The sequence below is a fragment of the Arthrobacter sp. E44 genome (assembly GCF_041877125.1).
Lineage (GTDB): Bacteria > Actinomycetota > Actinomycetes > Actinomycetales > Micrococcaceae > Arthrobacter.
Window position 1 is genome coordinate 113007 of the sequence record NZ_JBHDJA010000003.1, and the last position, 55927, is coordinate 168933.

Annotated in this window: 53 protein-coding genes and 1 tRNA gene (2 of these 54 only partly in view); 20 read left to right on the forward strand and 34 right to left on the reverse strand. The window is 66.9% G+C overall.

Annotated features, from left to right (window positions below; all coding sequences use genetic code 11):
- The 4 genes from ACETK3_RS04315 to ACETK3_RS04330 all read right to left on the reverse strand — a co-directional run.
- A protein-coding gene (locus tag ACETK3_RS04315) for an MFS transporter (protein WP_373992573.1) crosses the window boundary here: on the reverse strand, positions 1–847 show its 5' portion. It extends 611 nt beyond the left edge of the window; only the first 847 of its 1458 coding nucleotides appear in the window; its start codon is at positions 845–847; the stop codon falls past the left edge of the window.
- Positions 844–1350 (reverse strand): helix-turn-helix domain-containing protein, encoded by a 507-nt coding sequence (locus ACETK3_RS04320; protein ID WP_237428680.1) that lies wholly within the window; start codon positions 1348–1350, stop codon positions 844–846. The genes ACETK3_RS04315 and ACETK3_RS04320 overlap by 4 nt, the downstream gene beginning before the upstream one ends.
- Positions 1351–1538: 188 nt before the next feature.
- The gene (locus tag ACETK3_RS04325) at positions 1539–2702 is read right to left on the reverse strand and encodes a cystathionine gamma-synthase (protein ID WP_237428681.1); all 1164 of its coding nucleotides are present in this window, start codon (positions 2700–2702) and stop codon (positions 1539–1541) included.
- Between the two features lie 39 nt (positions 2703–2741).
- Positions 2742–4127: a cystathionine beta-synthase gene (locus ACETK3_RS04330; protein WP_237428682.1), complete on the reverse strand. Its 1386-nt coding sequence runs from the start codon at positions 4125–4127 to the stop codon at positions 2742–2744.
- A 59-nt stretch (positions 4128–4186) separates the two neighbouring features.
- Here ACETK3_RS04330 and ACETK3_RS04335 point away from each other — a divergent pair, with 59 nt between their 5' ends.
- Positions 4187–5374 carry an SLC13 family permease gene (locus ACETK3_RS04335; RefSeq protein ID WP_237428683.1) on the forward strand — a complete coding sequence of 396 codons (1188 nt, stop codon included), beginning with the start codon at positions 4187–4189 and terminating at the stop codon, positions 5372–5374.
- Between the two features lie 11 nt (positions 5375–5385).
- Here the strand turns inward: ACETK3_RS04335 and ACETK3_RS04340 are convergent, their stop codons facing one another.
- Positions 5386–5790 carry a VOC family protein gene (locus tag ACETK3_RS04340; protein WP_237428684.1) on the reverse strand — a complete coding sequence of 135 codons (405 nt, stop codon included), beginning with the start codon at positions 5788–5790 and terminating at the stop codon, positions 5386–5388.
- A 135-nt stretch (positions 5791–5925) separates the two neighbouring features.
- Between ACETK3_RS04340 and ACETK3_RS04345 the strand changes: the two genes are divergently transcribed.
- Positions 5926–6912, forward strand: a complete 987-nt coding sequence (locus ACETK3_RS04345; protein ID WP_237428685.1) for a DNA-3-methyladenine glycosylase — start codon at positions 5926–5928, stop codon at positions 6910–6912.
- 164 nt (positions 6913–7076) lie between these two features.
- Positions 7077–7700 (forward strand): hypothetical protein, encoded by a 624-nt coding sequence (locus ACETK3_RS04350; protein WP_237428686.1) that lies wholly within the window; start codon positions 7077–7079, stop codon positions 7698–7700.
- Here ACETK3_RS04350 and ACETK3_RS04355 read toward each other — a convergent pair.
- Positions 7697–9373, reverse strand: a complete 1677-nt coding sequence (locus ACETK3_RS04355; protein ID WP_373992574.1) for an AMP-binding protein — start codon at positions 9371–9373, stop codon at positions 7697–7699. The genes ACETK3_RS04350 and ACETK3_RS04355 overlap by 4 nt on opposite strands.
- Before the next feature lie 103 nt (positions 9374–9476).
- Between ACETK3_RS04355 and ACETK3_RS04360 the strand changes: the two genes are divergently transcribed.
- Positions 9477–9755: a putative quinol monooxygenase gene (locus ACETK3_RS04360; RefSeq protein WP_142133016.1), complete on the forward strand. Its 279-nt coding sequence runs from the start codon at positions 9477–9479 to the stop codon at positions 9753–9755.
- 67 nt (positions 9756–9822) lie between these two features.
- On the opposite strand, the gene ACETK3_RS04365 is transcribed toward ACETK3_RS04360, so the two are convergent.
- Together ACETK3_RS04365 and ACETK3_RS04370 are read right to left on the reverse strand one after the other, a co-directional pair.
- Positions 9823–10260, reverse strand: a complete 438-nt coding sequence (locus ACETK3_RS04365; protein WP_236799181.1) for a co-chaperone YbbN — start codon at positions 10258–10260, stop codon at positions 9823–9825.
- Between the two features lie 93 nt (positions 10261–10353).
- Positions 10354–10908 (reverse strand): acyl-CoA thioesterase, encoded by a 555-nt coding sequence (locus tag ACETK3_RS04370; protein ID WP_373992575.1) that lies wholly within the window; start codon positions 10906–10908, stop codon positions 10354–10356.
- Positions 10909–10980: 72 nt separating this feature from the next.
- Between ACETK3_RS04370 and ACETK3_RS04375 the strand changes: the two genes are divergently transcribed.
- Positions 10981–11715, forward strand: coding sequence for a potassium channel family protein (locus ACETK3_RS04375; RefSeq protein WP_373992576.1), 735 nt, complete (start codon positions 10981–10983; stop codon positions 11713–11715).
- A gap of 337 nt (positions 11716–12052) precedes the next feature.
- Positions 12053–13087, forward strand: coding sequence for a LysM domain-containing protein (locus tag ACETK3_RS04380; RefSeq protein ID WP_373992577.1), 1035 nt, complete (start codon positions 12053–12055; stop codon positions 13085–13087).
- Positions 13088–13187: 100 nt separating this feature from the next.
- Here ACETK3_RS04380 and ACETK3_RS04385 read toward each other — a convergent pair whose 3' ends face one another.
- The 3 genes from ACETK3_RS04385 to ACETK3_RS04395 form a co-directional block, all read right to left on the reverse strand.
- The gene (locus ACETK3_RS04385; protein WP_373992578.1) at positions 13188–13619 is read right to left on the reverse strand and encodes a CBS domain-containing protein; all 432 of its coding nucleotides are present in this window, start codon (positions 13617–13619) and stop codon (positions 13188–13190) included.
- 187 nt (positions 13620–13806) lie between these two features.
- Positions 13807–13888 (reverse strand) — tRNA-Tyr (locus tag ACETK3_RS04390).
- A 166-nt stretch (positions 13889–14054) separates the two neighbouring features.
- Positions 14055–14309 (reverse strand): hypothetical protein, encoded by a 255-nt coding sequence (locus ACETK3_RS04395; RefSeq protein ID WP_373992579.1) that lies wholly within the window; start codon positions 14307–14309, stop codon positions 14055–14057.
- 188 nt (positions 14310–14497) lie between these two features.
- Here ACETK3_RS04395 and ACETK3_RS04400 point away from each other — a divergent pair, with 188 nt between their 5' ends.
- From ACETK3_RS04400 to efeB, 4 genes are all read left to right on the forward strand, one after another.
- Positions 14498–14989, forward strand: a complete 492-nt coding sequence (locus ACETK3_RS04400) for a YajQ family cyclic di-GMP-binding protein (protein WP_009357171.1) — start codon at positions 14498–14500, stop codon at positions 14987–14989.
- 264 nt (positions 14990–15253) lie between these two features.
- A complete protein-coding gene (gene efeU / locus ACETK3_RS04405; protein ID WP_237428693.1) occupies positions 15254–16114 on the forward strand; it encodes an iron uptake transporter permease EfeU in 861 nt (286 codons plus the stop codon).
- Between the two features lie 31 nt (positions 16115–16145).
- On the forward strand, positions 16146–17357 hold the full coding sequence (efeO, locus tag ACETK3_RS04410; protein ID WP_237428694.1) for an iron uptake system protein EfeO: 1212 nt from the start codon (positions 16146–16148) through the stop codon (positions 17355–17357).
- Positions 17354–18715 (forward strand): iron uptake transporter deferrochelatase/peroxidase subunit, encoded by a 1362-nt coding sequence (gene efeB, locus ACETK3_RS04415; protein WP_237428695.1) that lies wholly within the window; start codon positions 17354–17356, stop codon positions 18713–18715. The genes efeO and efeB overlap by 4 nt, the downstream gene beginning before the upstream one ends.
- Positions 18716–18889: 174 nt before the next feature.
- Here the strand turns inward: efeB and htpX are convergent, their stop codons facing one another.
- On the reverse strand, positions 18890–19756 hold the full coding sequence (gene htpX / locus ACETK3_RS04420; RefSeq protein ID WP_237428696.1) for a zinc metalloprotease HtpX: 867 nt from the start codon (positions 19754–19756) through the stop codon (positions 18890–18892).
- Between the two features lie 28 nt (positions 19757–19784).
- Positions 19785–21056: an MFS transporter gene (locus tag ACETK3_RS04425; RefSeq protein WP_237428697.1), complete on the reverse strand. Its 1272-nt coding sequence runs from the start codon at positions 21054–21056 to the stop codon at positions 19785–19787.
- Between the two features lie 80 nt (positions 21057–21136).
- Between ACETK3_RS04425 and ACETK3_RS04430 the strand changes: the two genes are divergently transcribed.
- From ACETK3_RS04430 to ACETK3_RS04440, 3 genes are all read left to right on the forward strand, one after another.
- A complete protein-coding gene (locus tag ACETK3_RS04430; protein WP_142133005.1) occupies positions 21137–21622 on the forward strand; it encodes a Fur family transcriptional regulator in 486 nt (161 codons plus the stop codon).
- Positions 21623–21629: 7 nt separating this feature from the next.
- Complete coding sequence (locus ACETK3_RS04435) at positions 21630–23126, forward strand: catalase (protein WP_236799193.1); 1497 nt, start codon at positions 21630–21632, stop codon at positions 23124–23126.
- Between the two features lie 123 nt (positions 23127–23249).
- The gene (locus ACETK3_RS04440; RefSeq protein WP_236799194.1) at positions 23250–23885 is read left to right on the forward strand and encodes a DUF2461 domain-containing protein; all 636 of its coding nucleotides are present in this window, start codon (positions 23250–23252) and stop codon (positions 23883–23885) included.
- Between the two features lie 105 nt (positions 23886–23990).
- Here ACETK3_RS04440 and ACETK3_RS04445 read toward each other — a convergent pair whose 3' ends face one another.
- The 6 genes from ACETK3_RS04445 to ACETK3_RS04470 all read right to left on the reverse strand — a co-directional run bounded on the left by ACETK3_RS04445 (position 23991) and on the right by ACETK3_RS04470 (position 31847).
- Complete coding sequence (locus ACETK3_RS04445; RefSeq protein WP_237428699.1) at positions 23991–25553, reverse strand: amino acid permease; 1563 nt, start codon at positions 25551–25553, stop codon at positions 23991–23993.
- A 172-nt stretch (positions 25554–25725) separates the two neighbouring features.
- On the reverse strand, positions 25726–26133 hold the full coding sequence (locus ACETK3_RS04450) for a DUF779 domain-containing protein (RefSeq protein ID WP_236799196.1): 408 nt from the start codon (positions 26131–26133) through the stop codon (positions 25726–25728).
- A 3-nt stretch (positions 26134–26136) separates the two neighbouring features.
- Complete coding sequence (locus tag ACETK3_RS04455; protein WP_236799197.1) at positions 26137–27660, reverse strand: aldehyde dehydrogenase family protein; 1524 nt, start codon at positions 27658–27660, stop codon at positions 26137–26139.
- Between the two features lie 170 nt (positions 27661–27830).
- A complete protein-coding gene (locus ACETK3_RS04460) occupies positions 27831–29192 on the reverse strand; it encodes a GAF domain-containing protein (protein ID WP_237428700.1) in 1362 nt (453 codons plus the stop codon).
- A 154-nt stretch (positions 29193–29346) separates the two neighbouring features.
- Positions 29347–30813, reverse strand: a complete 1467-nt coding sequence (locus ACETK3_RS04465) for an FAD-dependent oxidoreductase (RefSeq protein WP_373462160.1) — start codon at positions 30811–30813, stop codon at positions 29347–29349.
- Between the two features lie 38 nt (positions 30814–30851).
- Positions 30852–31847, reverse strand: a complete 996-nt coding sequence (locus tag ACETK3_RS04470) for a DNA topoisomerase IB (RefSeq protein WP_236802909.1) — start codon at positions 31845–31847, stop codon at positions 30852–30854.
- A gap of 118 nt (positions 31848–31965) precedes the next feature.
- Between ACETK3_RS04470 and rarD the strand changes: the two genes are divergently transcribed.
- Complete coding sequence (gene rarD / locus ACETK3_RS04475; RefSeq protein ID WP_237428701.1) at positions 31966–32994, forward strand: EamA family transporter RarD; 1029 nt, start codon at positions 31966–31968, stop codon at positions 32992–32994.
- Positions 32995–33072: 78 nt separating this feature from the next.
- Here the strand turns inward: rarD and gabT are convergent, their stop codons facing one another.
- Together gabT and ACETK3_RS04485 are read right to left on the reverse strand one after the other, a co-directional pair.
- A complete protein-coding gene (gabT, locus tag ACETK3_RS04480) occupies positions 33073–34443 on the reverse strand; it encodes a 4-aminobutyrate--2-oxoglutarate transaminase (protein WP_237428702.1) in 1371 nt (456 codons plus the stop codon).
- Positions 34444–34473: 30 nt separating this feature from the next.
- Positions 34474–35904, reverse strand: coding sequence for an aminobutyraldehyde dehydrogenase (locus ACETK3_RS04485; RefSeq protein ID WP_236799201.1), 1431 nt, complete (start codon positions 35902–35904; stop codon positions 34474–34476).
- Positions 35905–36072: 168 nt separating this feature from the next.
- Here ACETK3_RS04485 and ACETK3_RS04490 point away from each other — a divergent pair, with 168 nt between their 5' ends.
- Positions 36073–37512, forward strand: coding sequence for a PucR family transcriptional regulator (locus ACETK3_RS04490; RefSeq protein ID WP_237428703.1), 1440 nt, complete (start codon positions 36073–36075; stop codon positions 37510–37512).
- A gap of 15 nt (positions 37513–37527) precedes the next feature.
- Here the strand turns inward: ACETK3_RS04490 and ACETK3_RS04495 are convergent, their stop codons facing one another.
- Positions 37528–39123 carry a CYTH and CHAD domain-containing protein gene (locus ACETK3_RS04495; RefSeq protein ID WP_236799203.1) on the reverse strand — a complete coding sequence of 532 codons (1596 nt, stop codon included), beginning with the start codon at positions 39121–39123 and terminating at the stop codon, positions 37528–37530.
- Positions 39124–39259: 136 nt separating this feature from the next.
- Here ACETK3_RS04495 and ACETK3_RS04500 point away from each other — a divergent pair, with 136 nt between their 5' ends.
- Together ACETK3_RS04500 and ACETK3_RS04505 are read left to right on the forward strand one after the other, a co-directional pair.
- The gene (locus ACETK3_RS04500; protein ID WP_236799204.1) at positions 39260–40585 is read left to right on the forward strand and encodes a CynX/NimT family MFS transporter; all 1326 of its coding nucleotides are present in this window, start codon (positions 39260–39262) and stop codon (positions 40583–40585) included.
- A gap of 4 nt (positions 40586–40589) precedes the next feature.
- On the forward strand, positions 40590–41270 hold the full coding sequence (locus ACETK3_RS04505) for a FadR/GntR family transcriptional regulator (protein WP_373992580.1): 681 nt from the start codon (positions 40590–40592) through the stop codon (positions 41268–41270).
- 196 nt (positions 41271–41466) lie between these two features.
- On the opposite strand, the gene ACETK3_RS04510 is transcribed toward ACETK3_RS04505, so the two are convergent.
- Positions 41467–42006, reverse strand: a complete 540-nt coding sequence (locus tag ACETK3_RS04510) for a hypothetical protein (protein ID WP_237428705.1) — start codon at positions 42004–42006, stop codon at positions 41467–41469.
- Positions 42007–42165: 159 nt separating this feature from the next.
- Here ACETK3_RS04510 and ACETK3_RS04515 point away from each other — a divergent pair, with 159 nt between their 5' ends.
- From ACETK3_RS04515 to ACETK3_RS04525, 3 genes are read left to right on the forward strand one after another with little or no spacing between them, the layout of a single operon-like run.
- Positions 42166–42456 carry a hypothetical protein gene (locus ACETK3_RS04515; protein WP_236799207.1) on the forward strand — a complete coding sequence of 97 codons (291 nt, stop codon included), beginning with the start codon at positions 42166–42168 and terminating at the stop codon, positions 42454–42456.
- 3 nt (positions 42457–42459) lie between these two features.
- Positions 42460–43287: a DUF1206 domain-containing protein gene (locus tag ACETK3_RS04520; RefSeq protein WP_237428706.1), complete on the forward strand. Its 828-nt coding sequence runs from the start codon at positions 42460–42462 to the stop codon at positions 43285–43287.
- Positions 43288–43315: 28 nt separating this feature from the next.
- Positions 43316–44554, forward strand: coding sequence for an SRPBCC family protein (locus tag ACETK3_RS04525; protein ID WP_373992581.1), 1239 nt, complete (start codon positions 43316–43318; stop codon positions 44552–44554).
- Between the two features lie 99 nt (positions 44555–44653).
- Here the strand turns inward: ACETK3_RS04525 and ACETK3_RS04530 are convergent, their stop codons facing one another.
- The 11 genes from ACETK3_RS04530 to ACETK3_RS04580 all read right to left on the reverse strand — a co-directional run.
- Positions 44654–46120 (reverse strand): FAD-dependent oxidoreductase, encoded by a 1467-nt coding sequence (locus ACETK3_RS04530; protein ID WP_236799210.1) that lies wholly within the window; start codon positions 46118–46120, stop codon positions 44654–44656.
- A 99-nt stretch (positions 46121–46219) separates the two neighbouring features.
- A complete protein-coding gene (cobA, locus tag ACETK3_RS04535) occupies positions 46220–47482 on the reverse strand; it encodes a uroporphyrinogen-III C-methyltransferase (RefSeq protein ID WP_236799211.1) in 1263 nt (420 codons plus the stop codon).
- 87 nt (positions 47483–47569) lie between these two features.
- Positions 47570–48016 carry an SRPBCC family protein gene (locus tag ACETK3_RS04540; RefSeq protein WP_236799212.1) on the reverse strand — a complete coding sequence of 149 codons (447 nt, stop codon included), beginning with the start codon at positions 48014–48016 and terminating at the stop codon, positions 47570–47572.
- A gap of 217 nt (positions 48017–48233) precedes the next feature.
- Positions 48234–49208, reverse strand: coding sequence for an ABC transporter permease (locus ACETK3_RS04545; RefSeq protein ID WP_236799213.1), 975 nt, complete (start codon positions 49206–49208; stop codon positions 48234–48236).
- Entirely contained in the window at positions 49198–49923 is a 726-nt protein-coding gene (locus tag ACETK3_RS04550; protein ID WP_236799214.1) for an ABC transporter ATP-binding protein, read from the reverse strand. Before ACETK3_RS04550 ends, ACETK3_RS04545 begins: the two co-directional genes overlap by 11 nt.
- A gap of 25 nt (positions 49924–49948) precedes the next feature.
- Positions 49949–51076, reverse strand: coding sequence for an ABC transporter substrate-binding protein (locus ACETK3_RS04555; RefSeq protein ID WP_237430530.1), 1128 nt, complete (start codon positions 51074–51076; stop codon positions 49949–49951).
- A gap of 131 nt (positions 51077–51207) precedes the next feature.
- Positions 51208–52374 (reverse strand): RtcB family protein, encoded by a 1167-nt coding sequence (locus tag ACETK3_RS04560; RefSeq protein WP_237428709.1) that lies wholly within the window; start codon positions 52372–52374, stop codon positions 51208–51210.
- A 125-nt stretch (positions 52375–52499) separates the two neighbouring features.
- Positions 52500–53276, reverse strand: a complete 777-nt coding sequence (locus tag ACETK3_RS04565; protein ID WP_236820237.1) for a hypothetical protein — start codon at positions 53274–53276, stop codon at positions 52500–52502.
- Positions 53277–53489: 213 nt separating this feature from the next.
- The gene (locus tag ACETK3_RS04570; RefSeq protein WP_236799217.1) at positions 53490–54905 is read right to left on the reverse strand and encodes a sulfate adenylyltransferase subunit 1; all 1416 of its coding nucleotides are present in this window, start codon (positions 54903–54905) and stop codon (positions 53490–53492) included.
- Positions 54905–55849: a sulfate adenylyltransferase subunit CysD gene (gene cysD, locus ACETK3_RS04575; RefSeq protein ID WP_237428710.1), complete on the reverse strand. Its 945-nt coding sequence runs from the start codon at positions 55847–55849 to the stop codon at positions 54905–54907. Before cysD ends, ACETK3_RS04570 begins: the two co-directional genes overlap by 1 nt.
- Positions 55846–55927, reverse strand: partial view of a phosphoadenylyl-sulfate reductase gene (locus tag ACETK3_RS04580; RefSeq protein ID WP_236799219.1) — the end only. 647 nt of this gene lie beyond the right edge of the window; 82 of the gene's 729 nt are visible here — the last part of the coding sequence; its start codon lies beyond the right edge, outside the window; the stop codon is at positions 55846–55848. The genes cysD and ACETK3_RS04580 overlap by 4 nt, the downstream gene beginning before the upstream one ends.

Sequence of the window (55927 nt, forward strand, 5' to 3'; positions counted from 1 at the left end):
CGATCAGGCCGTTGGTGGTGGCGCCACAGATGGCGAACCCGGCTGCAAGCGCCCAGAAGGTCCTGACCTTGCTGGCGCGGCGCAGCACCTGCAGGGCGCGGACCGCGGCGTTGGCACGCGGGCGGCCACCCGGAACCGTTGCGGTTTCCGGCGGCTGGGCGGCCACGCCGGCCGGCTTCTCGCCGTAGGGCAGGACCCCCGCCTCGGCCGGTGAGTTCTTGAGGAACTTCAGCACCAGCGGAACCACGGCGAGCGCACCGGCGGCGATCAGCAGGGAGGCCTGCCGCCACCCGGGGTCCTGGGCGAGCATGGCGATGAAGGGCAGGAAGACCAGCTGTCCGGCCGCGCTGCCGGCGGTGAGGATGCCGATCACCAAACCGCGGCTCCTGGTGAACCAGGTGTTGGCGACCGTGGCGGCAAAGACAAGGGCCATGGAACCGGTCCCCAGGCCGATTAGCAGCCCCCACGTCAACAGGATCTGCCAGGACTGGTTCACCAGCACGGTCAAGGCACTGCCCATGCCGATCAGCACCAGGGCTGTTGCGGTGACGGCCCGGACGCCGAACCGTTCCATCAGGGCGGCGGCGAACGGGGCGGTCAGGCCGAAGAGCACCAGGTTGATGCTCACGGCCGCGGACAGCACGGTGGTGGACCAGCCGAACTCCTGCTGGAGCGGGACCATGAGGACACCAGGCGCCGCGCGGAATCCGGCCGCCCCAACGAGTGCCAGGAACGCCACGGCGGCAACGATCCAGGCAGGATGCAGGCGCATGCGCTTACGTGGCGGTGAGGGAAGGGCAGCAGAACCAGCAGGAACTTCGCGGGCTTCCTCCGGCACGGTGCTCATGCCGCAGTTTCTTTTCCGGACGCGGTGGACAACGGGATGGGATGCTCCGACCTGGCCCGGCTGTGCCAACTGGTGTTCGCCGCCGTCAGCCGTTCCCCGCATTCCGTGCAGGTGTCTGCCGAGGTAGTGGGTTTGCCGCAGCCGGTGTGGATGACGTGGAGGTGCGCCTGGTCCGAGGGCGCGGGCAGGTGCTTCTCCGCCCAGATGGTGACCGCGTTGAGGACCGGGAGCGCGTCCTCACCCTTGGTGGTGAGGACGTACTCCTGGCGGGTGCGGCCGCCGTCGTCATATGCCTTCTTCTCCAGCAGTCCGGACTCAACCAGGCCTGCCAGGCGCTTGGTGAGGACGGAATCCGCCACCTCCAGCCGGTCCTTCATGGCGTCGAAGCGCCCGTTGCCAAAGAAGACCTCGCGCAGCACCAGGATGCTCCAGGGGTCGCCCAGGATGTCCAGGCCGCGGGCCATGCTGCAGCTGCGTTGGGACCAGTCAGATCGAAGAGGCATACGGGAACGCTAGCTGACTTTCTTCAAGAAAGCTAGGGTTCCCGCGAAATGCCACTTAACGGCAGTCCGGGTCGCAACCATTGCTATTAAGTGGCATCTCGCGGGGGTGGGCTACGGGATGGAGGTGAGTGGCATCTCGCGGGGGTGGGCTACGGGATGGAGGTGAGTGGCATCCCGCGGGGGGTGGGCTACGGGATGGAGGTGAACGCCTGGTCCAGGTCTGCGATCAGGTCTTCCTTGTCCTCGATGCCGCATGAGAGCCGCAGCAGGTTGACCGGGACGGCCAGCTCGGTGCCCTTGACGGAGGCGTGGGTCATCTCGGAGGGGTAGTTCATGAGCGACTCGATGCCGCCCAGCGACTCCGCCAGAGTGAACACGGACGTGGACTCGGCCACCTTGCGGGCGGCAGCTTCACCGCCCTTGAACTGCACGGACACCATGCCGCCGAACTTGCGCATCTGCCTTTTGGCGAGCTCGTGGCCCGGGTGGTTCGGCAGGCCCGGGTAGAGGACGGCCTCCACCTCGGGGCGTTCCAGCAGCCATTCGGCTACGGCCTGCCCGTTCTCGCTGTGCCGGTCCATCCGGACGCCCAGCGTCTTGAGGCCGCGGGTGGTCAGGAAGGCGTCCATGGGGCCGGACACGGCCCCCACCGCGAACTGGACGAAGCCGATCTTCTCCGCCAATTCCTCGTCCTTGACCACGACGGCGCCACCCACCACGTCGGAGTGGCCGCCAATGTACTTGGTGGTGGAGTGGACCACCACGTCGGCACCCAGGGCGAGCGGGTTCTGCAGGTATGGGGACGCGAAGGTGTTGTCGACGACCAGGAGGGCGCCGGCGTCGTGCGCAATGTCGGCGAGCGCCACGATGTCGGTGATCTTCATCAGCGGGTTGGACGGCGTCTCCACCCACACGAACCGGGTCTTGTGCGCAGCCACCGCACGGCGGACCCTGTCCAGGTTGGCCATGTCCACCGGGGTGTTGCCGATCCCCCAATCGCCCAGCACCCGGCTGATCAGCCGGTAGGTTCCGCCGTACGCGTCGTTGCCCAGCACGATGTGGTCGCCGGGCCGGGTCAGCGCACGGATGAGGGCGTCCTCCGCGGCGAGGCCGGAGCTGAAACTGTAGGCGTGCGTGCCAAGTTCCAGTGCCGCGAGCTGTTCCTGGAGCGCGTCCCGGGTGGGGTTGGCGCCGCGACCGTACTCGTAGCCGCTGCGCAGGCCGCCGATGCCGTCCTGCGCATACGTGGAGCTGAAGTGCAGCGGCGGCACTACGGCCCCGGTGCGGGGCTCGAAGTCCTGGCCGGCGTGAACGGCGCGGGTGTTGAAACCCTGGTTTTCAGAGGCAGGCATGATGCTCCTTATCGGGGTTGGCTGATCGGGTCAGGCAGTTCAGTTGCTGAGGTAGGCCAGCAGGTCGTGCCGGGTGAGGATGCCCACGGGAGCGCCCACGAACGTGACCATGAGGGTGTCCGAGTCCGAGAGCAGTTCCCTGGCGGCGGAGATGGTTTCCAGCGATCCGATGACAGGCAGCTTGGGGCCCATATGCTCGGAAATCTTGTCCGTGAGCTTGGCTTCGCCGCGGAACAGCTTGGCGGTGAGGGTGCGCTCGTCCACGGCGCCCAGGACCTCGCCCATGACCACGGGCGGTTCCTGCGACAGGACCGGGATGTGGCTGACGCCGAACTCGTTCATGATGTTGATGACATCGCGGACGGACTCGTTGGGGTGGATATGCACCAGGTCCGGCAGTTCACCGTTCTTGGACTTGATGACCTCCCCCACGGAAGTTTCCTCGCCGCCGGAGAGGAACCCGTAGGAACGCATCCACTGGTCATTGAAGATCTTGGCCAGGTAGCCGCGGCCCGAGTCAGGCAGGATGACCACGACGACGGCAGTTTCCGGCAGGTCCCTGGCCGCCTGCAGCGCGGCTACTACCGCCATGCCGGAGGAGCCGCCCACCAGCAGCCCCTCTTCCCGGGCCAGGCGGCGGGTCATGGCGAAGGAGTCGGCGTCGGTGACCGCGATGACGTTGTCCGGGATTGTCTTGTCGTAGTTCGCCGGCCACATGTCCTCGCCGACGCCCTCAACAAAGTACGGGCGGCCGGTTCCTCCTGAGTAGACCGACCCCGCGGGGTCCGCGCCGATGATCCGGACCAGTCCGCCGTCGGATTCCGGCCTGTCAGCCGAAACTTCTTTAAGGTACCGGCCGGTGCCGGTGATGGTGCCGCCTGTGCCGGCGCCAATAACGACGTGGGTGACCTTGCCGTCGGTGTCCCGCCAGATCTCCGGGCCCGTGGTCTTGTAGTGGCTGCCCGGTGCGGCGGGGTTGGAGAACTGGTCCGGCTTAAAGGCGCCCGGGGTCTCGCGGGTGATCCGGTCCGAGACGCCGTAGTAGCTTTGCGGGCTGTCCGGCGGTACCGAGGTGGGCGTGACCACCACTTCGGCGCCGTAGGCCTGCAGCACGGCACGCTTGTCCTCGCCCACCTTGTCCGGCACCACGAAGACGCACTTGTAGCCCTTTTGCTGTGCCACCAGGGCCAGGCCTACGCCGGTGTTGCCGGACGTGGGCTCCACGATGGTGCCGCCGGGCTTCAGCTTGCCCTCGCGTTCGGCGTCCTCGATCATCTGGGCTGCGATGCGGTCCTTGATGGAGCCGCCGGGATTCAGGTACTCCAGCTTGACCAGGACGGTGGCTTTGATGCCCTCAGTCACATGGTTGAGTTTGATGAGCGGGGTATTGCCGATGAGGTCCAGGATGGACTGGGCGTACTTCATAGGTACAAAGCTACCGCTTCCTGTGCGCCGTTCCCTGCCCGGGGTGCAAGGATAGGCCGGTGAAGCAGTTCGCATGGCTCAAAGCGGCCCGGAGCTACCTGCTGCCCGGCGCCATCCTGGCAGCAGGCCTGGCCAGCCTGGCACTTGGCGTACTCCCCCTGCCCGCATTCGGGGAGCTGGCTGCCCGAACCATTCCCATCCTGGCCTTCGTACTGGCGATGTCCCTGGTCACCGAACTGGTGGACGAGGCAGGACTGTTCCGGGTAGTGACGGACCGGCTGGCCGCCCTGGGCCGGGGGCGGGTCTTCCTGCTGTGGCTCCTGGTGGTGGGGGTGGCCACGGTGTCCACCGTGTTCCTGTCCCTGGATACCACCGCCGTGCTGGTGACGCCCGTGGTGGTCCTGCTGGCGGTCCATGCGCGCATCCCGCCGCTGCCGTTCGCGCTGACCAGCATCTGGCTGGCCAATACCGCTTCCCTGCTGCTGCCGGTCTCCAACCTGACCAACCTCCTGGCCCAGGACCGGCTGGGGCTAAGCCCGTGGCGCTTCGCGGGACTGGTCTGGGCTCCTTCGCTGGTTGGCCTGCTGGTTCCGCTGGTCCTGCTGTGGCTGGCTTTCCGCCGCGATTTGCGCGGAACCTACGGGCCGCAGCCGGCGCACCCTGTTCGCGACCCCACCCTGCTGAAGGCGGCCGCCATTACGCTCCTGGTCCTGCTGCCCGCGCTGGTGTCCGGGTTGCCGGTCCAGTACCCGGCGCTCGCCGCGGCCGCCGTCCTGCTGGTGGTCTTCCTGCGCCGCAGGCCCTCCGTGCTGCGGTGGTCCATGGTTCCCTGGCGGCCGCTGATGCTGACGGTGGGCCTGTTCATGCTGATGGAGACCCTGCATTCGCACGGCCTCACCACCCTGCTGGCCGGTGTCGCGGGGTCCGGGGACACACTGCCCGCACTGCTGCAGCTGGCCGGAGTGGGGGCCGGCGCGGCCAACGCCGCCAACAACCTTCCCGCCTACCTGGCGCTGGAACCGGTGGCGGGCTCGCCGGCCAGGCTGGCCGCCCTGCTGATTGGCGTGAACCTGGGCCCGCTGGTGACCCCATGGGCCTCGCTGGCAACCCTCCTGTGGCATGAGCGGCTACGCGTCCTGAACGTTCCGATCAGGTGGGGCGGGTTCGCCGCCGCGGGCCTGGTGGCCGTTGCGGCGACCGTGCCGCTGGCCGTGCTGGCGCTGTGGCTGGTCAGCGGTATGGCCTAAGGCCGGCGGGATCAGCTGCCTGTGCCTCGGTCTCCGCCGGGAAGATTTTCCCACAGGCCCATGACGTTGCCCTCGGGGTCCTTGAAGTACGCCGTGTAGCCCATCCCGGGAATCTCGTTCTTGGGCATGACCACCGAGCCGCCCAGCTGCTCCACGCTCTTGAGGGTGGCGTTGATGTCCGGAACGTCGACGGTGATGACCGGGGTGGTGATTTGGCCATCCCTGGCCATCATTCCCCCGTTGATAGCGCCCGCGGCCGCCGGCTGGCCGTCGTCGTCCATGTCCGTGGTGATGACCATGCTGTAGTCCATCCCCGGCACCGCTTCGATCCGCCAGCCCAGTGCCTCCTGGTAGAACTTCCTGGCCCGCTTCTGGTCGTCCGCGGGGATCTCGAAATGCACTACTCCGCCCATCATTGCCCTCCGTGTTTTGTTATTCGCGGTCATCTTCCGGTCGCCCGGGTACCACGCGGTGATCGTAATCCGGGCCCGGAAAGCGCAGAAGGGCCGATGGTCCCGCCGCTGTCCGTGGTCCGTGGGACGATGGAAGGCATGACGACCGCAGACGCACCTCCCCGGCTGGCGGCCGCGGCGGACGTGTCCCTGCGGTGGTGTCCAGAGGCTCCCTACAGTCTTTCCCGCACCCTTGCGCCGCTCCTGCGCGGCAACAGTGATCCTTCGTTCTGCGTCCAGGGGGATGTCATCTGGAACGCATTTACGACGCCGGCCGGCCCGGCCACCATGCGGCTCGCCCCGGCGGGCGGCGGCGAAGCAGGCGGACCGTTGGTGGACATCCAGGCGTGGGGGCCGGGCGCCGCAGCCGCCGTGCAGGCGGCACCCCGGCTTCTGGGGGCGGACGACGACTGGCGGAGTTTCGACGACCCCGACTTCCACGCCACTCTGCCCCACATGGTCCGGGAGGCGCGGCGGCGCAGCCTGTCGGTCCGGCTGCCATCCAGCGGCCGCATGGTGGACCAGCTGGTGCCGATCATCCTGGAACAGAAGGTGACGGTGATCGAGGCGCGGCGCGCCTACCGCTACCTGGTGCACCGCTATGGAACGCCTGCTCCCCCGGCAGGATCATCCACCCCGGCGGGCCTCGTTGTGCCGCCAACCGCGGCGCAGTGGCTGCAGGTTCCCAGCTGGGAGTGGCACAAGGCGGGCGTAGGACCCCAGCGCTCCGCCACGGTCATGCGGGCGTTGCGTTCCGCCGTCGCGCTTGAACGCCTTGCGGTGCTGCCGGCACTTGAGGCAGCGGAGAAGATGCAGGTGATCCCCGGCATCGGGGTGTGGACTGCGGCCGAGGTGGTGCAGCGCACCCATGGTTGCCCTGACTCGATTTCGGTGGGCGATTACCACCTGGCGGCCTACGTGGGGGCGGCACTGACCGGACGCCGGACGGACGACGCCGGGATGCTCCGGCTGCTGGAGCCCTGGCGGGGACACCGCCAGCGCGTGGTCCGGATGATCCAAAGCACCGGCTTCCGCAAACCCACCTTCGGCCCGCGCATGACCATCCAGGACCACCGCGGGCACTGACCCGTGGGCCTGATGTGCGTGCGCACCGCAGGCCCTCTTTCCAGCGGCGTTCCTTTCCGCGGCCCCACTTTTCACCCGGGGCGCTTGATCCACGGGGCAATGGGTACGGCCATGGGTGAAGGCCGCCCGCGAGGCGGAATGCTGAACAGGACGGAAGAGACCCCATGAGCACCAACCCAGTCAGCACGAACCGGGCCAGCAGCAGGCGGCAAGCCGCCCACCCCGCAGCCCTGGACCCCGACGCACAGGATCCCACCGCCGATGACCCGAACGCTGATGATCCCACCGTCGCGGACCCGATGGGGGACGAGAAGGTACGGCTTCAGCTGGCCATTTTCGAGGTCACCCGGGACGCCGATGGCAGGGGCCTCGACGAGATCCAGGAGATGCTGCGTGCTGCCTTCGCACGGCACGGCGTCGAGACGCCGCCGGGCACCTGGCTGGAATCGGTGGCATCCTCCGCGTTCTACGGTGAGCCGTACATCGTGAACCTTCCTGCCGCGGTAGTCGCGGACACGATCGTGCCCGCCCCGAACCAGGAGGTCCGGGACCGGCTGGCCGCCCAGCGGGAGCTCCAGCAGGAGAAGCTACCGGCCGGCATCTTCCCCTCCCAGGACGACTGGAACATCCCCCGCAGCGAGACGACCGGCGGCAGCACCCGCACGCTGTCGCTGCCGCAGTGGGAAAGCGGCGCGGTCCTGGCCCTGACGGCGCTGGCAGCAGTGGCAATTGCGGCCGTCGTGGCCGTCCGCGCGGGAACCAGCCGCCGGCGCCGCGTCAACGCCTAGAGGCCCAGCCGGGCCACGGCTTCCTCGCGCATCTGGACCTTGCGGATCTTCCCCGAGACCGTCATCGGGAAACTCTCGCGGACTTCCACGTACCGGGGGATCTTGTAGTGAGCCAGCCGGCCTCGGCAGAAATCGGCAAGGGACTCAGCGGTCAGCGGGCCGGCGCCGGGCTTGAGGATGACGCAGGCCATCAGTTCCTCGCCGTACCGCGGATCCGGGACCCCGATCACCTGCACGTCCTGGATGTCGGGGTGGGTGTACAGGAACTCCTCGATCTCCCGGGGATAGATGTTCTCGCCGCCCCTGATGACCATGTCCTTGATCCGGCCTTCCACCACCACGTACCCGTCGTCGTCCATGCGGGCCAGGTCGCCGGTGTGCATCCAGCCGTCGGAGTCAATCGCCTCGGCCGTCTTCTCCGGCTGGTTCCAGTAACCCGCCATGACGGCATAGCCGCGGGTGCAGAGTTCGCCGATCTGCCCGCGTTCCAGCTCCTCGCCGGTGGCAGGGTCCACGATCCGGCTTTCCAGCTGCGGCATGGTCCGGCCCACCGTCTCGGTGCGCTGCTGGAGCGTGTCCCCCTTGCGGGTCATGGTGGACACCGGCGAGGTCTCGGTCATGCCGTAGCAAATGGCAACGTCCACCATGTTCATCTCCGAAATCACCCGGTTCATCACCTCAATGGGGCACAGCGAGCCCGCCATCACGCCGGTGCGCAGCGTCGAGAGGTCGTAGGACCCGAAGTCGGGCAGGGCCAGCTCGGCGATGAACATGGTGGGCACGCCATACAGCGACGTGCCCGCAAAATCCTGGACGGCCTCGAGTGCCGCGGCGGGCGAGAAGCCGCGCCCCGGGATGATCGTGGCGGCACCGTGGCTGAGCGCGTTGAGGTTGCCGATCACCATCCCGAAGCAGTGGTAGAACGGCACGGGGATGACCACCCGGTCACGTTCCGTATAGCCCAGCAGCTCGCCGATGGCGAAGCCGTTGTTCAGGATGTTGTGGTGCGTCAGCGTGGCGCCTTTGGGGAATCCGGTGGTGCCGGAGGTGTACTGCAGGTTGATGGGGTCGTGCGGAGAAAGTTCGGCCATGCGGGCCTTTAGTACCGGGTGTGCGACGCCGTCCGCCCGGGTGAGCAGTTCGGCGTACGTGAGTTCGGCATCGCTTTGGGGGCTGCCTGCTTTGAGGGGGTCCAGGCCGTGGTCCGGGAGGAAGACGAGCTCCCGGAGGTCCGGGCAGGTGAGGAGGGCCTGGCGCGCCATGGCCACGTAGTCGCTGTTGTTGTCCGACGGCGCCGTGACCAGCATGCGCATGCCGTTCTGCTTGACCACGAACTCAAGTTCATGGCTGCGGTAGGCCGGGTTGACGTTGACCAGGATGGCGCCGACTTTAGCGGTGGCGTACTGCAGCAGGGTCCACTCGGCGCAGTTGGGGCTCCAGATGCCCACCCTCTCCCCCTTGGCGACGCCCAAGGCGAGGAGCGCGCGTGCCAGCCGGTCGACGTCGTCGTTCATCTTGGTGTAGCTCCAGCGGCGGGCGTCACCGCCCGGCACCGGGGCGGCCTCGATCAGGGCGTCATGGAGCGGAAACCGTGCCACCACCCGCTCGAAGTTGGCGCCGATGGTTTCCTCCAGGAGCGGGACGTCAGTGTCCCCGGCTGTGTAAGCACGCATGAAGGCACGCTACCAACAGGATCACGGCAGGAGAAGGACGACAGGCGGGGAAACGGACTCAACAGAACCGGAGGTATCAGCAGGGCCCGGTATTGTGAAAACCATGAGTGCACCCATTGATCTGATAGCAACGTTCATCCCCAACGAGGGCGAGTTCCACCGCGTCAAACTGGCCCTGGATATCGCGATCGATGAGGTGGTGAAGGAGCCCGGCTGCATCCGCTACGAGCTGACAGAGGCCACGGAGGAAAAGCTGGTCCTGACCGAGCAGTGGGCGTCCGAGGAGGATCTGGACAAGCACTCCAAGGGCACCGCCGTGCAGGACCTGAACGAGTCGCTGAGCGCACTGCTGGCCGAGCCGGTCAAGGTGGAACGCGTCTAGCGCAGCGCCTTAAACACAGAATGCGGGACCTCCAAAGGGAGGTCCCGCATTTGATTTAAGACAAGTCTTAGAAGTCGGGGATCTGCGTGCCGTCCTGGGTGCCGCCCTGGGATCCGGCGGGCTTGCTTGCCGCCGCTTCCGCTTCCTCCCGCTGCTTGGCCACATGGGCGTGGACTTCTTCCATGTCCAGCGCCTTCACGGCGTCCACCACCTGTTCCAGCTGCTGGGCGTTCAGGGCACCGGGCTGCGAGAACACCAGCACCTTTTCGCGGAAGGCCATCAGCGTGGGGATGGAGGTGATGCCCGCCTCCGCGGCGAGCTGCTGCTCAGCTTCGGTGTCCACCTTGGTGAAGAGGACGTCCGGGTGCTTTTCCGAGACCGCGGAATACGTGGGGCCGAACTGCTTGCAGGGACCGCACCATTCTGCCCAGAAATCGACCAGGACAATGTCGTTGCCTTCGATCGTGGATGCGAACTTTTCACCTGTGATGTCAAGGGTAGCCATGTGTCCACGGTACGCGCCCGGCCCCTCGCTGTCGCGCCTGTTCGCTCCCCGCGTCATTGGGAATAGCAGGAAGGACGACGCCGGCACCCGGCTTTAAGCGTCGGCATTCCAGAGATGCGGGGCCGGTGTGCGGCTGCCTGGGAGGGCGCTGGCGGCACGCCATTCGTGGATCCACTCGGGGAGCATGAGGTCCGCCGGCGGGGCGCCGAATTCCGCGAGGATGTCCTCCTGGCTGACCGGGCCGGTCTTGGTGACCAGCCGGGTGGCGATGTAGGCGCGGGCGTAAATCTCGCCGTCGGCCACCATGCGCTGCTCGAAGAAGATCGCTTTGGTGTCCAGCCCGATGATGCGGGTCTCGATGGTGTAGTCCTGCCACAGCTGCAGCGATTTGCGGAAGGAGATGGTCTCGGCCGACACCACCGGGCTCCAGCCCCGGCGGCGCATCCGCTGCCAGATGCCGCTGCGGACCATCAGGTCGAACCGGCCCAGGTCCATGAGGGACAGGTACATGCCGTTGTTCACGTGCATGGCGATGTCGATGTCCGTGGGCAGGACGCGCAGGGGCAGGGAGGACGCCTTCCACACCGTGAGGGGCGGGCGACGCTTCGACCGGAAGAGCAGGAGCAAGGTTCTCAGAAGCAGGTGCATGGACCAATGCTACCCGCGAGTAACATTGTGCAGGCTGCTGACCGGCGTGCCCACCGCCGTAGGATTTCCTGCATGACGCAGCAACGTTACCGGGACTTGGCGGAGTGGCCCCTGATGGCTACCGCGCTTGTCTTCCTGGGCGCCTACGCCTGGCAGGTGATCGGCCGGGTTGAAGGCAGCTGGGCCGACTGGCTCGAGGCCGTCATGTGGGTGACGTGGTGCGTCTTTGTCCTGGACTATGCGGCAAACCTGTGGCTGGCGGAAAAGCGCCGGCGGTGGTTCATCCGAAACCTGCATGAGCTGGTGATCGTGGCCCTGCCGTTCTTCCGGCCCCTGCGGCTGCTGCGGCTGGTGACACTGCTGTCCGTACTGCACCGGACGGTGGGCGAGACCCTGCGCGGCCGGGTAGTGATGTACGTGGCGGCGTCTGCTGCACTGCTGGTCTTCGTGGGAGCGCTGGCCGTGCTGGATGTGGAGCAGTGGGCTCCGGACGCCAAGATCACCACGTTTGGCGATGCCCTCTGGTGGGCCACCGCCACCATCACCACCGTGGGCTACGGGGACATGTATCCGGTGACGCCCATCGGCCGCTTGGTGGCCACGGCGCTGATGATGAGCGGGATCGCCGTGCTGGGTGTAGTTACCGCCTCCATCGCGTCCTGGCTGGTCCAACGCGTTGAGGATACCGCTGAATCGGTGGCCGAGGCGGTGGAGGAACCGGTCCGGGTTGAGGTGGCGGAACTGGTGGCGGAGATCGCACTGTTGCGGCAGGAAATCGCTGAACTGCGGGAACACCGCCCGCTGTAACGGCAAGTACCGGGCCGTCGCTGCTTGAGTAGCGGGCCCCGGGCAGGCGAGTACCGGGCCGGAAAAGTCGGGTAAGTCCTACTGGTGCCCGCCCCTTGGCACGATTCCTAGACTCGGGGTTCCTAGGACCAACACGCACTGGCAGGTCCCCCGGGTGGCTTCCGGGAGACCTTCCTTCACGCGGAGCTCTGCATTTTCTGGGTGTGCGGATGCCTCCAATCTGTACCGCCACCGGTTCCGTCGTTTGCTGGGGCCCGGCGGTGCAATCACATCTCGCTCCGTCCAGTCCCGGCGTGCCTCGCATGCCCGGGCAGGACCGACACCTGATGGGCAACCCATGAACCCGAAGACATCCACCTCCCCCGACGGCACCAGCAGAAGCTTCGCCACAGACGAACCGCGCACGGACCTCAGCACCGGGCGCCCGGTAATCAGCAACAAATTGTGGGCCGGCATGGCCACGGCGGCGGTGGTGGCCGCAGTGGGCGTCGGCGCCCTGGCGGCGCCGCCCGCCTTGCTCATCGGTGGCACGACGCCGGCGGCCCAGGTCGCAGAAACCGCCGCGCCAGCGCCGCCAAGCACCCCCGCCGGCGACGATGCCGTGGCGGCAGTTGCGGCCAAGGGAGCTGCGCCGGCTGCGGAGGCAGCACCTGCGCCGGCATCAGAAGCGCCCGCTCCGGCAGCGCCCGAACCCGCCCCGGCCCCCGCACCCGCACCGGAATCGGCACCTGCGCCAGTCCCCGAACCTTCACCCGCACCCGCACCTGCGGGCGATCCCAATTCGTACACGGTGGTGGCCGGCGACACCGTAGGTGCGATTGCAGCGTCCCGTGGCGTGGACATGAACGCGATGCTCGCAGCCAACGGATTGAGCGCCTACAGCATCATCTACCCGGGCGAAACGCTGCTGCTGACCGGGCCGCCGGTAGCGGTAGCAGCGCCTGCACCGGCACCGGCTGCCGCACCTGAGCCCGCCGCTGCCCCGGCTCCAGCAGCCGCACCCGCTCCTGCTCCCGCGCCCGTAGCTGTCCCGGCAGCACCTGCCGTCCGCACCATCTACGTTGCGGGCTCCGGGGGTCAGTCGATGGTGGACGCCTGCATAGGACCCATCCACTACACCCCGAATGACGGCTACTCGCTGTTCATCACCGAACACGATTTCTGCGGCGGGTGGGCGCGCTTCTCCGGAATCGGCGTGGGTGAGACGGTGAGCATTCCGGGCTACGGCACGTACACGGTGACGGGGCGCGGCACGGTCCCCAACCCGGGAACCACCAATGACGTCATTGCGGTCTTCGGCGGCTTCCCCCGGGCCATCCTGCAGACCTGCATTCCGGGAACCAGCACGATGCTCCTGATCGCGCTGAACTGAACCTGTGCACGAAACCTGTTGAACCGCAAAGTTCCCAAGCCTGTCCGCGGGTCCGAACCTTCAAGGGCTGGACCCGCGGACAAGGCCATGGTCGCCTGGGCTAGATCCCGTGGCGTTCTGAGATGTGTTCCACCAGTTCACCCACGCGCTGTTCGTTGTAGTTGCGCGCAATGTCGCCCTGGCTGATGATGCCCACCAGCTTGTGGTCCGAGATCACCGGGAGCCTGCGGACCTGGTGCTCCTCCATCATGTGGATGGCTTCGTCAACGTTGGCGTCGGCGTCGGCGTCGACGCAGTATGGCTTGCCGGAGGCCAGCTCGCGGGCCATGGTCTGGCCCGGGTCACGGCCGGCGGCGACGCACTTGAGCACGATGTCACGGTCGGTGACCATGCCCTTCAGCTTGCCGTCGTCACCGCAGATGGGAAGAGCTCCGCAATCGAGGTCCCGCATCATACGGGCCGCGTCCAGAAGGGACTCGCCTTCCCCGACACATCGCGCATCAGTGATCATGAATTCGCGTACGGCACTCATTGAATCCTCCTTCATCGATGTGGGATATCGACGCAGGGCATCGGAGCACATGCGCCGATACTTCCAGATTATGCCCGCCCCAACATCGTGTCGACGGCGGCAGGAGCCTTGCCTGGGCGCTCTGGAGCAGGGCACCGGACAACGAAAAAGCCCCCGGAACCTGTTGGTTCCGGAGGCTTTCCTTGGGTGGCAGATGAGGGATTCGAACCCCCGTAGGCGTTGCCAGCTGATTTACAGTCAGCCCCCTTTGGCCGCTCGGGTAATCTGCCGAACTTCAAAAGAAGTACCCGTTGATGCAGTGTTCGGAAGGATCCGTTTCCGGTCCTTTCCGCTTCAGTAACCGCGGGCAAGACAACTTTACAGAACTTCCGCCGAAGAATCGAATCGGGGCCTGCAGCACCTCAAAAGCCCTGGAACCACGCGAAAAACCCGGACTTATGCCTGGCCCAGAATGCGCCCCGCCAGCTTGGCCTCAAAGCTGAGCGCCTGTTCTTCAGTGATCTGGTTCAGCTGCACGGCCCGCTGAAGGTCGGCCCGCACGCCGTCCATCCGGGATGAAGCATCCGCCACCGGGCTGAGGACGATGGACGCCGCCACCGCTGCCGCGGCCACTGACGTTGCGGCCGTGGCCACTGCCCCGGCTGCCGCCGTAGTGCTGCGGGTGACGTAACGGGCGGCTTTGCGGCGCATGATGATGTTCCCTTCAACTGCTGTACCTCTCGTCCAACTCTGGCCACCGCTCCTTCATCCCGCCGGTGCTTCCGCTGAGAGGGAACTGTGAAATGCGCATCCCACCGGCCGCGGCATCCGTATTAGGCTGGAACGCAGGAATCCAGGCCCTGTCCCCCGGCAGGGCTCCCATCAGCAAAAGGAGAGTCATGGCAGGCGAGTCAACGTTCGACGTCGTAAGCAAGGTGGACAAGCAGGAAGTGGCCAACGCACTCAACCAGTCCCAGAAGGAAATTGCCCAGCGCTATGACTTCAAGGGCGTTGGCGCCGAGATCGACTTCAGCGGCGAAAAAATCCTCATGAAGGCCAACTCGGAGGAACGCGTCAAGGCTGTCCTGGATGTCTTCCAGTCCAAGCTGATCAAGCGCGGCATCTCGCTCAAGTCGCTGGACAGCGGCGAGCCCTATGCATCCGGCAAGGAATACCGGCTCGAGGCCTCCATAAAGGAAGGCATCGCCCAGGACCTGGCCAAGAAAATCAACAAGCTGATCCGCGACGAAGGCCCCAAGTCCGTCAAGTCCCAGATCCAGGGCGACGAACTCCGCGTTTCCTCCAAGTCCCGTGACGACCTGCAGGCCACCATGGCCCTGCTGAAGGACTTCGACGAAGCCGACCTGCAGTTCGTGAACTTCCGCAGCTAGCCCGGCCGCGGCGTCGTAATCGACGCCCATAGCCTCCGGCGCTGCACAAAAGGCCGGCGCACCCGACATACGGGGTGCGCCGGCCTTTTTGCGCATCGGAGGCGGCTTACCGCGTCGGAACAATCCAGCCGGCGGCCTGGGGGCAACCGACGTTAAACGCAATCCGGACCAATTACGCCACATTTAGTTTGCGTAATGCCACCCGCCGGGTAATCTCTTTCTTAGGCCTTCCTAAGTAAGGCTTACCTGAGTGAAAGAACTTCCATGACTGCCAACTTCCTGATCGGCCTGCGCGAAGGACTCGAAGCCACCTTGGTGGTAGTCCTGCTGATGGCCTACCTGGCCAAGACGGACCGACGCCACCTCATCCCCCGCATCTGGGCAGGTGTTGCGGCGGCGCTAACTGTGTCTGCCGGCTTCGGCGCGCTCCTCACCTTCGGCCCAAGGGGACTCACCTTCGAGGCACAGGAGGCGATCGGCGGCAGCCTCTCCATTCTCGCCGTCGGCCTGGTCACGTGGATGGTCTTCTGGATGGCCCGCACCGCACGGACGCTCGGAAGCGACCTGAAGTCCCGCGTGGACAAGTCAGCCGGTGGAACCGGGTGGGGCCTGGCCATGGTTGCCGCCATCGCAGTGGGACGCGAAGGCCTGGAAACGGCGCTCTTCCTGTGGGCCGCGGCCAAAGCCACAGGCGAATCCACGCAGCCGCTTGCGGGCGCCCTCCTCGGCCTGGTTGCCGCGGCCGGCTTTGGTTACCTGCTGCAGCGCGGCGTCCTGAAAGTGAACCTCTCCCGCTTCTTCACCTGGACCGGCGCCGCCCTGGTCATCATCGCCGGCGGCGTCCTGTCCTACGGAATCCACGACCTCCAAGAGGCCGGCCTGCTTCCGGGGCTGCACTCCCTGGCGTTCGACATCAGCGGCGCCGTCCCGCCGTCGTCGTGGTACGGCACCCTGCTAAAGGGAACCTTGAACTTCTCCCCCGCCACAACCTGGCTCGAGGCGGCCGCCTGGCTCCTCTACGTCCTGCCGGTGCTGTTCCTCTACCTGCGCACCAACCGCAAGACGCCGCCCAGCACTGCTGCCGCAGGCACGAAACCCACCGCCAAGGCTGTGGCAGCCGCTTAACTCCCCGCCACCCGCACCCAAAGGAATCCCCATGCCTGGCTTCACCCTGCCCAAAAACACCCTGCCCAAAAACTCCCGCACCGCCCGCGGCAGCAAGCTCGCTTCGCTGGCTGCCGCCGTCGTGTCCCTCCCCCTGCTGCTCACTGGCTGCACCGACAACACCAAGGCTGCGGACGCCTCAGGAGGCGCCATCAACGTGGTGAGCTCGAACACCGACTGCAAGGTTTCGACAGCCAGCGTCCCCAGCGGCAACCTCACGTTCTCGGTCAAGAATGAAGGCACAGAAGTCACCGAGTTCTACCTGCTGGCAGCGGACGGGCTGCGCATCCTGGGCGAAGTGGAAAACATCGGACCCGGGCTGAGCCGCAACCTGGTGGTTACCGCCCCCGCCGGCACGTACACCACCGCCTGCAAGCCGGGCATGGAAGGCGACGGGATCAGGGGTGCGCTGGAGGTGACGCAGTCCGGGGACCAGCCGACCGCGGACGCCGATTTCCAGCACCTGCTCGACACCGCCACTGCCCAGTACGCGTCCTATGTGAAGGACCAGGGCGAACAGCTGCTCACCGGCACAGAGCAATTCGCCGCAGCTTTCGCGGCCGGCAATGCCGGTGAGGCGAAGCGGCTGTACGCGGCCACCCGGCAGCACTGGGAACGGATTGAGCCCGTCGCCGAGTCCTTCGGGGACCTGGACCCGCAGCTCGATGCACGCGAGGCCGACCTCGAGCCGGGCCAGGAGTGGACCGGGTGGCACCGCGCGGAAAAGGATCTCTTCCCGCCCGCTGGCTACACCGCCATGACGCCTGCCGAACGCTCAGCCATCGCCGACCGTATGGTGGCCGACACCAAGGACCTGGTGGAACGCACCCGCACGCTTGAGATCTCCGCGGACATGCTGGGCAACGGCGCCAAGGAACTCCTGGACGAAGTGGCCACCGGCAAGGTGACCGGCGAAGAGGAGATCTGGTCGCACACGGACCTCTGGGACTTCCAGGCGAACGTTGACGGCGCGCGCATTGCGTTCGAAAGCCTGAAGCCCGCCCTGCTGCAAAAGGACTCGGCCCTGGCCGCATCACTGGACGAAAAGTTCGCGGCGCTGCAGGCTGAACTGGCCACCCATGCCCAGGGAGCGGATTTCACCTCCTACGACAAACTGACTCCGGAACAGGTCCAGCGGCTGGCCTCGCTGGTTGACGCCCTCGGGGAACCGCTCTCCCGGCTGACTGCGGCGGTGGTCCTGTGACCGGGTGCCCCTTTGGCGTCCGGCCCCCGGAAGCATCCGGACCTTCCGGGCCACCTTCTGATTCAGGTGCCAGTGAACGGCCGACGGCGGGATCCCGGCTGAGCAGGCGGGGCCTGCTGGGCCTGGCCGGCTTGGGCGGGGCCGCCGCCGGGCTTGCCGCAGGTTTCCTGGGGCACGACGCCGTCGCTGCCTCTGCAGCACCCGCCCCTGCCGCCGACAACGCCGTAGTCCCCTTCCACGGGGACCACCAGGCCGGCATCACCACCCCCGCGCAGGACCGCCTGCACATGGCAGCGTTCGATGTCACCACCAGCAAGCGCGAGGAACTCATCCAGCTCCTCAAGGACTGGACCGACGCTGCGGCAGCGCTCACCGAGGGCAAACCAGCCGGGGCAACGGGCGCCGTCGACGGACCATACGGCGCACCTCCGGAAGATACCGGCGAGGCCCTGGACCTCAATGCGGGCAAACTGACCCTCACGTTCGGCTTCGGCGCCAGCTTGTTCGAGAAGGACGGTATGGCCCGTTTCGGCCTGGAGGGCCGGCGGCCCGAGGCCCTGATCGACCTGCCGCATTTCCCCGGCGACGACCTGGACCCTGCTCGCAGCGGCGGCGACCTGGTGGTCCAGGCCTGCGCCGACGACCCCCAGGTGGCGGTCCACGCCATCCGGAACCTGGCAAGGATTGGGTTTGGGAAAGTGCGGGTCCGGTGGTCGCAGCTGGGCTTTGGCCGGACCTCCTCCACCTCCCGCGCCCAGCAGACTCCGCGGAACCTGTTCGGTTTCAAGGACGGGACCAACAACCTCAAGGTCGAGGATGACCAGCTGCTGGACCAGCACGTGTGGGCCCGCCCTGACCGGCCGAAGGACGACTGGTTGGCGGGCGGCAGTTACCTCGTGGCGCGCCGGATCCGGATGCACATCGAGATTTGGGACCGGACATCCCTTGGCGAACAGGAAGGCCTGATCGGCAGGACCAAGGGGACCGGCGCACCCCTGTCCGGCGGCGAAGAATTCACCGAACCGGATTTCTCCCGGCAGGGCAAGGGCGGCAAGCCCCTGATTCCGCTCGATTCACACGTGCGGATGGCACACCCCGCCCAGAACAGCGGGGTGCGGATGCTGCGCCGGGGCTACAACTACACGGACGGATCCGACGGCGTGGGGCACCTCGACGCCGGCCTGTTCTTCATTGCCTTCGTCACCGACGCGCGCACCCATTACGTGCCCATGCAGATGGCCATGGCCAAGGGCGACACGCTGGCCGTGGAATACCTGAAGCACACGGGGTCGGGCCTGTTCGCTGTCCCCCGCGGGGTGAAGCCTGGGGGCTTCATCGGCGAAGGACTCTTCGCCTGACCGCCGTGCCCGCCTTGCACGGCCCGCGCCGCCGTCGTCTTCGACGAGCAAACTCGAAACCGTCGCGCATGTTCGCTGGCGCACCCGTTTTTTGGGGAGCGCCAGCGAATATGCGCGTCGAAAAATAGGTTGCGCATCGAAAATGTCCAGCAAGGGCCGACGGCGGGATGCCGGCTACAGCTGCCGGCCAGCCATCCGCTCCAAGCGGGTGATGCGGTCGCGCATGGGCGGGTGCGTTGCGAACAGCTTGTTCATGGCCCCGCCGCGGAACGGGTTGGCGATCATCAGGTGCGAGGCGTTGACCAGCCGCTGGTCCTGCGGCAGCGGCGCAAGGCTGACGCCGCGCTCAATCTTGGCCAGGGCTGAGGCGAGCGCCAGCGGATCGCCGGTGAGCTGCGAACCGTCCTCGTCGGCGTCGTACTCCCTGGTACGGGAGATGGCCATTTGGATCAGCGACGCCGCGAAGGGTGCCAGCACGGCCATGGCGATCATGGCCAACGGGTTGGCGTTGCGCCGGTCACCGCCGCCGAAGAACAGCAGCATCTGCCCCACCGAGGTGATGACGCCCGCGACGGCGGCCGCCACGGACGAGGTGAGAATGTCCCGGTTGTAGACGTGCATCAGCTCGTGGCCAAGGACACCGCGCAGTTCGCGGGCGTCCAAGAGCTGCAGGATGCCTTCGGTGCAGCAGACGGCGGCGTTTTGCGGGTTGCGTCCGGTGGCGAACGCGTTCGGGTTCATGGTGGGCGAGACATAGATGCGCGGCATGGGCTGGTTGGCCCGCATCGAAAGCTCACGGACGATCTGGTAGAGCTGCGGCGCCTGGGCTTCGGTCACCGGGATGGCCTGCATGGACCGGATGGCGATCTTGTCACTGTTCCAGTACCCGTAGAAGGTGGTGCCGACCCCGATCAGGGCCATGATCCAAATGGGGGTGGAACTGCGGGTCCCCACCCCGATCAGCCCGCCAAGGCCCAGCAGTACCGCCCACAGCACCCCGAACAGTGCCGCGGTCTTCAGGCCGTTGTGATGTTTGTGCACGTTTCCTCCTTACTAAAGGAACGGCTTGCTAGGGAACCGGGTTCCGCGCATCGTACTTCCGGAAGCCCGGCTGCAGCTTCGCCGCCAGCCACGCCCCCGCGATGCACAGCCCGCCTCCCAGCAGCAGGACCCAGCCCTCACTCAAAATCTTAGTCGCGCCACCTGCCAGCAGATCGCCGATCCGCGGACCGCCGGCGACCACCACGATGAACACGCCCTGGAGCCGACCCCGCAGATGGTCGGGGGCTGCGGCCTGGAGGATGGTGTTGCGGAAGACGCTGCTGATAGAGTCCGCGATGCCGGCCAGGGCGCAGCAGACGGCGGCGGGCAGCAGCCACACGGTCACAGCACCGTCGGGCGCGGGCCCGGCGAGCAGCACCACCGCGCCGAACGCTCCAATGGAGGCGCCCCAGCCCATGACGGAAACGACGACGGCGGTCCCCTGGCTGCGCACGCTGCCCAGCGGCCCGGAGAACAGACCGGCCAGGAAGGCCCCGACGGCGGTGCACGCCAGCAGGATGCCCACGGTCGCCTCCCCGCCTCCGATCATCAGCGCCGCGACAGCCGGAAGCAGCGCCCGCGGCTGGGCGAGGATCATGGCCACGAGGTCGATGATGAAGGTCATGCGGAGGTTGGGGCGGGTGCCCAGGAACCGGAAACCCTCGATGACGGAGCGGATTCCCGGCCTGCCGCCGGCTCCGGCGGGCGCCATGGGCGGAAGCCGGTACACCGCCCAGAGGACGAAGGCGAAGCTGGCGAAGTCGATGGTGTAGGTCCAGCCGAATCCCAGCCAGGCCACCAGCACGCCGGCCAGCAGGGGTCCGGCGGTCATGGCCAGGCCCATGGACAGCATGCTCAGGGCGTTGGCCGCGGGCAGGAGTTCCTTGCGGATGAGCATGGGGATGATGGCGCTGCGGGCCGGCTGGTTGATCGCCTGGGCCCCGCTTTGCAGTGCCACCAGCAGGTACAGTACCCAGACGTTTCCCAGATGCAGCCAGGCCTGGAGCGCGATCAGGCCGGTGGTCAGCCACAGCACGGCGGAGGCCAGCAGGGCGATCCGGCGGCGGTCGTGGGCGTCGGCGATGGAGCCGCCCATCAGGCCGCCTATCACCAGGGGAACCAGTGCAAAGATGCCCAGCAGGCCCACGTAAAAGCTGTCCTGGGTCAGCCGGTACACCTCCAGGCTCACGGCCACCAAGGTCAGCTGGCTGCCGACGGCGGACACTGCGGATCCCAGCCAGAGCCGGCGGAATGCGGGGCTTTCCTTGAGCGGCGTGACATCGGCAAGTAATTTCCCCACCCCGTAACACTAGCGGGACGCGGGGAGAGGTTAGCCGAGCCTTATTGTGAGTTGCTCAAAATAAGTGCTTCAATGGAGCCATGACGGAGCACTTTGATGGCCAGGAAGCATGGGCTGCAGCCCTGCGCGCCCATGGCCGCAGGGTGACCAAGCAGCGGCTCGCTGTACTCGCCGCCGTCGAACGCCACCCGCATTCCCCTGCCGAAAGCATCCTTGCCGCCGCCCGCGCCGAGCTCCCCGAACTGACGGCCCAGTCCGTCTATGTGGTCCTCGGCGACCTGACGGACCTGCACATGCTGCGCCGTTTTGAGCCGCCGCACTCCCCCGCCCTGTACGAAACGCGTGTGGGCGACAACCACCACCACGCCATCTGCATCAGCTGCGGGCGCGTGGAGGACGTGGACTGCGCCGTCGGCCACGCCCCGTGCCTCACCCCGCACTGGAACCCGGACGCCAAGCCGATGACTATCCAGATCGCCGACGTCATGTACCAGGGCATCTGCCAGGAGTGCCAGCAGGCCCAGCAACTTCCTCCCCACAGTCCCTCGCAAGAAAAAGAGAAATAGGAGAACAATGACTGCCGTTTCCACAACCCAGTCAGGCGCGCCGGTTACGTCCGACGCACACTCGAAGTCAGTTGGTGCCGATGGTGCCATCATCCTGACTGACCACTACCTGGTGGAGAAGCTTGCCCAGTTCAACCGTGAGCGGGTTCCGGAGCGCGTAGTGCACGCCAAGGGCGGCGGTGCATTCGGCACGTTCAAGACCACCGAGGACATCTCCAAGTACACCAAGGCTGCATTCCTGCAGCCGGGCGTCGAGACCGAGATGCTGATCCGCTTCTCCTCCGTTGCCGGCGAGAACGGCTCCCCGGACACCTGGCGCGACCCCCGCGGCTTCGCCGTGAAGTTCTACACCAGCGAGGGCAACTACGACCTCGTGGGCAACAACACCCCCGTCTTCTTCATCCGCGACGGCATCAAGTTCCCGGACTTCATCCACTCGCAGAAGCGCCTCCCGGGCACCCACCTGCGCGACGCCGACATGCAGTGGGATTTCTGGACCCTGTCCCCCGAGTCCGCACACCAGGTCACCTGGCTGATGGGTGACCGCGGCCTGCCCGCTTCCTGGCGTGAAATGCAGGGCTACGGCTCGCACACCTACCAGTGGATCAACGCGGAGGGCGAGCGTTTCTGGGTCAAGTACCACTTCAAGTCCAACCAGGGCGTGAACTCCATGAGCTCCGAGCAGGCCGAACAGCTTGCCGGCTCCGACGCGGACTTCTACATCCGCGACCTGTCCGAGAACATCGAAGCCGGCAACTTCCCCTCCTGGGACCTGCACGTCCAGGTCATGCCCTACGAGGACGCCAAGAGCTACCGCTTCAACCCGTTCGACCTGACCAAGGTGTGGCCGCACGCGGACTACCCGCTGATCAAGGTGGGCACCATGGAGCTGAACCGGAACCCGGAGAACTACTTCGCGCAGATCGAACAGGCCACCTTCGCGCCGTCGAACTTCGTGCCGGGCATCGCCGCTTCCCCGGACAAGATGCTGCAGGCCCGCATCTTCTCCTACGCGGACGCACACCGCTACCGCGTGGGCACCAACCACGCGCAGATCCCGGTGAACCAGCCCAAGAACCAGGTCAACAACTACAGCCAGGACGGCCAGGGACGCTTCCTGTTCAACGCTCCCTCCGTTCCGGTCTACGCGCCCAACACCTTCGGTGGTCCGGCTGCAGTTGAGCCGCAGAACACCGCCGGCGGCTGGGAGAACGACGGCGAGCTGACCCTCGCCGCGCACTCCCTCCACGCAGAGGACGGCGACTTCGTCCAGGCCGGCGCGCTGTACCGCGAGGTCTACAACGAAGCCGAAAAGGCCCGCTTCCTGGAGACGATCACCGGCGCAGTAGGCGGCGTCAAGCGTTCCGACATCAAGGAACGCGCCATCCAGTACTGGACCAACGTCGACGCCGAACTGGGCGCCAAGCTGCGCGCTAACCTCGGCGCCGGGGCTGCCCCGTCGGCTCCGGCCTCGGATGCAGAGTCCGCCAACAAGATCGGCTGACCAGGCTTCCTGCAGGCTTAACCGAAAGACCACCCCGCCACGGGTTCCGTGGCGGGGTGGTCTTTTTGCACATACGGTCCTGGTCCCCTGGCCTGCCCCGGGCGGCCCTCCTAGGCTCCGTTCATGAACACATTTGCAGGCATTCCTACGGAAGCCTTCCGTTTCTATGCGGAGCTGGAAGAGAACAATAACCGCGATTGGTGGCTTGGCCACAAGGACGTGTACGACGCCGCGGTCAAGGAGCCACTGGAAGCACTTTTGGCGGTCCTGGAGCCGGAGTTTGGTCCGGCCAGGCTGTTCCGCCCCTACCGGGACGTCCGCTTTTCCCAGGACAAGTCACCCTACAAGACTGCCCAGGGCGCCTTCGCCACCCGGCAGGAAGGGGTGGGTTACTACCTGCAGGTCAGCGCCGACGGGCTGCTGGTAGGAGGGGGCTATCGCTCCCACACCCCCGCCCAGCTGGCCAGGTTCCGGGCGGCAGCGGACGCCCCGGGGAGTGGCGCCGCCCTGGAGGAGATCGTGGATGCGGTGGCGGCCGCCGGCTTTCTCATTGAAGGCGAGAAGCTCAAGACGGTGCCCCGCGGTTTCGGCCGGGACCACCCACGGGCGGAGCTTCTCAAGCACAAGACCTTGTATACGGGAGTGGACCTGGGCCAGCCGGAGTGGCTTTCCACGGAAGCCGCCACGGACGAGATTGCCGCCAGGTGGCGGCAGCTGCGGCCGCTGGTCGAGTGGGTGGGGAAGTACGCGGCGCCCTGAACTTGCAAAGTTGCAGGCTGGAAAAGCAACTGCCCGCCCGGCACAGGCCGGGCGGGCAGTTGGACAGCTGGTGATGCGCCGGCCGTCGGGCGGATTCGAGGGCCGTCAGGTGCGGCTCAGCTCGTCCTCGTCATCAGCTTCAGCGGCCGCGAGGGCAGCGGTGCTGGAAATGCCATTGACCGCCGCGTTGGCTTCGGCGAAGCGCTCGTTGAGCCGCGAGTGGCGCTGGCCGTAGGCGAAGTAGATCGCCAGGCCCAGGACCAGCCAGAACGCGAAGAAGATCCAGGTCTCCACGGCCAGGTTGGTCATCAGGTACAGGCAGAGCAGGGCTGAGACCACCGGGAGCACCTTGCCGAACGGGACGCGGAAGGCGGGCTTCAGGTCCGGGCGCTTCTTGCGCAGCACCAGGATGCCCAGGCTGACCACCACGAACGCGGACAGCGTGCCGATGTTGATCATTTCCTCGAGCAGGTCCACGTTGGTGAGGCCTGCCACCAGGGCAACCGCGGTGCCGCAGATGATCTGGAGGCGGACCGGCGTGGCGCGCTTGTCGCTGGTCTTGGACAGTGCCCGCGGCAGGAGGCCATCGCGGCTCATGGCCAGCACCACGCGGGACAGGCCCATGAGGAGCACCATGATCACGGTGGTCAGGCCCACCAGGGAACCGAAGGCGATGACCTTGGCGGCAGAGGTGTCGCCCACGGCTTCGAACGCGGTGGTGAGGGTGGGGCTCTTGGCTTCGGCCAGCTGCGTGTAGGACACCATGCCGGTCAGGGCCAGGGAGACCAGGATGTAGAGCAGCGTCACCAGGGCCAGGCCGCCGAAGATGCCGCGGGGCAGGGTCTTCTGCGGGTTCTTCACTTCCTCGGCGGAGGTGGCCACCACATCGAAGCCGATGAAGGCGAAGAACACCAGGGCGGCGCCGGCAAAGATGCCCGCGGTGCCGTACTGGGCAGGGGCAGCGCCCGTCAGGAAGCCGAAGAACGACTGCTTCAGGACGTCCGCCGCACCGGTGCCCGCAGTGGGCTCGGCAGCGGGAACGAACGGGGCGTAGTTTTCGAACTTCACGTAGGTGAAGCCCACCACGATCACGAACAGCACCACGGCGATCTTGATCAGCGTGAAGATGTTGCCCACCCGAGCGGAGAGCTTAGTGCCCAGCACCAGCAGCACGGTGAAGATGGCAACGATCAGGAAAGCGCCCCAGTAGAGGTCCACGCCGCCCAGCGAGATGGCCGGGGGAATGTCCAGGCCGGTGAGGGCAAACACCTTGCTGAGGTAGATGCCCCAGTATTTGGCGATCACGGCCGCGGCCGTGAACAGCTCCAGGATCAGGTTCCAACCGATGATCCAGGCAAGAAGTTCGCCCATCGTGGCGTAGGTGAAGACATAGGCCGAACCCGCCACGGGGATGGCGGTGGCGAACTCGGCGTAGCACATGATGGCCAGCGCGCAGGTGACGGCCGCGATGGCGAAGGAGAGCGTCACGGCGGGACCGGCAAAGTTTGCGGCGGCCTTGGCGCCGACCGAGAAGATACCGGCGCCAACAGCAACGGCGACGCCCATGATCATGAGGTCCCAGGTGCTGAGGGAACGCTTAAGCTTGCGTCCGGGCTCATCGGCGTCGGCGATCGACTGCTCGATGGATTTTGTCCGCAGAAGGTTCATAAGGGGTCACAATCCTGGTTTGTGATGGAAACAGACCTATCAACGATAGTGTCCATCCACTGGACGGTCCCAATCGTCCCGAATAGTGAGACGCCCTAATGACCGAATAATGTTCCGCCAACGCACTGGGGGCCCTCCCAAAGGAGAGCCCCAGTGGCGGCGGATCGAACTTCTAGGCGGGCCAGTCCATCAGCGTGGACCGGATCAGGAAACGTTTACCCTCAGGGGCTTCAACGGAAAAGCCGCTCCCCCTGCCTGGCACAACATCGACGCTGAGGTGGGTGTGGCTCCAGTAGTTGAACTGTTCGCGCGACATCCAGAACTCAAGCGGTTGGGGCTGCAGCCCGTCGGACAGGTCGAACAGTCCCAGGAGGATGTCGGACTCCCCTGTGATGAAGTCACCTGCCGGGTAGCACATGGGAGCGGACCCGTCGCAGCAGCCGCCGGACTGATGGAACATGAGCGGGCCATGCCGGTCCCACAGCATGCGCAGCAGGTCCACGGCCGCGGGCGTGAGCGCCACCCGGGAAAAGTCTTCCCCGGGCAGCGTCACGGCGGCATCGAGCCTGGTCGAAGCCATGGCCTAGAAGAAGCCCAGCTTGTTTTCGTCGTAGCTGACCAGCAGGTTCTTGGTCTGCTGGTAGTGGTCGAGCATCATCGCGTGGTTCTCGCGCCCGATGCCCGAGGACTTGTAGCCGCCGAACGCCGCGCCTGCCGGGTAGGCGTGGTAGTTGTTCACCCAGACGCGTCCGGCCTGGATCTCGCGGCCTGCGCGGTAGGCCACGTTGCCGTTGCGGGACCACACTCCGGCGCCGAGGCCGTAGAGCGTGTCATTGGCGATGCCCATGGCGTCGTTGTAGTCGCTGAATTTCGTCACGGCCACCACCGGGCCGAAGATCTCCTCCTGGAAGATCCGCATGCGGTTGTGGCCCTCGAACACGGTGGGCTGGACGTAGAAGCCGCCGGCCAGGTCGCCCGGCAGCTCGGCACGGGCACCGCCGGTGAGGATCTTGGCGCCTTCCTGCTTTCCGATGTCGATGTAGGACAGGATCTTCTCCAGCTGGTCGTTGGACGCCTGCGCACCCACCTGGGTTTCGGTGTCCAACGGGTTGCCCTGGATCATCTTTTCCACCCGGGCCACGGCGTCCGCCATGAAGGACTCGTAGATGTCCTCCTGGACCAGCGCACGTGACGGGCAGGTGCACACTTCGCCCTGGTTGAACGCAAACAGGGCGAAGCCTTCCTGGGCCTTGTCGTAGAAGGCGTCGTTTTCCTGGGCTACGTCGTTGAAGAAGATGTTGGGGCTCTTGCCGCCCAGTTCCAGCGTGACGGGGATGAGGTTCTGGCTGGCGTACTGGCTGATGAGACGCCCCGTGGTGGTCTCGCCGGTGAAGGCGATCTTCCGGATCCGGGAACTGGACGCCAGCGGCTTGCCGGCTTCGACGCCGAAGCCGTTGACCACGTTAAGCACACCGGCCGGCAGCAGGTCCGCAATGAGCTCCATCAGCACAAGGATGGACGACGGCGTCTGCTCCGCGGGCTTGAGCACCACGGTGTTGCCGGCGGCGAGCGCGGGCGCAAGCTTCCAGACGGCCATCAGGATGGGGAAGTTCCAGGGGATGATCTGGCCCACCACGCCGAGCGGCTCGTGGAAGTGGTAGGCGGTGGTGTTGTCATCCAGCTGCGAGAGGCTGCCCTCCTGCGCCCGGACGGCGGAGGCGAAGTAGCGGAAGTGGTCCGCGGCCAGCGGCAGGTCCGCGTTGAGCGTTTCCCGGATGGGTTTGCCGTTGTCCCAGGTTTCCGCGACGGCCAGCATCTCGAGGTTTTCGTCGATGCGGTCGGCGATCTTGTTCAGGATGGCGGCCCGTTCCGCCACGGAGGTCTTGCCCCAGGAAGGTGCGGCCTTGTGGGCAGCGTCCAGGGCCAGTTCAATGTCCTCGGCCGTGCCGCGGGCCACCTGGCAATATGCCTTGCCTGTTACCGGGGTGATGTTGTCGAAGTACTGGCCCTTCACCGGGGCCACCCATTCGCCGCCAATCCAGTTCTCGTACCGGTCCTTGAAGGTGACCTTCGAACCGTCGGTTCCCGGCTGTGCGTAAACGGTCATGTGCTTAGCTCCTTTGCTGTGCAGAAGGCTGGCCCACCAGGGCGCCCGCCGATGGACCCAGCGTAGGAGGGGAAAGGTTGCAGCAAGGTTGCACGGGTGGGTTGCGGATCACAACCGCGGGCTGAGCTTGTCGGAACCTGGTGTCCACAAGCTCAACCACCTACTGGCTGTCAGGCACGGAGCTCGGCTTCCAGCCGTTCCAGGTCGGCGACGACGGCGGCGCGCTTGGGTGAGCGCGGCGGCAGGAGGCGAAGCGCAGCCCGGCGGATACCGACGTCGTCCCTTGCTTCGGGCAGCGCGGCGAACTTGAGCAGGGACTCGGCGCTGCCGTCCGTGAGGACAGCTTCCCGGAGCAGGGACGAGACCCTGTTCCTCAAGTCCACAATGCCGGGCGCTTCTGAGCGCGGAAGCACCTCGCCACGGTAGATCGCCAGGGCAATCCGGTGCGCACCGCGCTGCAGGCAGCTGAGCACCTGGCCCGTGTCCGGCACCAGGTCCAGCGGGAGCCGGTACGGGCGTGAGCCGGGAACGGCCTCCGGGCTCAGCTCCTGGAGGATCTTCCGGAGGCGGACCATCTCGGCCCTGAGCGTAATGGTGGAACCCTCCCCTGGATACAGCAGCGAGCCGAGTTCCTCGGCGCTGAGCCCTTCCGGGTGTGTGCTGAGCAGGGCAAGGATCTCGCTGTGCCGGGCGGACAGGGAAACCGTCCGGCCGGCCAGGCTGAGCAGCGCCTGGTCGCGGCCCAGCAGTTGGAGGCTGTTGCGGTAGAGGCTGCCTTCCTTGGCACCTGGGGCCTGCCTGCTTCCGGAAGCCGTCGGCCGCCGTCGTACGGCCTTCCTGGCCAGCTCCGCGGCATGCTGCAGGCGCTCCACCCGCAGCTGCGCCTGGGCGGCGGCCACCGTGGCCTCCACCAGCGAGAGCGTGTGCGGGGCCACCGCGGTGTCCGTGCCGGTGATGTCCACGACGCCGAGCAGGGCGCCGGAGTCGGGGTCATGGAAGGGGACGGCGGTGCAGCTCCAGGGATGCACGGCGCGCTGGTAGTGCTCCGCTCCGGCGATCTGGATCCCCCTGCCCAGGGCAAGGGCGGTGCCGGGCGCGCTGGTGCCGACGCTTGCCTCGGACCAGTCGGCGCCGGGAACGAACATCATGCCTTCGGCGCGGCGCTGGAGGGTGGGGTCGCCGTCCACCCACAGCAGCCTTCCCACCTCGTCGCCCACGGCCACCAGGAGGCCGCTGTCATGGCTCGGCTGGACCAGGAGTTTGTTGATGACCGGCATGATGGCGGCCAAGGGGTGCTGCCGGCGGTAGTCGTCCAGCTCGTCCCAATCGAAGGCCAAGCGGGCGGCCACGTTGTCAGGATTGGCCTTGAAGCGTGCGGACCGCTGCCAGGACTCGCGGATGAGTTTGCGCAGGCCCGGAATTTCGGGCGTGGCGTCGCCCCGGCCCGGATGCTGTGGAGCCAGGTCAGCCAGGCGCTCATGTCCCGCCAGCGCGGCGCGCTGGAGCGGTTCAGGGTGGAGCAGGTTCGTCATCGAACTCCCGGTCCAGAGTTTTGTCCAGCGCTTGAGGCTGGAGGTGGCCAAGCCAGCATAGCCGCACCAGAACTGCGTGTCATGGGTGCCGGTGTACTGGGTGTATCCGGACCAGATCCCTCAGCGCCTCCGCTCCCGCCGCCGCGACCCCCGGTCAGCTGCGGGAGATGCGGATCATGTCCTCACGCGGCACAACCTTGATGCGTTCGCGCACCACGTGGTTCAGTTCCTCCGGGCCGGTCCAGGCTGCGCCCAGGCCTGCCTCGTGCGCATCGAGCTTGTTCCACCCTTCCCAGGTGGTGTATTCGATGCCGCGTTCCTCAAGAAGATCGATGATGGCCTGCGGATCGGGATTTTTCGCCGCGGGCAGGTTCAGACGGTCCTCCAGGAGGAAGCCGATGGTCTCCAGCGCGTCACCCTTGGTGTGCCCGATCAGCCCCACGGGACCGCGCTTGATCCAGCCCGTGGTGTAAACGCCGGGAACGGGGTTGCCGTCGGCGTCCAGGACGCGCCCGCCCTCGTTGGGGATGACGCCGCGCTTGGCGTCATACTCCAGTTCGTCCAGGGCCGAGCCGTGGTAGCCGATGGCACGGTAGACGGCCTGGACGGGGTACTCGACGTACTCCCCCGTCCCCTTGGCGTTCCCTGTCCCGTCCAGCTGCATGCGCTCAAACTTGATGCCGCCCACCTTGCCCGTGCCGTCGTCGAGCACTTCAACGGGGTTGTGCAGGAAGTGCAGGTGCAGCCGGCGGGAGGAGGGGTTCTCGGACTCCGCATGCTCCTCCACCAGCCAGTTGGTGAGGGTGTTCACCATGGTCTTCACCTGGTTGTTGGTGCGGATGGCCTCGTCCGAGGCCTCGTCGAACTCGAAGTCCTCCGGGTACAGGACGATGTCGACGTCGTTCATGTGGCTGAGCTCGCGCAGCTCCAGCGGGGTGAACTTGACCTGCGCGGGGCCGCGCCGGCCGAAGACGTGGACGTCGGTGACGGGCGAGGCCTTCAAACCGGCATAGACGTTGTCCGGGATCTCGGTGCTGAGCAGCTCCTCGGGGTGCTTGACCAGCATGCGGGCAACGTCCAAGGCCACGTTTCCGTTGCCGATGACGGCGATTTCCCTGGCCTCCAGCGGCCACTCGCGGGGGACGTCGGGGTGGCCGTCGTACCAGGAAACAAAGTCCGCACCGCCGAAGGAACCCTGCAGATTAACGCCCGGAATGTCCAGGTCCGCATCCTTGACGGCACCCGTGGAGAAGATGACGGCGTCGTAGAAGGCGCGGAAATCGTGCAGCGTAAGGTCCCGGCCGTAGGTGACGTTCCCCAGGAAGCGGATGTCGCCACGGTCCAGGACCTTGTGCAGTGCGTTCACGATGCCCTTGATGCGGGGGTGGTCCGGGGCCACACCGTACCTGATCAGGCCGTAAGGCGCCGGGTAGGCCTCAAAAAGGTCGATGCTGACCTGGAAGTCGCCGTCCTTCACGCCGCTGGACTTCGTGAGGATGTCCGCAGCGTAGACTCCTGCCGGTCCCGCGCCGATGATGGCAACGCGGAGGGGACGGTTGGACGGGGTTTCGCTGTGGTTGGACACCGGGAGCCCTTCTGACTGGTCCTGCTCATGATCCATGAGGGTGCGCAGCACGGTGCAGCGCACAGTCCCCCATTCTAGTTGGCGGCCAGCGGCACAACCTTGCCTTCGCGGTACAGCAGCGCGCGCAGTTCGGCTTCCGCGGAGTCCGGCCGTTTCGGGTCGATGGTTTCACCGTCGTGGTAGTGGTCCACCACCCGGGGATCCACGTAGCTCTTCCGCGCGATGGACGGGGTGTTGCCCAGCGTCTGCGCGGCGTCATACATGGCCCGGCTGATGGCCCGCTTCCGCTTGGCGGCAGTGCGCTGGACACCGGTGCGGGCCAGGCTTTCCGCTGCTGCCACCGTTCCGCGCAGGGTCCGGAAGTCCTTGGCCGTAAAGTCGGAGCCGGTGCGCTCCTTTACGTAGGCGTTGATGTCGGCGCTTGTGACCGGGCGCCACACCCTGCCCTCCTTGTAGGCCAGGAGCCGGGCGTTGGGACCGCGCCGCTTGAGCAGGCGCAGCAGGACGGCGAGGTCCGGATCGCGGATTTCCGACTCCCAGTCCTTGCCGCTTTTGGCCGGGAAGCGCAGTATGATCCGGTCTTTTCGCACCTGGACATGGGCGCACAGCAGGGTGGCAAGGCCGCGGCTGCCATTCTCGTTCGTGTACCGCTCAGACCCCACCCGCAGTGACCCGCTGTCCAGCATCCGGAAGGCGCCGGCCAGGACGCGTTCGCGGGTGAAGCCGTCGCTGCGCAGGTCCATGGTGACGCGCCGCCGGGCTGCGGGAAGCGATTCGGCCAACTGGAGCGACCGGTCGAACTTCACCCTGTCCTTACGCTCGCGCCACTCCGGATGGTAGATGTACTGGCGGCGGCCCACCCCGTCCACCCCGGTGGCCTGGATGTGGCCGTTCTCAAACGGGGCGATCCAGACGTCGGTCCATGCCGGCGGGATGCCGATGCTTTCCAGCCGGTCGCGGATCGGGCCGGGTGGAAGCGTGGAGCCGTCCAGGTCACGGTAACTGAACCCCTTGCCGGCGGCCACCCTGCGGTAGCCACGGCCCGAGGCATTGCTGCGCCGGAGCCTCATGGGGCGGGCTTCGGCAAAGGCGCACATGTCATGAAAGCAAGCCTACTGACTATTTTCCGGATTGCCGCCTGCCTGCTGGAATACCCGCCCGCCGGATGCTGTTATTGAGAGCGTGCCCATGCCAGAAGGAACCTCGCCAGTCACGCCCGTCGCCGCCCCGGAAGCCGCCGCTCCGCCCGCCGCAAAATCCCCAGCAGGTGCCCCGGCACCTGCGGGCCCCGTGCCCGTTGGCAAGGACACGACGGCGGGGATGCTGTTCGGCATCGGCGCGTACGTTTTGTGGGGGCTGCTCCCCCTGTACTTCTTCATCCTTATGCCGGCGGGGGCCGTCGAAATCGTCGCCAACCGCGTGGTCTGGTCGCTGCTGTTCTGCGCGCTCCTGATCACGGTCACCAGGACGTGGCGGGTGCTTGCCGCGGCCCTGAAGGACCGGGTGGTCTTTGGCTCCCTGGCGCTGGCGGCGTTCCTGATCGCCATCAACTGGCTGACCTATACGTACGGGGTGACTACGGGGCAGGCCGTGGAAACATCCCTGGGGTACTTCATCAACCCGCTCGTCTCGGTGCTGCTGGGCGTGCTGGTCCTGAAGGAAAAGCTGCGGCCGCTCCAGTGGACCGCGGTGGCCGTCGGCTTCGTGGCCGTGGGCGTCCTGACCTACTCCTACGGAAAGCTGCCCTGGATCGCCCTCACCCTGGCGTTCAGCTTTGGCCTGTACGGCTTCGTGAAGAACCGGGTGGGCTCGAAAGTGGACGCCATCACCAGCCTCAGCGTGGAGACCATGGTGCTCGCCCCGCTGGCTGCCGTGGCCATGGTGGTCCTTGCTGCCAGCGGAAGCTCGACGCTGACCACCCAAGGCGCGGGGCACTTCTGGCTGTTGCTGGCGTCCGGCGTGATCACTGCCGTTCCGCTGCTGTTCTTCGGCGCCTCCGCGCGCCGGCTGCCCATGACCACCATCGGGCTGCTCCAGTACTTCGCCCCCGTCCTGCAGTTCCTGGTGGCCTTGCTCGTGTTCCGTGAAACCATGACCGTTGAGCGCTGGATCGGGTTCGGGGTGGTGTGGCTGGCCCTGGTGCTGCTGACCCTGGACATGCTCCGGGCGGCGCGCCGCAACTCGCTGGCCCGCAGGGCGCTTCGCCAGGCCTCCTGATCCTGAATTAACCAAAGAGAAGGTGGGCCCGCGACTGCGGGCCCACCTTCCTTGCGTTGCCGGAGGGAGTCGTTCCGGCTATGCGTTGGCCTTGATGGCGGCGGCGAGGACTTCCAGGCCGTCTGCCAGCAGGTCATCGGTGATGACGAGCGGCGGCAGCAGGCGGATGACGTTGCCGTAGGTGCCGCACGTGAGGATGATGACGCCTTCCTTGAGGCAGGCGGCTGCAACAGCCTTGGTCAGTTCCGGGTTCGGCTCCTTGGAGCCGGCCTGGACCAGTTCGACGGCGAGCATGGCGCCGCGGCCACGGATGTCACCGATCACGTCGGTTCCGGCACCGGCCAGTTCAGCCTGCAGGTCGCGAAGCCGGCCGAGGGCCAGTTCCTCGATGTGGCGGGCACGGCCGTTCAGGTTGTATTCCTCCATGGAGCCGATGGCGGCCAGCGCAGCGGCACACGCCACCGGGTTGCCGCCGTAGGTGCCGCCCAGGCCGCCCGGGTGGACGGCATCCAGCAGGTCGGCGCGGCCGGTGATGGCGGACAAGGGCATGCCGCCGGCGATTCCCTTGGCCATGGTCAGGATGTCCGGGACAACGCCCTCGTGGTTGACGGCGAACCATTCGCCGGTGCGGCAGAAGCCGGACTGGACTTCGTCGGCGATGAAGACGATGCCCTTCTCCTTTGCCCAGGCGGCCAGCGCCGGGAGGAAGCCTTCGGCCGGGACGATGAAGCCGCCCTCGCCCTGGATGGGTTCGATGATGATGGCGGCAACCTGGTCGCCGCCGATCTGCTTCTCGATCATGGTGATGGCGCGCTTGGCGGCCTCGGCACCGGTGATGGCTGGGTTTTCCTCGCGGTACGGGTAGCTCATCGGCATCCGGTAGACCTCGGGGGCGAACGGGCCGAAGTTGGTCTTGTACGGCATGGCCTTGGCGGTCAGCGCCATGGTCAGGTTGGTGCGGCCGTGGTAGGCATGGTCAAAGGCGACGACGGCGTCCCGGCCGGTTGCCAGGCGGGCCACCTTAACGGCGTTTTCCACGGCCTCGGCGCCGGAGTTGAACAGGACGGTGCGCTTCTCGTGGTCGCCCGGCGTGAGGCGGTTCAGCTGCTCGGCGACGGCCACGTAGCCTTCGTACGGGGTGACCATGAAGCAGGTGTGGGTGAAGTGCTCCACGGCTTCCTTGACCGCGCCGACCACGGCGGGGTCGGAGGCGCCCACGCTGGTCACGGCGATGCCTGAGCCGAGGTCGATGAACGAGTTGCCGTCGACGTCCTGGATGATGCCGCCGTCGGCGTCGGCCACGTAGACCGGAACGCTGGAAGCGACGCCGGCGGCAACCACGGACTTACGCCGTTCGGTCAGTGCCACGGACTTGGGGCCGGGAAAGTCGGCCTGGACGCGGCGCTTCTGCTCCAGGCGGTAAGTGATGTCTGCTGCGGTGGTGGTCATGGGGTTACTTTCAGTGCTGGTGGTGGGAAATCAGGCGTCGAGGGCGGACATGACGTGCTTGATGCGCGTGTAGTCCTCCACGCCGTACATGGAGAGGTCCTTGCCGTAGCCGGACTGCTTGAAGCCGCCGTGCGGCATTTCGGCGGTGAGCAGGATGTGGGTGTTGATCCAGACGGCGCCGAAGTCCAGGTCGCGGCTGAGCCTCATGGCGGTGCCGTGGTTGGTGGTCCAGACGCTGGAGGCCAGGGCGTAGTCGACGTCGTTGGCCATGGCCACGGCTTCTTCCTCAGTGCTGAACTTCTGGACGGTGATAACGGGGCCGAATGTTTCCTTCTGCACCACCTCGTCGGTCTGCTTGGCGCCGGTGATGATGGTGGGCTCGAAGAAGAAGCCCTTCTCCCCCGCACGGTGCCCCCCGGTCTCGATCCTGCAGTTGGCGGGCAGGTTCTCCACCACGGAGGTGACGGCGTTGAAGTGGTTGACGTTGTTCAGCGGCCCGAAGTAGTTGTCTTCGTCGTTTTGCGAGCCGGTGTGCAGGGTCCTGGTGTGTTCCACCATGGCTGCCACAACGTCGTCGTGCACGGATTCCTCCACCAGCACGCGGGTAATGGCGGTGCAGTCCTGTCCGGCATTGAAAAAGGCGAACTCGGCGATGGCCGCTGCGCTCTTCTTGATGTCGGCGTCCTTGAAGACAATGGCCGGCGCCTTGCCGCCCAGCTCCAGGTGGGCGCGCTTGAGGCCCTTCGCGGCGCCGGACGCGACAGCGATGCCGGCCCGGACCGAGCCGGTGATGGACACCAGGCCGGGGACCTTGTGTTCCACCATCATGGCCCCGGTTTCGCCGGTGCCGAGCACCACGTTCAGCACGCCGGCGGGCAGGATCTCCCCGGCGAGCCGGGCCAGCACCAGGGTGGATTCGGGGGTGGTGTCGGAAGGCTTGAGGACCACCGTGTTACCGGCCGCGAGCGCGGGACCGATCTTCCAGATGGCCATCAGGAACGGGTAGTTCCACGGGGCGACCTGGGCCACCACGCCGATGGGTTCGCGCCGGACGTAGGAGGTGTGGCCCTCGAAGTACTCGCCGGCGGACTTGCCCTCCAGGATGCGGGCGGCCCCGGCGAAGAAGCGCAGCTGGTCGGCGCCGGCAGCCACTTCCTCGGAGGCAATGAGCGAGCGGACCTGGCCGGTGTTGCGGTGTTGGGCCTCGACCAGTTCGTCGCTGTTGGCCTCGATGGCGTCCGCGAGCTTGAGCAGCATGAGCTGGCGCTGGCCCGGGGTGACGTGCTTCCAGGTCCTGAAGGCGTCCTTGGCGGCCGCCATGGCGGCGTCCACATCCGACTGCACCGACACGGGAGCCTGCGCCACCACTTCGCCGTTGGCGGGGTTGACCACGTCCAGCAGGGTGGTGCCGGCGGGGGTAACGAACTTCCCGTTAATGAAGTTCTGCAAGGTTTGAACCACGGTGTGCAACCTCTTTCGTAAGGGCCATCCGCGGCCGGGCGGAGACCAGGACGGATGGATGGAACTGCATTGAGCCTATGCCAGCGCCCAAGCCGGGTGAATAGCCACCTGCACACCCTTGCCAAAGGTGTTTAGTGCGGTTGCCCAGCTCACGTTTATCCTTGCTTCATGGCCATTTCCCTTGCTGCCCTGGTGGGCGTGACCTCCTTGAAGCTGTCCAAGGCGGGCGTGGCGGAGACTACCTGGAACCAGGACATCAACTGGGTGGCGGTGACCGAACTGGAGGATCCGCAGCGGTTCCTCAACGGCGGGGAGCTGGTCCTCACCACGGGCCTGCGGCTTCGCTCGGCGCCCGAGCAGCGCCGCTTTGTCCGCCAGGTGCAGCGCGCCGGAGCGGTGGGCATCGGCTTCGGCGTAGGGCTGTCGCACGAGGCTGTGCCGCCGGCCCTCCTGGCGGAGGCCAACCGGTGGGGGTTGCCCGTGGTCGAGGTGCCATACGAGACGCCCTTCATCGCCATCACCAAGCTGGTGGCCGATGCCCAGTCCGCCGACCACTACGCCAAGCTGGAACGGCTGATCGCCGGGCACCAGGTTCTGGCCCGCGCGCTGCTGACCGGCGGCGGGCTCGCGGAGCTGCTGAAGAACCTGGGCGGCATGCTGCGCACCGACATCGCGCTCACCCAGTTCACGGCCCAGCTCTACAACAGCAGCAGCAGCACCCACCCGTCGGCGGACACCTGGTCCAGCTACCCCGTGCCCACCGGCCGGCGCGACGCCTGCACCCTGTGGGTGCGACAGCCCTTCGATGACACCGGCATCATCGGCTACGCGCAGAACCTGATCAGCGTGGAGCTGAACAACATGGTCAAGCAGCGGCAGGCACAGCGCGCCCTGTGCGGCCAGGTGCTCGAGGACGTGATCCACGGGGCGCTGGAGACCAGCGAGGCGCAGCGCAGGCTGGCAGGCGTGGGCGTGAACAGCACCCGCAAGAACGTGGTGCTGCTGGCCGTTTCGGCCGCCCACGGCAAGGCTCTAGGGAGCACCTCGGTGCCGCAGGAGCTGGAGAAGGCTGTTGCCGCCGTCGTGGGCAAGGACCTCGTGCTGGTAATCAATGACGACGGCGGGACGGCACCTGCGCTGGCCCGGAAACTCAGCGACCACCTCGCCGAGGCCGGAATCCACGCCACGATCGGCATCGGTGGGGCGTACACCAAGCCAAACGGACTCCGCTGGAGCTACTTCGAGGCGCGCGACGCCGCCAGTCACGGCCTGCCGGTCAACGAGCCCGAGCGGCTGAGCCTGACGTCCCTGCTGCTGGCCAGCGAGGACGTGCCACTGGCGGACATGGCACACGAGTCATTGAACCCCTTGCGTGCCTTCGATGCGGCGCACGGCTCGGAGCTGGTGGCCACGTTGGAGAGCTACCTGAACAACAACGGGTCCGTAGCAGCAGTCGCGGAAGAGCTCACGCTGCACCGCAACACCGTCCGGTACCGGCTGGCCCAGATCACCGAGCTCACCGGCTACGACCCGGCCATCACCGCGGACCGGGTGCAGTTGTGGCTCGCCCTGGCCGTGGCCCGGTTGTCGGCGCGGCAGGGCAAGTAGCCGCCGCTTACAGCCTCAGATGACGCCGTGGCCCAGCAGGTCGCGCGACTTCTTCCACGCCTTCCGGGACCCGGCCTTTGCCGCCCCCATCCGTTCTTCCTGCTGGTTGAGCAGCTCGGCGTAGATGCCCGCCGTTGCCGGATCGCTGTACTCCGCGGCGATGGCGGCGAGCAGGTCGCGGGCCACCACGGCGTCCTGGAATTGGCCCAGGATCTTCTGCTGCCGGTGCGCGGCCTTGGCCACCTTGCCGGCGCGCTTTCCGTGCACCAGGGCCGCCGATTCGGCCACGTGGCGCAGCCGCTTTGCGTCCTTGCGGACGCGGTGGAGGGCAAGCTCTTCCTCCCTGCCGCGCCGGGCCCGCTTGACCGCCTTGTGTGAACGGCGCAGGCGTTTGGCGGCTTTGTCCACCGCCTTCGTGGCGGCACGGCGTCCGGGAGTCACGGCTTCGGCGCGCACGGGCGGGTTGTCCCGGAAATCCTCCAGCTTGTCCAGGAGGCGGAAGTAGCGGGTCGATCCCAAGGCTTCCCGCAGGAGCCGGTAGGCGGCGTCGTAATCACTGCCGGTGCGCTGTTCCACGGTTGCGGCGGCGATGCCCTCCCCCGGCGGCAGGCCGCCCAGTTGTTCGCGGAGCTGTTTCCCCAGCACCTCGGCGTCGCGTGGCTGGCCCAGCAGCTGGCCCAGCCATTTCAGCTCGCTCCGCAGCTTGCGCACCGGCGATGCCCGGTAGAGCCGGCTGTAGGCAGCCAGGACGGAGCGGATGCGGCGCGTCGCCGAACGCATGGCGTGCACGGCGTCCGGTTCCTCGTTCCGGACGTCGGCGTCGCTTGCGAGGATCTGGTCGATCTGCGCAGCTACATAGACGGTGACGACGGCGGCGGCCGGGGCGCGCTTTCCAGCCAAGAGGGCGGGGGCACTTCCAGGGCCGGCAGCACCGGCGGCAGGAACCTCACCGGCGGCAGCGGCCCGCTTTCCTGCCTTGGTGTCACTTCCCAGGGCGCGGGCGAGCTTTGAAGCGTGGCCGGCCGGCTGGGCGCCGGCGGCGGTGAGCAGGTCCTCCACGGGGCCGAAGAGGTCAGGATCCCCATGGACCAGTTCCAGCTCCCATTCGCGCCATTCCTGCCGTGTAGCCTCGTCGGGATGTCCGTCCTCCAGTCGCACGGCGGTGACCTGGTCGTCGGCGAGGTCGGCGAGGTGCACGCCGTCCGGCCCGTAGAGGGGGTACGTGGTGCGTCGGGTTTCCAGGCGGACCACGGGCGCCGGGACAGTCCCCCGGAGGTAGGCGTGAAGGTGCGTGAGGAGGCTGTCCGGGACGACGTCGGGCCGGCCGAGCGGCGCGTGCAGTTCCGTCCGGTGCTGGGGGCCTTCCCCGGCGGCAGCCTGCGGCGGCAGCTTCAGGTGCCACCCCGCGTCTTTGCCCCCGGTACGGCGGCGGAGCGTGATGCGGCGGCCAGCCAGGCCATGTTTGGGAGTGTCGAAGTACACCGCTTCCAGCAGGTCCGTGTGCGGCTTACCCGTGCGGGCCACCCCGGGAGCCTGCTCCAGTGCCGGCACCTCGGTGGCGGTGTCGACGTCGTACTTCTTCTCGATCTCAAGTCCCCGGGAAGCCTCCACAGCCGTCCTTCCGCGCCGCCTGGTCCATGCCAGGCCCTCCGACAGTCCGTTGGCAGTCTATTGCAGGCTTCCGCTCCGGCGAGAGGTTGGCCACAAAAGCGAAAACATCAAACGTCTAACCTTTACCGTTGAGGGTATGCCCGCCACTCCCCCTGCCTCCGCGCCCGCGGACGCCCCCGCAGTCACTCAGGCGACTCCCGCCGCCACGCCCGCCAAGACAGCCGGGACGGCACCTTCGAGGCCGCGCTCCGCCGTCGTGTTCGGGGTCATTGCGCTGGTACTGATCGGGCTGAACCTGCGCGCCGGCATCACGGGGGCGTCCGCTCTGCTGCACGACCTCCAGGCGGTGCTGGGCTACGGGGCGCTGGTGGCGGCGATCATCCCCTCCATCCCCACCCTGTGTTTCGCTGTGGCCGGCGCTGCCACCTCGTGGCTCAGCGGCAAGCTCGGCGTGGAGAAGGCCATCCTGCTGTCCCTGGCCCTGCTGGCGGGCGGGCTGCTGCTGCGCGGCATCCCCGCCACCGGCATGCTGGTGGCCGGCAGTGTGGTGGGCATGTCCGGGCTGGCCATCTGCAATGTGGCCATGCCGTCCTTCATCCGCGAGCACTTCTCCTCCCGGACCTCCCTCATGACTGCCGTCTACACGGTGACCATGACCACCGGCGGTACCCTGACCTCCGTCCTGGTGGTTCCGCTGGCACAGGCCCTGGGATCCCCGTCCGCCGCCGTCGGTGCCGTGGGCATCGCCGCTGTGGCAGCCTTCCTGGGGTTCGTGCCCGTGGCCATGCATGCCCACCGCCACGCCGTCCGGACCACCGCCCGGCACGTCTCGCCGTGGCCCCTCCTGCGGACACGCAAGGGCCAGCTCCTCACCGCCATCTTCACCCTGCAGGCCCTGCTGGCGTATGCCCTGCTGAGCTGGTTCCCCTACATGCTCACCACCATGGGCCTTGGCGCGTCGGAGAGCGGACTGATGTTCGGGCTGATGCAGCTGGTCTCCGTCCCGGCCGGGATGGTCCTGATTGCCATTGGCTCCCGGCCGGGCATGCTGCGCCCCGCGTTCTATCTGGTCAGCATCACCATGATGGTGGGGATCGCGGCGCTCCTGGTCCTCCCCGTGGGTCTGGCAGCCGTCCCCGCCGTCCTGCTGGGTTTTGGCCTGGGCATCTTCCCGCTGGTGATGGTGATGATCAGCCGCAGCGGAACCAGCACCGCCGAAACCACGGCCTTGTCCACCCTTGCCCAGTCCTCGGGTTACCTGCTGGCCACCGTGGGCCCGTTCGGCATGGGGCTGCTGCACAGCGCCACCGGTAGCTGGTCCCTGCCCCTCGTGCTGCTGCTGGGCCTGGCCCTGGTGCAGATCGTGGTGTCCCACCTGCTCACCGGGAAGGCGATGTCCGCAAAGCCAGCGGGCGCTCCCGGCACGGTTGCCCCGGATGGCGCCCGCGCGGAAGGAAAATAACGCCATGTCCTTGAGTCCTTCGGTCCGTCCGCCGCTCGCCGCTGAAGTCACGGCCAAGCTGCGGGAAATGGTGCACTCCGGCGAGTGGCCGCTAAACCAGCGGATCCCACCCGAACCCGAGCTCATGGCCAGGCTGGGTGTTTCCCGCGGCACCCTCCGCGAGGCGGTCAAGGCCCTGGCCCACGGCGGCATGTTGGAGGTGCGCCGCGGGGACGGCACCTACGTGCGTGCCACCAGCGAAATGTCCGGCGCGGCCCGCCGGATGTACCAGGACCACAGCGAACAGCACATCCTCGAGGTCAGGCTGGGCCTGGACACACAGGCTGCCCGACTGGCCGCGCGCAATGCCACGGACGACGACGTCATGGCCCTGCGTGCGCTCCTCGCCACCCGGGACCGGGCCTGGAGGAACGGGGACTTCGAGGCCTGGGCCGACGCCGACTGGCACTTCCATGAAGGCATCGCGCGGGCCTCCGGCAACCCCCTGCTGCACGAGCTCTACGCGAGCTTTGGCACCGTGTTCCATCAGGACCTGCTGACGCAGCAGCGCCGGCCGGGCTTCAACGGGCTTCCCCGGGACGGCCACGAGACCCTGCTCGATGCCATCGAACAGCGGGACGAGGATGCCGCCGTGGCCAGCGTGAACCGGAACCTGAACTCCTGCGCGGAGTGGCTGGCGGAGTAGTTGCTCTGGCTTCCCCGGTTATCCCCGGTTATCGACGCGCATGTTCCTTGGCGCGCGGAATAAATCCGGTGCGCCTTCGAATATGCGCAGCGAAAATAAACCTGCGCGTCGCCGAGGACGGTGCGTCCCGGACACGCCAGCGGCCCGGCACTCTGGTGCCGGACCGCCGTCGTACGCTTTGTGTTACTTATTAGCCTCAGTCGCCGCGCAGGCCCGCGAACACGTTCTTGGGCCGCTGCATCTCGCCGTGCTTGGCGCCCAGGATGATCACCAGCGCTGCGAAGCCCGGGATGGCCCACTGCAGAAGCTTGAGCTGCTGCTGGGCGGCCTTGAGCTCGTCCGACGCAGCGCCATGCGGCTCGGTTGCGCCTTCTGCACCTTCACCGGCCAGCTTGTCCACCTTCTTGCCCAGGATGCCCGAGTACAGGGTCACCGCAGCGCCCACCACCGTAACGGCGGTCTTGATGATGGTGTCGCGGGCCACGCCCTCCTGCTTGGCGATGCGGCCTTTGTTCTCCCAGGCAATGGCAAGGTCCGCCACCAGATGGGAGGCGAAGGCCGCGGTCTGGAACGGAGCCCACTTCATCCAGCCGGCGCTGGAAAGCCGGGTCCGCTCCGAGGGGTCCTTGGCCTGGGCCGCTGCCCCGTTGAGCCCGATGGCGCCCATCAGGGATCCACCAAACCATGCTGCTGCCGTGAGGTCGTGAACCGAACGGGCAATGAGATTTCCTGCCATGATGTGCATTCCTATCGTCGTGAACTGGTTCCGGGGTGCCGCTGCGCGGCAGACTTCACTTGCCGTGTCCCATCGAGGTATGGTGCGCTCATGGTAAGCACACTTACTAATATTACGAAAGCCCGCCCCGACTGGTGCGCACCGCGTAATATCGTCGCCATGGGAAACACAGGGACATTGTTCGGTTGGGCCTTCGGAAACCCCGCCCGCGAAAGTGACAGCGGCTACGTCGACGGACTGGAGCGCGAGGCGCTCCGCAATGCCAAGCAAACGGCAAAAGCCAAGGGCGTGGACGTTGTGGCGGGCTCTGAAGTGTTCACCGTCCTCAGCGCGGACGAATCCCTGGTGGAGCTGGACAACGCCCCCGGCCAACTGGTGGTCCGCTGTACCGTGCACGTCGAGGGACCGGGCGCAGAAAAGCTGCGGGCCGAAGGGCCCATGAACGGCTGACAGATGTCCAACGGCGAATCCACGCTTCGGCAGGCAGCGGACGTTGTCGAAGAGGCCTCCAACCACAGGGTGCTGGATGTGCTGGCCCGCGCCGGGTTTGCCGTCATGGCCCTGCTCCACGTCATCCTCGGTGCCATCGCCATCGCCATCGCTTTCGGGCATCCGGGAGAGGCCGAACCCACCGGCGCCATTGCCCAACTGGCAGACAACCCGTGGGGCCCGATCGTCATGTGGGGGTGCGTGGTGGCCTGCCTCGGCCTTGCCTTATGGCAGGCCAGTGAGGCGACCTTGCGGGCCAGGAGCCTCCCCCGCAAGGAACGGCTGGCCAAGCTGGTCTCCTCAGGGTTCCTGGCCATCGCCTACGGCAGCGTGGGCGTAACCTTCGCAGGCTTCGCGCTGGGCCAGCGCAGCGACTCGGGCGACAACACGCGCGACTTCAGCGCCAGCCTGATGGACAACCCTGTGGGGCCGTGGCTCCTGGTGGCCCTTGGCCTGACCATCCTGGGCATCGGCATCTACTTCATCGTCAAGGGGTTGCGGCGCGGCTTCAAGGAAGAACTGTTCCATTTCGAGGGCACCCGGCGCGGCAGGCTTATCGACAGCCTGGGCGTCACGGGCCACGTGGCCAAAGGCATCGCGCTGGACCTCACCGGACTGCTGTTCGTCATTGCTGCAGCCAAGCACCGGCCCGAGGAATCAACCGGGCTGGACGGCAGCCTCAAGGCGCTGCAGGACCACCCCTTCGGGCCCGCCCTGCTGGTGGCGATCGGTGCCGGGTTCATCGCCTACGGGATTTTCGCCCTGGTCCGGGCCCGGTTCGGGCGCATGTAGTCCCGGGCTTTGTGGGTAGGAAGGAAGTATGACCCAACAGCTGCGCGTAGTTTCCGCCGTCACCGGAAGTGCCGGGCAGGCCTTTGCTGCCCTTTTCCGGCTCCTCAAACTCGCGCGGCCTGACCGGCCCATCCATCCCGAGGGGATTGGCCTGGCAGGGGAACTCACCAGGACGGGGAACCCGGCCGGGCCCAGCGGCATCAGCTGGCTGGACTCCCCCGGGGCTGACCAGGTGGTGGCCCGCTTCTCGCGGTCCGTAGGCCTGCCGCAGGCGCTGCCGGACATCCTGGGCCTGGCCCTCCGGGTTTCGCCCGCGGGCTTGTCCGCCAGCGGCGATGACGCTGCCGGCGGTCCGGCTGACGTGCTGTTTGCCTCCACCAGGTGGGGCCTGCCGGGCCGGTTCCTGCTGATGCCACGGCTGGACGTCGCCGGAGCCACCATGACCACGCTCATGCCGTACCGGGGCCAGCACGGTCCCGTCCTGCTGGGGCTGCGGACGCGGAGCCTCCCTCCGGGTTCGCTGGCGTCCGGGGAGTGGGTGCTGGCGCTGCACTGGGCCACGCCGGGCGGACACTGGCGGGAGTGCGGTGAGTTGCGGCTGCATGCCGCAGCCGATCCTGCTGACATCCCGTTGCGGTTCGATCCCTTGGAGAACCAGCCGCCGGGGGCCGAGGCCTACGGATGGACCCGGCGCCTGCGGAAGCCGTCCTACCGGGCCGCACGGCGGCCCGGATCTCCCCCCGTCGTCCATGCCAAGCAACGGACGCAGCCAACGAACCCTGCCGCAACACTCCAGGAAAGCATTACCGGAACCGGAAGGAACACCATGTCCACCGTCTCGCTGCTGTTCAACGCATCCGCCGCCGACGTCTGGCGCGTCATCTCTGACGGCTGGCTCTACTCGGGCTGGGTGGTGGGCGCGTCCCGGATCAGGGACGTGGACGCCGAATGGCCGCAGCTCGGCGCCCAACTGCACCACTCGGTAGGGACCTGGCCACTGGTCATCGACGACAGCACCCGGGTCACGGCCATGCAGCCCGGCCGCTCACTGGAACTCGTTGCACGCGGCTGGCCCATGGGCGAGGCCAAGGTGGAGATCTCGCTGGAAGACCGCGGGAACCAGTGCCGGGTGACGATTGCAGAGGACGCCATCCGCGGGCCCGGCAAGCTGATGCCGAAATTCCTCCGGGACCCGTTGATTTCTGCCCGGAACCGCGAGACCCTCCGGCGGTTGGAGCTCATGGCGATCGGCGGGGCGGGGAAATAGGCGCTCGAGATAGTCGGCGCGGAATGGCGCAGCCCGGTTAATAGGCTTAAACGCAGGAGCCGCGGGACCATTGGTTCCGCGGCTCCTTGTTTTGAGGTCCTAGACCTGGGCGGCGACGCCGTCGCGGGAGATGTCAACCATGTCCCCGCGCGGGACCACCTTGATGCGCTCACGCTTGACCTCAACACCGTGCGAGCCGCCGGCCTCCGTGGCTGCAGCGCCGAGGGCGAGTTCGTGGGCATCGAGGGCCAGCCAGCCCTCCCAGCTGGTGAACTTCACGCCGCGGGCATCGAGGAGTTCGACGACGGCTTCCTCCTGGGGTGCCTGCGCCACCGGCAGGTTTTCGCGGTCTTCGAGCAGGTAGGTCACGGTCTCCAGGGCGTCGCCCTTGGTGTGGCCGATCAGGCCGACCGGTCCGCGCTTGATCCAGCCCGTGGCGTAGATACCCGGCACGTGCTGGCCGTCGGCGTCCAGGACGCGGCCGCCGTCGTTCGTGACCACGCCCTTCTTGTGGTCGAACTCAACGTCCGGCAGGGCCGAACCGAAGTAGCCGATGGCGCGGTAGACCGCCTGGACCGGGTAGTCCACGTACTCGCCGGTGCCGCGGGCGTTGCCCGTGCCGTCCAGCTCCGTGCGCTCGAACTTGATGCCGGCTACCTTGCCGGGGGTCTCGGCGTCGTCGTAGATCTCCACCGGGCTGTGCAGGAAGTGCAGGTGCAGGCGGCGGGACGCCTTGAGCTCGGAGAGGTCCTCGGGCTGCTCGGCGATCCAGTTGGTGAGGGTGCCCACCATGGTCTTGGTCTGGTTGTTGGTCTGGATCTGGCGGTCCGATTCCTCGTCGAACTCGAAGTCCTCCGGGTACAGGATGATGTCCACGTCCTTGGAGTGGGACAGCTCGCGCAGCTCCAGCGGGGTGAACTTGACCTGGGCCGGGCCGCGGCGGCCGAAGACGTGCACGTCAGTGACGGGGGAAGCCTTCAGGCCGGCGTAGACGTTGTCCGGGATTTCGGTGACCAGCAGGTCGTCGGCGTGCTTGGACAGGACACGGGCCACGTCCAGGGCCACGTTGCCGTTGCCGATGACCGCGATCTCCTTGGCCTCCAGCGGCCACTCGCGCGGCACGTCCGGGTGCCCGTCGTACCAGGACACGAAGTCGGCGCCGCCGAAGGAGCCCTCCAGCTCGACGCCGGGGATGTTCAGGTCCGCGTCCTTGATGGCGCCGGTGGCGAAGATGACGGCGTCGTAGTGCTTGCGGAGGTCCTCGATGGTGAGGTCCGTGCCGTAGTCCACGTTGCCGAAGAAGCGGATGTCGCCGCGGTCCAGCACCTTGTGCAGGGCATTCACGATGCCCTTGATGCGGGGGTGGTCCGGGGCCACGCCGTAGCGGATCAGGCCGTAGGGTGCCGGGTAGCGGTCAAAGAGGTCGATGCTGACGGTCAGCTCGCCGCTCTTGACGGCTTCGCTCTTGGTGAGGATATCGGCGGCGTAGACACCGGCCGGGCCGGAGCCCACGACGGCGACGCGCAGCGGACGCTCAGCAGATCCTACGGTGTTGCTGGATGACACGGCTGTGTTCCTTTTCTTCGTTCCGGCCCAACTGGCTCGCAGTTGTTGTCGTTTTGAGGGCTCATAACGACAACAACTGCCAGTCAGTTGGGCTTGGGGCTAGGTGGTGAGGGCGGTCTTGCGGGGGCTGTTCGGGGTGGTGGTGCTGTAGTCAGCGGTTTTGAAGTGCGACGGCGCGAAGGGGCTCACGCGCACCACGTCACCGATGACAATCACGGCAGGATTTGCGACGCCGGCCGCCTGGGCCTGGTCGGCGATGGAACCGAGCGTGCCGATGGTGACGCGCTGGTCCGGCAAATAGCCGTTTTCCACGATACCAACTGGCGTCTCCAGCGGCAGTCCGGCTTCGCCCAGCGCGGACGCCGATTCGCGCAGCTGGCCCACGCCCATCAGCAGGACGATGGTGTGGTCCGGGCGGGCCGGGATCTCGGAGAGTTCCTCGTGGCCTGTGACCACGCTGAAGCCTTTGGCCAGGCCGCGGTGCGTGACCGGAATTCCCGCCGCGGCGGGTACCGAGATGGCGGAGGTCACGCCGGAGACCACTTCAACCTCGACGCCGTGCTGCCGGCAGTATTCGGCTTCTTCGCCGCCGCGGCCCAGCACGTATGGGTCGCCGCCCTTGAGCCGGACCACGCGGTGGCCCTTCAAGGCTTCCTCCACCAGGATCCTGTTGATCTCCGCCTGCGGCACGGGGTGGTGGCCGGGAGTCTTCCCAACCTCGATGACGCGCACATCCGGGGCAAGCTCGTTCAGGAGCGCGCGGGGGCCCAGGCGGTCGGCAACCACGACGTCGGCCTGGCCCAACAACCGACGGCCCCGGACAGTGATGAGCCCGGTGTCGCCGGGGCCGCCGCCCACCAGGGCCACGCTTCCCTGGTGCGCCCGGCGGCGGCGCAGCGGCAGGTCACCGGTTTCGAGGGCGGTGGCAACAGCGTCCCGGACGGCCATGGCACGGCGCGGGTCTCCCCCGGCGTTGACGGCGATTTTGACGTCGTCCACCACGGCGACGGCGGGGGTCCAGGCGGCAGAAGCTTCATGGTTGGAGGCGTTGACGCACCAAACCCGCTGCGCCTCGGCGTCGGCCGATACTTGGGCGTCCACCTCCGGATCGCCGGTGGCCGTCTGGACGAACCAGACGCCGTCGACGTCCCGCGAAAGGTAGGGGCGCGCTTCCCAGGTGAGCAGGCCAGCGTCGGCCATCTCCTGCAGCGCGGGCGAGGCAACCGGGGCCACGACGGTGACCACGGCACCGGCGTCGAGCAGCCCCTTGGCGCGGCGGGCAGCAACGGGGCCCCCACCCACCACCAGCACCGGGCGGCCGAGCAGCCGCAGCGCGGTGGGGTAAATGTCCTGAATTGCCATGAATCAACGGTAGGGCGGCGTCATATTCGCCAACAAAGGACGAGCAACACCAGTTCACGTAAGGTAACGCTGCGTCACAAAGGATTTTTACCTGTGCTGCGCCAGGAACGTGCCCCTGCGGATAATGAGCCGCTCAAGGTAGCCACGCAGGATGAGCCGCTCGACGGCGCGGCCCAGGACACCCAGCGGGGCGGTGAACTGAACGCGGTCCGTCATGATGCTTCCGGCGGCTGTTGGTTGGAACTCATGCACATGCTTGAAAGCCTTGAAAGGGCCCTTCACCTGCTCATCCGTGAAGCTGCGTGGGAAATCGAAGTGGGTGACCCGGCTGGTCATGGTGAGCGGAATACCGAAGTGCTTCGCCCGCCAGGTCACCTCCTGGTCCTCCCCGATGAGCCCGCTGGTGACGCCGGCCACCGCCCGTTCCCCGGCGTCCTGTTGGGAGTCCAGATGCAGGTCGATGCTGCGTGCCCGGTCGAAGAGTTGTTCCACGGGCAGCGTGGACTCGGTGCGGCACACGAAGCTGACGGTCATGGCGTCAGTCTGCCATTCTTCCGGACCGCCCCGGGCCCCGTGGTGGGGCACTTTGGCGGGCTCCGGCGTCGCAACGGCCTGATGACCCGGCCTGTCCGTGCCAAAGTGCCTCGTCTTGGTTCCGGGCAGCGGCAGGAAACAGCAGAGCCCGACGGCGGGACTCGCCGTCGGGCTCTTGCGGTGCGTTGGGAAGGGGCTGTGTTGGGAAGCGGTTGGGTCAGCGGGTGCTGCCGGCCAGGAGGCCGCGGCGGCGCAGGAGCCGCTTCTCGATGGGGCCGAAGACCAGCAGCTCGATCAGGATGCCGACCGCGAGGATCAGCAGGATGGCAGCCATGACGATGGTCATGTCGGACAGATCCCGGCCCTGGTCCAGCAGGGAACCCAGGCCAAAGCCGATGGTGCCGCCCACGGCAATGATTTCCGCGGCCATGAGGGAGCGCCAGGAGAAGGCCCATCCCTGCTTCAGGCCGCTGAGGTAGCCGGGCAGCGCGGCCGGAAGGATGACCTGCAGGGCCATCTGGAGCCGGGATGCGCCCAGGACGGTGCCGACCCTGCGGTACTGCGGTGGAATCTGGTCCACGCCCGAGATCAGCCCGTTGATGATGGACGGGATGGCGCCCATGAACACCACGAAGTACACGGTAGCGTCAGTAAGTCCGAACCAGATGATCGCGGCCGGAACCCAGGCCACCGAGGGCAGGACCTGCAAACCGGAAATCAGGGGGCCAAACGCGCGGCGCAGCGGTGCAACCTGGGCCAGCAGCAGGCCCACCGGCGTGGCGATGGCCACCGAAATCAGGAAGCCCACCACACCACGCTGCAGGGACGTCCAAATGGATTGCTGGAACTTTCCGTCGCTCCACAGGACGCCCATCTGGGCCACGACGTCCAGGGGGCCGGGAACGAGGTCTCGCCGCTTCACCCCGAGCGAGACATAGAACTGCCAGATGAGCACCAGGACCACCAGCGCGGCCACGGGCAGCAAAATGCGGCTCCAGTCGACCCGGTGCTTGCGGTCGGCGTCGGACTGCAGCGAGTCAAGGCCGGACTCGAGTTCCCGGAGGTCCTCCTTGCCAGTGGACGTCCGGGTCAAAGCGGCATGCACGTGCTCACGGGTTTCGGAAGCATCAGCCGTAGCACCGGATGCCGCCTCCGTGCGTGCTTCCGCGAGGGGTGTCGGGTTACTTGGCATGGCGGCGAATCTCCTCCCGCAGCCGGGCGGTGATAACCCCGGTCAGCTGGCCGGCGAGCCCGGCGTCGGTTCGGTGTTCCTCGGTGACGGCCCATTCCTGGACTACGCGGCCGGGGCGGGAGGACAGCAGCAGGACCCGCTGGCCCAGGCGGACGGCCTCGCGGACGTTGTGGGTGACGAAGACGATGGTCCGCCCGGTTTCCTTCCAGATGCGCTCGAGCTCGTCGTGCAGCAGGTCCCGGGTGATGGCGTCGAGGGCGGCGAACGGCTCATCCATGAGCAGCAGCTGCCGGTCCTGGGCCAGGGAACGGGCCAGTGAGACGCGCTGCCGCATGCCACCGGACAGCTCGTGCGGGCGCTTATCCCCGGCGGAGCCCAGGTGCACCAGTTCCAGGAGCTCCTGGGCTTTGGCGCGCCGTTCGGTTTTGCCCACGCCGCGCAGCTTCAGGGCCAGCTCGATGTTCTCCCGGGCCGTCAGCCACGGGAAGAGGGCGGCGTCCTGGAACATGAAGGCGGCGCCGTCGCTGGGTACTTCCAGGGCGCCCGACGTCGGCGCTTCGAGTCCCGCGATGATGTTCAGGAGGGTGGATTTGCCGCAGCCGGAGGCACCAAGGAGGGCAACGAATTCGCCCTGTTTGATGTTGGCGTTGACGTCGTCCAGTACCGGGGCGCCGTCGCCGAAGCGCTTGCCCAGGTGTTCCAGTACGACTGGCATGGTGGCGTCCTTAGGTAGTGGTGGGTCAGTCCTGGCCGAGGCCGGCAGCTGAGATCTTGTCGCCGCCGGTCACCTGGTTCAGGCCGCGAAGGTCGAAGAGGCCGTTGATGTCGGCCTTTTTGGTGGTGCCTGCGTCCACGCCGTCCTGCAGCAGCTTGGGGTAGCTGCCGGCCAGCGGGTCGAGGGTGAAAGTGATGTTGGACAACGATCGGGCCAGGACGTCAGCGGGCAACGCTGCCCCAGCGGATTCCTGCAGGGCGGAGTTGATGAGGCTGGCCTTCTCATCGGCCGGAGCCGAGTTGAGCCATGCCACCGAGTCCGCATTGCCCTTCAGCAGGGCCCTGACGGTGTCCGGGTGGTCAGCAGCGAATCTCTGGTTCACGATCAGGATGGTCGTGGGAAACTCGCCGGGCTTGCCGGTGCCGGCCCCATCCCACAGGTCTTTTTCATCCACCAGCACCTTGGCGCCGGCCTGGAGCACCAAACGTGAGGCCCAGGGCTCAGGCAACCAGGCGCCGTCGAGCTTTCCGTCCTGGAACAGCTTCAGCGTCTGAGCGTTGTCCGTGGGGTTGATGGCCACGTCACCGCTGCCGTCCACGTTGGTCTTGTAGCCCTGCTTGGTGAGCCAGGCCCGGAGTGCCACGTCCTGGGTGCCGCCGAGCTGCGGGGTTGCCAAGGTCCTGCCTTTGAGGTCGGCCGCGGAGTTGATCCCCGGCTCGACCACCAGCTGCGCACCACCGGCCGCGGCTCCGGCAATCACGCGCACGGACTGGCCCTGGCTCTTGGCGAACGAGTTGATGGCCGGATTGGGGCCGATGTAGGCGGCATCGATGGCGCCGGCGTTCAGGGCCTCGATCGCGGCCGGGCCGGCGTTGAAGGTCTCGGTGCTGAGCTTGGTGCTGCCCAGGGCCTCCGCGAGGAGTCCCTTCTTGACACCCACCAGCGCTGCGGCATGGGTGACGTTCCCGAAGTAACCCAGCTTCAGCTCGGCGGCCGGGGTGGGCTCGGCGGCCTGTGCCTCGGTGTTGCGGGAGATGTTGGAGGCCACGATGGCCCCGACGGCGATCAGCAGGACCAGCCCGATGGCCAGGGCAGCCTCGGCGGCGCGTTTGCGCGTGGGGACCGCGCTTTCGCCTGCCACGATGCGGGTCATCCCGGGCTTGGAACTAGTCATTGTTTCACCATAGGGAGTGGCCCAAACCCGTTCAACGAAGCGGAAACGGGGGGTCACGCACGTTCATCTGGCGTCATATTTTGCCCTGCTGTTGCCCGGGCTGCCCAGATTCAGTTGCCCTTGACGTTGACCAGCTGCCGCAGTTTGTGCCGCACGGTGACCAGGTCCGCGGCGTCCTGCATGACCTGGTCGATCGGCTTGTAGGCGGCCGGGATTTCGTCAATGAAGGCCTCCGACGCGCGGAACTCGATGCCCCGCATGGCGCGTTTCAGTTCCTCCAGGGTGAATGTCTTTCGGGCGGCGTTTCGGGAGTATTCCCGCCCGGCCCCATGCGGGGACGAGTTCAGCGATGCAGGGTTGCCCCGGCCTTCCACAACATATGACGCCGTCCCCATGGATCCAGGGATCAGTCCGGGATCGCCGTGGCCGGCTTTGATGGCTCCCTTGCGGGACACCCAAACCGGCTTGCCGTAGTGCGTCTCCTGCTGGGTGAAGTTGTGGTGGCAGTTGATCCGCTCGCGTTCCTGCACGGGGCCTCCCACCCAGCGGCTGAACTGGGCAGTCACGCGGTCCATCATTTCCTCCCGGTTCAGGAGCGCGAAGTGCTGGGCCCACCGCAGCTCGGCAATGTACCGCTCGAACTGCTGCGTCCCCTCGTCCAGGTAGGCCAGGTCCGGGTGGGGCAGGCGGATCTGATGCTTGCGGCCCACGTGCTGGGCGACGCCGATGTGGTGCTGCGCGATCCTGTTGCCGATGCCCCGCGAGCCCGAATGCAGGAAGAGCCACACGCCGTCGTCCTCATCCGCTGAGACTTCGATGAAGTGGTTGCCCGAGCCCAGGGACCCCAGCTGCAGCTCCCATTGGGCGACGTATTGGGCGGGGTTGAACCCTGCCTTGGCGGCCCGCCGCTTCAGTTCGGCGATTCGTGGCTCAGCAGTGGACAGGACCTTCCGGTTGTTGTGGCCCGCGGACAACGGAATGACCCGCTCGATGTCCTCGCGGAGGCCTTTGCGGTCCTTCGGCAGGTCCTTTACCGAGTACTGGGTGCGGACCGCAATCATGCCGCAGCCGATGTCCACTCCCACCGCGGCCGGGATGATGGCGCGGAGTGTGGGGATCACCGAACCCACGGTGGCGCCCTTGCCCAGGTGCGCGTCCGGCATCAGCGCCAGGTGGGGGTAGATGAACGGCAGGGCCGCCGTCATCACCGCCTGTTCGCGGGTCTTGTCGTCCAGGATCGACGCCCAGTTCAAGAGTTTCGGACTGATGGTTTCCATTGCCGCCTCCTCTGACAACCATACGAGACGGCAGAACCGCGGCTCGTTCGCCTGATCCGGCCTTGGAAGGTCAGGTTTGGCGAACGGACCGCGGTTGCGGAAGCGGACGGTGGGGAAACGGGCATCTACGCCCGGCGGTGGGCGGGCTGTCGCTGATCCTGGAAAGTCAGGTTCAACCGGGGCCGCCGCATGTTGCGCAGGTTGAACCAGCAGAACATCATCAGCCCAAAGTACAGGGTCAACTCCATGACCTCGCCGTATTCGGAAATGACGAAGGTGGGGGTCGGCCAGATTACCAACCGGAAGAGGCGATAAGCCGCCGCCAGCCCGAAGGCGGGCACGAGACAGAGCGGAGGTACAAGCAGATGGCTGTACGTGGAGTGCTTCAACCGTTTCCGGAACGCCGCCCAAAGCGGAACGCATGTTCCATACAGGCTTGCCAGGAGCATGGCATACGGGACCAGCACCTGCACCGCCCGGAGATTGTGCAGATTTGTCTCACCCTGGCGGTTGACCTCTTGCAGCTCTTCAGGGGTGCCCCATCCGAAGATGCGCTGGCCCCAGGAAATTTCCTCACCGGCAAGGAACACAACGCCAAGGGCCACCACGCCGTAAAGCAATGCCATGCCCACTTGCCGTCTCCGCAGCAGGCGGACGCTGAGCAGTGCCAGAATGACGGCGGCGGCCACGAGGCACGCAAACTGGAGCCACTCGATCGGGTGGTCCTCGTCCACAATCCAGAGATAGAACTCCTTGAAGGGAACAGTTGCCGCCACAGCGACGGACAGGATGATGGGCAGCAGTACCAGCAACCGCGCCCGGCGGGGAGCAATGTTCCATTCGCGCGAGTCGATCGTGACGAGCTCGCTCCCCCTTGTGTACCACTCCTGGTTGGTTGGCATCCTGCCTCCTCAAAGTATCCGGCCATGGCCTGCAGTCGCAGGCATTGATGCAATGCCTGAGCTTCCCACGGCTCCAAACAGGCAGGGAACATCCCCCGGCAACCTTTGTGGTAAACGTGCGGAATGCCGCAGTCACGTGAAATCGCCGGAAACGCAGCGGGGCCGCCGTAACGATACGGCGGCCCCGCAGGGTTCAGGCGATTCCGGTGCGAACTAGATGCTGTAGCGCTCGTCCTCGTGGTCGCCCGGGTGGTCCTTGACCAGGCCCGCGGCCAGCGTGTTGCCGTCCAGTGGATCGATGACCAGGAACGCGCCGGTCCGGCGGTGGTGCAGGTAGTTCTCCAGCGGCAGCGGTGCGGCGAGGCGCAGCTGGGCGTGCCCGATGTCGTTGAGCTCCAGGCCGGAGGCGCCCTCGAGCTTGAAGGTGGACAGGTCCAGCTTGCCGGACACGCTGCGGACCATCGCCTGGACGGTGCGGGTTCCGTGCTTGACCAGCACCTTCTGCCCTTCGCGCAGCGGCTTCGGGGAGAGCCAGCAGAGGGCGGCGTACAGGTCGGCGGAGGCTTCGCGGACGGTGCCGGCGGCGGCGATGGTGTCACCGCGCGCGACGTCGAACTCGTCCGCCAAGCGGATGGCCACCGACTGCGGCGCGGCGGCTTCCTCCAGGGAGGCGCCGGCAAAGTCGATGCCCGCCACGGTGGTGGTCCGCGGGGACTGACCGGGCGTCAGGACGGACACCTGGTCCCCCACCTTCACCGACCCTTCGGTGATCTGGCCGGCGTACGCGCGGTAGTCGCGGTAGGCCTCCGCGTCCAGCCCGGCGGCCACGGCGTCCGGTGCCAGGGCACCCTGCGGCCGGATGACCAGCTGCACCGGGAACCGGAAGCTTTCCAGGTGGCTTTCGAGTTCATCGGCGGCCGGAAGGGTCTCCAGAACCTCCAGCAGTGCGGGACCGGTGTACCAGGGGGTGCGCTCCGAGCGCTCCACAACGTTGTCGCCGTCGAGCGCGGAGACAGGGATCACCAGCAGGTCGGAGATCCCGTCCGAGCCGAGGCCCAATTCGCGGCCCACCTGCTGCACATCCGCTTCGATCTCACGGAACACCGACTCGCTGAAGTCCACCAGGTCGATCTTGTTCACGGCCACGATCACGTGCGCCACGCGCAGCAGCTGCAGCACGGACAGGTGGCGGCGGGTTTGCTCCAGCACGCCCTTGCGGGCGTCGATGAGTACGACGACGGCATCCGCGGTGGACGCGCCCGTCACGGTGTTCTTGGTGTACTGCACGTGCCCGGGGCAGTCGGCCAGGATGAAGCTGCGCTGGTCGGTGGCGAAGTAGCGGTAGGCCACGTCGATGGTGATGCCCTGTTCCCGCTCGGCGCGCAGGCCGTCGGTCAGCAGGGCCAGGTCGATCCCGCCCTTTTCCCCGCCGAAGCCGCGGTCAGCCGAGGTGCGGGCGACCGCGTCAAGCTGGTCAGCCAGGATGGCCTTGGAATCGTGGAGAAGGCGGCCCACCAAGGTGGATTTGCCGTCGTCGACCGATCCTGCCGTGGCGAACCGGAAGAGTGTGGTGGGCAGGGCGGTTTCCAGGCCACCGGCAGCGCCGGACAAAACAGTTTCCGTGGTCATTAGAAGTACCCGTCCTTCTTGCGGTCTTCCATGGCGGCCTCGGAGATGCGGTCATCTGCGCGGGTGGCGCCACGTTCGGTCAGGGTGGAGGCAGCGACTTCAACCACCACGTCGGACACGGTGTAGGCATTGGATTCGACGGCGCCGGTGCAGGACATGTCTCCCACCGTGCGGTAGCGGACAGTCTTGGTGATGACTTCCTCGCCCTCGCGGGGCTGGGAAACTTCACCCACCGCGCGCCACATGCCGTCGCGGGCGAAGACCTCGCGCTCGTGGGCGTAGTACAGGCCGGGCAGTTCGATGTTCTCGCGCTCGATGTAGCGCCAGATGTCCAGCTCGGTCCAGTTGCTGATGGGGAACGCGCGGACATGCTGGCCCACCGTGTGCCGGCCGTTGTACAGGTTCCACAGCTCGGGGCGCTGGTTGCGCGGGTCCCACTGGCCGAACTCGTCGCGCAGGCTCAGGATGCGTTCCTTGGCGCGGGCCTTGTCCTCGTCGCGGCGGCCGCCGCCGAACACGGCGTCAAACTTGTTCTGCTGGATGGCGTCCAGCAGCGGGACGGTCTGCAGCGGGTTGCGGGTGCCGTCGGCACGTTCGGCGAGTTCGCCGCGGTCGATGAACTCCTGCACGGAGCCCACCACGAGCTTCAGGCCCAGCCGTTCAACCGTGCGGTCGCGGAAGTCGATGACCTCGGGAAAGTTATGGCCGGTGTCCACGTGCAGCACGGGGAACGGAACCTTGCCTGGCCAGAACGCCTTGGTGGCCAGGTGCAGCATCACGACGGAGTCCTTGCCGCCGGAGAACAGCAGCGCAGGCTTCTCGAACTCGGCAACAACCTCGCGGATGATGTGGATCGCTTCGGACTCCAGGGTGTCCAGACTGCTGAGGCGGGTTGAGACGGCGGACTCAGTCACCTGGGTCTCCTCGGTTAGTGAAGTGCTCATACGTGAAGTCCGCATTCTGTCTTGTCGGAGCCTGCCCAGCGACCGGCGCGGGGGTCTTCGCCGGGCGCCACCTTGCGG

Excerpts from the sequence above, each read along its gene's own strand:
- ACETK3_RS04320 (WP_237428680.1), bottom strand. The coding sequence starts at position 1,350 with ATGCCTCTTCGATCTGACTGGTCCCAACGCAGCTGCAGCATGGCCCGC.
- ACETK3_RS04325 (WP_237428681.1), bottom strand. The coding sequence starts at position 2,702 with ATGCCTGCCTCTGAAAACCAGGGTTTCAACACCCGCGCCGTTCACGCC.
- ACETK3_RS04330 (WP_237428682.1), bottom strand. The coding sequence starts at position 4,127 with ATGAAGTACGCCCAGTCCATCCTGGACCTCATCGGCAATACCCCGCTC.
- ACETK3_RS04340 (WP_237428684.1), bottom strand. The coding sequence starts at position 5,790 with ATGATGGGCGGAGTAGTGCATTTCGAGATCCCCGCGGACGACCAGAAG.
- ACETK3_RS04345 (WP_237428685.1), top strand. The coding sequence starts at position 5,926 with ATGACGACCGCAGACGCACCTCCCCGGCTGGCGGCCGCGGCGGACGTG.
- ACETK3_RS04350 (WP_237428686.1), top strand. The coding sequence starts at position 7,077 with ATGAGCACCAACCCAGTCAGCACGAACCGGGCCAGCAGCAGGCGGCAA.
- ACETK3_RS04355 (WP_373992574.1), bottom strand. The coding sequence starts at position 9,373 with ATGCGTGCTTACACAGCCGGGGACACTGACGTCCCGCTCCTGGAGGAA.
- ACETK3_RS04360 (WP_142133016.1), top strand. The coding sequence starts at position 9,477 with ATGAGTGCACCCATTGATCTGATAGCAACGTTCATCCCCAACGAGGGC.
- ACETK3_RS04365 (WP_236799181.1), bottom strand. The coding sequence starts at position 10,260 with ATGGCTACCCTTGACATCACAGGTGAAAAGTTCGCATCCACGATCGAA.
- ACETK3_RS04370 (WP_373992575.1), bottom strand. The coding sequence starts at position 10,908 with ATGCACCTGCTTCTGAGAACCTTGCTCCTGCTCTTCCGGTCGAAGCGT.
- ACETK3_RS04375 (WP_373992576.1), top strand. The coding sequence starts at position 10,981 with ATGACGCAGCAACGTTACCGGGACTTGGCGGAGTGGCCCCTGATGGCT.
- ACETK3_RS04380 (WP_373992577.1), top strand. The coding sequence starts at position 12,053 with ATGAACCCGAAGACATCCACCTCCCCCGACGGCACCAGCAGAAGCTTC.
- ACETK3_RS04385 (WP_373992578.1), bottom strand. The coding sequence starts at position 13,619 with ATGAGTGCCGTACGCGAATTCATGATCACTGATGCGCGATGTGTCGGG.
- ACETK3_RS04395 (WP_373992579.1), bottom strand. The coding sequence starts at position 14,309 with ATGCGCCGCAAAGCCGCCCGTTACGTCACCCGCAGCACTACGGCGGCA.
- ACETK3_RS04400 (WP_009357171.1), top strand. The coding sequence starts at position 14,498 with ATGGCAGGCGAGTCAACGTTCGACGTCGTAAGCAAGGTGGACAAGCAG.
- efeU (WP_237428693.1), top strand. The coding sequence starts at position 15,254 with ATGACTGCCAACTTCCTGATCGGCCTGCGCGAAGGACTCGAAGCCACC.
- efeO (WP_237428694.1), top strand. The coding sequence starts at position 16,146 with ATGCCTGGCTTCACCCTGCCCAAAAACACCCTGCCCAAAAACTCCCGC.
- ACETK3_RS04430 (WP_142133005.1), top strand. The coding sequence starts at position 21,137 with ATGACGGAGCACTTTGATGGCCAGGAAGCATGGGCTGCAGCCCTGCGC.
- ACETK3_RS04435 (WP_236799193.1), top strand. The coding sequence starts at position 21,630 with ATGACTGCCGTTTCCACAACCCAGTCAGGCGCGCCGGTTACGTCCGAC.
- ACETK3_RS04440 (WP_236799194.1), top strand. The coding sequence starts at position 23,250 with ATGAACACATTTGCAGGCATTCCTACGGAAGCCTTCCGTTTCTATGCG.
- ACETK3_RS04445 (WP_237428699.1), bottom strand. The coding sequence starts at position 25,553 with ATGAACCTTCTGCGGACAAAATCCATCGAGCAGTCGATCGCCGACGCC.
- ACETK3_RS04450 (WP_236799196.1), bottom strand. The coding sequence starts at position 26,133 with ATGGCTTCGACCAGGCTCGATGCCGCCGTGACGCTGCCCGGGGAAGAC.
- ACETK3_RS04455 (WP_236799197.1), bottom strand. The coding sequence starts at position 27,660 with ATGACCGTTTACGCACAGCCGGGAACCGACGGTTCGAAGGTCACCTTC.
- ACETK3_RS04460 (WP_237428700.1), bottom strand. The coding sequence starts at position 29,192 with ATGACGAACCTGCTCCACCCTGAACCGCTCCAGCGCGCCGCGCTGGCG.
- ACETK3_RS04465 (WP_373462160.1), bottom strand. The coding sequence starts at position 30,813 with ATGGATCATGAGCAGGACCAGTCAGAAGGGCTCCCGGTGTCCAACCAC.
- ACETK3_RS04470 (WP_236802909.1), bottom strand. The coding sequence starts at position 31,847 with ATGAGGCTCCGGCGCAGCAATGCCTCGGGCCGTGGCTACCGCAGGGTG.
- rarD (WP_237428701.1), top strand. The coding sequence starts at position 31,966 with ATGCCAGAAGGAACCTCGCCAGTCACGCCCGTCGCCGCCCCGGAAGCC.
- gabT (WP_237428702.1), bottom strand. The coding sequence starts at position 34,443 with ATGACCACCACCGCAGCAGACATCACTTACCGCCTGGAGCAGAAGCGC.
- ACETK3_RS04490 (WP_237428703.1), top strand. The coding sequence starts at position 36,073 with ATGGCCATTTCCCTTGCTGCCCTGGTGGGCGTGACCTCCTTGAAGCTG.
- ACETK3_RS04500 (WP_236799204.1), top strand. The coding sequence starts at position 39,260 with ATGCCCGCCACTCCCCCTGCCTCCGCGCCCGCGGACGCCCCCGCAGTC.
- ACETK3_RS04505 (WP_373992580.1), top strand. The coding sequence starts at position 40,590 with ATGTCCTTGAGTCCTTCGGTCCGTCCGCCGCTCGCCGCTGAAGTCACG.
- ACETK3_RS04510 (WP_237428705.1), bottom strand. The coding sequence starts at position 42,006 with ATGGCAGGAAATCTCATTGCCCGTTCGGTTCACGACCTCACGGCAGCA.
- ACETK3_RS04515 (WP_236799207.1), top strand. The coding sequence starts at position 42,166 with ATGGGAAACACAGGGACATTGTTCGGTTGGGCCTTCGGAAACCCCGCC.
- ACETK3_RS04520 (WP_237428706.1), top strand. The coding sequence starts at position 42,460 with ATGTCCAACGGCGAATCCACGCTTCGGCAGGCAGCGGACGTTGTCGAA.
- ACETK3_RS04525 (WP_373992581.1), top strand. The coding sequence starts at position 43,316 with ATGACCCAACAGCTGCGCGTAGTTTCCGCCGTCACCGGAAGTGCCGGG.
- cobA (WP_236799211.1), bottom strand. The coding sequence starts at position 47,482 with ATGGCAATTCAGGACATTTACCCCACCGCGCTGCGGCTGCTCGGCCGC.
- ACETK3_RS04540 (WP_236799212.1), bottom strand. The coding sequence starts at position 48,016 with ATGACCGTCAGCTTCGTGTGCCGCACCGAGTCCACGCTGCCCGTGGAA.
- ACETK3_RS04545 (WP_236799213.1), bottom strand. The coding sequence starts at position 49,208 with ATGCCAAGTAACCCGACACCCCTCGCGGAAGCACGCACGGAGGCGGCA.
- ACETK3_RS04550 (WP_236799214.1), bottom strand. The coding sequence starts at position 49,923 with ATGCCAGTCGTACTGGAACACCTGGGCAAGCGCTTCGGCGACGGCGCC.
- ACETK3_RS04555 (WP_237430530.1), bottom strand. The coding sequence starts at position 51,076 with ATGACCCGCATCGTGGCAGGCGAAAGCGCGGTCCCCACGCGCAAACGC.
- ACETK3_RS04560 (WP_237428709.1), bottom strand. The coding sequence starts at position 52,374 with ATGGAAACCATCAGTCCGAAACTCTTGAACTGGGCGTCGATCCTGGAC.
- ACETK3_RS04565 (WP_236820237.1), bottom strand. The coding sequence starts at position 53,276 with ATGCCAACCAACCAGGAGTGGTACACAAGGGGGAGCGAGCTCGTCACG.
- ACETK3_RS04570 (WP_236799217.1), bottom strand. The coding sequence starts at position 54,905 with ATGACCACGGAAACTGTTTTGTCCGGCGCTGCCGGTGGCCTGGAAACC.
- cysD (WP_237428710.1), bottom strand. The coding sequence starts at position 55,849 with ATGAGCACTTCACTAACCGAGGAGACCCAGGTGACTGAGTCCGCCGTC.